Origin of the sequence: Actinomycetospora soli (genome assembly GCF_021026295.1) — a bacterium.
Lineage (GTDB): Bacteria > Actinomycetota > Actinomycetes > Mycobacteriales > Pseudonocardiaceae > Actinomycetospora > Actinomycetospora soli.
The window spans coordinates 1-57543 of sequence record NZ_JAJNDA010000014.1; the positions used below are offsets into that span (position 1 = coordinate 1).

The 57543-nt window shown below is 74.3% G+C and carries 51 protein-coding genes (1 of these 51 only partly in view); 34 read left to right on the plus strand and 17 right to left on the minus strand.

Annotated features, from left to right (window positions below):
* Positions 1 to 81: 81 nt before the first annotated feature.
* Positions 82 to 897, plus strand: a complete 816-nt coding sequence (locus tag LN037_RS33790) for a transposase (RefSeq protein WP_230756580.1) — start codon at positions 82 to 84, stop codon at positions 895 to 897.
* Positions 898 to 907: 10 nt separating this feature from the next.
* On the opposite strand, the gene LN037_RS21465 is transcribed toward LN037_RS33790, so the two are convergent.
* The 5 genes from LN037_RS21465 to LN037_RS21480 all read right to left on the minus strand — a co-directional run bounded on the left by LN037_RS21465 (position 908) and on the right by LN037_RS21480 (position 8692).
* Positions 908 to 1846, minus strand: coding sequence for a zinc ribbon domain-containing protein (locus tag LN037_RS21465; RefSeq protein WP_230756585.1), 939 nt, complete (start codon positions 1844 to 1846; stop codon positions 908 to 910).
* 85 nt (positions 1847 to 1931) lie between these two features.
* Positions 1932 to 6668, minus strand: a complete 4737-nt coding sequence (locus tag LN037_RS21470; protein ID WP_230756588.1) for an ATP-dependent helicase — start codon at positions 6666 to 6668, stop codon at positions 1932 to 1934.
* 29 nt (positions 6669 to 6697) lie between these two features.
* A complete protein-coding gene (locus tag LN037_RS32825; RefSeq protein ID WP_255694665.1) occupies positions 6698 to 6832 on the minus strand; it encodes a hypothetical protein in 135 nt (44 codons plus the stop codon).
* A 10-nt stretch (positions 6833 to 6842) separates the two neighbouring features.
* The gene (locus LN037_RS21475; RefSeq protein ID WP_230756591.1) at positions 6843 to 7502 is read right to left on the minus strand and encodes a response regulator transcription factor; all 660 of its coding nucleotides are present in this window, start codon (positions 7500 to 7502) and stop codon (positions 6843 to 6845) included.
* Positions 7499 to 8692: a sensor histidine kinase gene (locus LN037_RS21480; RefSeq protein WP_230756594.1), complete on the minus strand. Its 1194-nt coding sequence runs from the start codon at positions 8690 to 8692 to the stop codon at positions 7499 to 7501. Before LN037_RS21480 ends, LN037_RS21475 begins: the two co-directional genes overlap by 4 nt.
* Positions 8693 to 8825: 133 nt before the next feature.
* On the opposite strand from LN037_RS21480, the gene LN037_RS21485 reads away from it, so the two are divergent.
* From LN037_RS21485 to LN037_RS21520, 8 genes are all read left to right on the plus strand, one after another.
* Positions 8826 to 10325, plus strand: coding sequence for an ArnT family glycosyltransferase (locus LN037_RS21485; protein WP_230756596.1), 1500 nt, complete (start codon positions 8826 to 8828; stop codon positions 10323 to 10325).
* Positions 10326 to 10368: 43 nt separating this feature from the next.
* Complete coding sequence (locus LN037_RS21490; RefSeq protein ID WP_230756599.1) at positions 10369 to 10563, plus strand: DUF3046 domain-containing protein; 195 nt, start codon at positions 10369 to 10371, stop codon at positions 10561 to 10563.
* Between the two features lie 198 nt (positions 10564 to 10761).
* Positions 10762 to 11808, plus strand: coding sequence for a recombinase RecA (gene recA / locus LN037_RS21495; protein WP_230756602.1), 1047 nt, complete (start codon positions 10762 to 10764; stop codon positions 11806 to 11808).
* Complete coding sequence (locus tag LN037_RS21500; RefSeq protein WP_230756604.1) at positions 11808 to 12386, plus strand: regulatory protein RecX; 579 nt, start codon at positions 11808 to 11810, stop codon at positions 12384 to 12386. The genes recA and LN037_RS21500 overlap by 1 nt, the downstream gene beginning before the upstream one ends.
* Before the next feature lie 199 nt (positions 12387 to 12585).
* Positions 12586 to 13422, plus strand: coding sequence for a succinate dehydrogenase subunit SdhC (gene sdhC, locus LN037_RS21505; RefSeq protein ID WP_230756607.1), 837 nt, complete (start codon positions 12586 to 12588; stop codon positions 13420 to 13422).
* Positions 13422 to 15344 (plus strand): fumarate reductase/succinate dehydrogenase flavoprotein subunit, encoded by a 1923-nt coding sequence (locus LN037_RS21510; RefSeq protein ID WP_230756612.1) that lies wholly within the window; start codon positions 13422 to 13424, stop codon positions 15342 to 15344. Before sdhC ends, LN037_RS21510 begins: the two co-directional genes overlap by 1 nt.
* Before the next feature lie 3 nt (positions 15345 to 15347).
* On the plus strand, positions 15348 to 16202 hold the full coding sequence (locus LN037_RS21515) for a succinate dehydrogenase/fumarate reductase iron-sulfur subunit (RefSeq protein WP_230756615.1): 855 nt from the start codon (positions 15348 to 15350) through the stop codon (positions 16200 to 16202).
* 16 nt (positions 16203 to 16218) lie between these two features.
* Positions 16219 to 17646: a wax ester/triacylglycerol synthase domain-containing protein gene (locus tag LN037_RS21520; RefSeq protein WP_230756619.1), complete on the plus strand. Its 1428-nt coding sequence runs from the start codon at positions 16219 to 16221 to the stop codon at positions 17644 to 17646.
* Between the two features lie 3 nt (positions 17647 to 17649).
* Here LN037_RS21520 and LN037_RS21525 read toward each other — a convergent pair whose 3' ends face one another.
* From LN037_RS21525 to LN037_RS21540, 4 genes are read right to left on the minus strand one after another with little or no spacing between them, the layout of a single operon-like run.
* Positions 17650 to 18498: an amino acid ABC transporter permease gene (locus LN037_RS21525; RefSeq protein WP_230756635.1), complete on the minus strand. Its 849-nt coding sequence runs from the start codon at positions 18496 to 18498 to the stop codon at positions 17650 to 17652.
* Positions 18495 to 19169 (minus strand): amino acid ABC transporter permease, encoded by a 675-nt coding sequence (locus tag LN037_RS21530; protein ID WP_230756637.1) that lies wholly within the window; start codon positions 19167 to 19169, stop codon positions 18495 to 18497. The genes LN037_RS21525 and LN037_RS21530 overlap by 4 nt, the downstream gene beginning before the upstream one ends.
* A gap of 57 nt (positions 19170 to 19226) precedes the next feature.
* A complete protein-coding gene (locus LN037_RS21535) occupies positions 19227 to 20114 on the minus strand; it encodes a glutamate ABC transporter substrate-binding protein (RefSeq protein ID WP_255694666.1) in 888 nt (295 codons plus the stop codon).
* A 9-nt stretch (positions 20115 to 20123) separates the two neighbouring features.
* Positions 20124 to 20852, minus strand: coding sequence for an amino acid ABC transporter ATP-binding protein (locus LN037_RS21540; protein ID WP_230757025.1), 729 nt, complete (start codon positions 20850 to 20852; stop codon positions 20124 to 20126).
* Between the two features lie 129 nt (positions 20853 to 20981).
* On the opposite strand from LN037_RS21540, the gene LN037_RS21545 reads away from it, so the two are divergent.
* On the plus strand, positions 20982 to 21638 hold the full coding sequence (locus LN037_RS21545; RefSeq protein WP_230756643.1) for a response regulator transcription factor: 657 nt from the start codon (positions 20982 to 20984) through the stop codon (positions 21636 to 21638).
* A 16-nt stretch (positions 21639 to 21654) separates the two neighbouring features.
* Positions 21655 to 23058 carry a sensor histidine kinase gene (locus LN037_RS21550; RefSeq protein ID WP_230756645.1) on the plus strand — a complete coding sequence of 468 codons (1404 nt, stop codon included), beginning with the start codon at positions 21655 to 21657 and terminating at the stop codon, positions 23056 to 23058.
* Here the strand turns inward: LN037_RS21550 and LN037_RS21555 are convergent.
* Complete coding sequence (locus LN037_RS21555) at positions 23045 to 23983, minus strand: TAXI family TRAP transporter solute-binding subunit (protein ID WP_230756648.1); 939 nt, start codon at positions 23981 to 23983, stop codon at positions 23045 to 23047. The genes LN037_RS21550 and LN037_RS21555 overlap by 14 nt on opposite strands.
* 40 nt (positions 23984 to 24023) lie before the next feature.
* On the opposite strand from LN037_RS21555, the gene miaB reads away from it, so the two are divergent.
* Both miaB and LN037_RS21565 read left to right on the plus strand, forming a co-directional pair.
* Positions 24024 to 25526 carry a tRNA (N6-isopentenyl adenosine(37)-C2)-methylthiotransferase MiaB gene (gene miaB, locus LN037_RS21560; protein WP_230756650.1) on the plus strand — a complete coding sequence of 501 codons (1503 nt, stop codon included), beginning with the start codon at positions 24024 to 24026 and terminating at the stop codon, positions 25524 to 25526.
* Positions 25523 to 25978, plus strand: coding sequence for an Rv2732c family membrane protein (locus LN037_RS21565; protein ID WP_230756653.1), 456 nt, complete (start codon positions 25523 to 25525; stop codon positions 25976 to 25978). Before miaB ends, LN037_RS21565 begins: the two co-directional genes overlap by 4 nt.
* Before the next feature lies 1 nt (position 25979).
* Here the strand turns inward: LN037_RS21565 and LN037_RS21570 are convergent, their stop codons facing one another.
* A complete protein-coding gene (locus tag LN037_RS21570) occupies positions 25980 to 27923 on the minus strand; it encodes a potassium transporter Kup (protein ID WP_230756656.1) in 1944 nt (647 codons plus the stop codon).
* A gap of 91 nt (positions 27924 to 28014) precedes the next feature.
* Between LN037_RS21570 and LN037_RS21575 the strand changes: the two genes are divergently transcribed.
* Genes LN037_RS21575 through LN037_RS21585 form a run of 3 tightly spaced genes read left to right on the plus strand, consistent with a single transcriptional unit; the run spans position 28015 to position 30703 of the window.
* On the plus strand, positions 28015 to 29232 hold the full coding sequence (locus LN037_RS21575; protein WP_230756659.1) for an NRAMP family divalent metal transporter: 1218 nt from the start codon (positions 28015 to 28017) through the stop codon (positions 29230 to 29232).
* Positions 29232 to 29837 (plus strand): 5-oxoprolinase subunit B family protein, encoded by a 606-nt coding sequence (locus LN037_RS21580; protein ID WP_230756661.1) that lies wholly within the window; start codon positions 29232 to 29234, stop codon positions 29835 to 29837. Before LN037_RS21575 ends, LN037_RS21580 begins: the two co-directional genes overlap by 1 nt.
* Positions 29834 to 30703, plus strand: coding sequence for a 5-oxoprolinase subunit C family protein (locus LN037_RS21585; RefSeq protein WP_230756666.1), 870 nt, complete (start codon positions 29834 to 29836; stop codon positions 30701 to 30703). The genes LN037_RS21580 and LN037_RS21585 overlap by 4 nt, the downstream gene beginning before the upstream one ends.
* On the opposite strand, the gene LN037_RS21590 is transcribed toward LN037_RS21585, so the two are convergent.
* The gene (locus LN037_RS21590) at positions 30700 to 31281 is read right to left on the minus strand and encodes a TetR/AcrR family transcriptional regulator (RefSeq protein ID WP_230756669.1); all 582 of its coding nucleotides are present in this window, start codon (positions 31279 to 31281) and stop codon (positions 30700 to 30702) included. The two genes, LN037_RS21585 and LN037_RS21590, sit on opposite strands and share 4 nt — an antisense overlap.
* A 96-nt stretch (positions 31282 to 31377) precedes the next feature.
* Between LN037_RS21590 and LN037_RS21595 the strand changes: the two genes are divergently transcribed.
* The 8 genes from LN037_RS21595 (at position 31378) to LN037_RS21630 (ending at position 38595) form a co-directional block, all read left to right on the plus strand.
* On the plus strand, positions 31378 to 32673 hold the full coding sequence (locus LN037_RS21595) for a cytochrome P450 (protein ID WP_230756672.1): 1296 nt from the start codon (positions 31378 to 31380) through the stop codon (positions 32671 to 32673).
* Between the two features lie 38 nt (positions 32674 to 32711).
* Positions 32712 to 32978: a hypothetical protein gene (locus LN037_RS21600; protein ID WP_230756675.1), complete on the plus strand. Its 267-nt coding sequence runs from the start codon at positions 32712 to 32714 to the stop codon at positions 32976 to 32978.
* Between the two features lie 128 nt (positions 32979 to 33106).
* Positions 33107 to 33769 (plus strand): HAD family hydrolase, encoded by a 663-nt coding sequence (locus tag LN037_RS21605; RefSeq protein WP_230756678.1) that lies wholly within the window; start codon positions 33107 to 33109, stop codon positions 33767 to 33769.
* An 85-nt stretch (positions 33770 to 33854) separates the two neighbouring features.
* Positions 33855 to 35069: a sedoheptulose 7-phosphate cyclase gene (locus tag LN037_RS21610; RefSeq protein ID WP_230756681.1), complete on the plus strand. Its 1215-nt coding sequence runs from the start codon at positions 33855 to 33857 to the stop codon at positions 35067 to 35069.
* Positions 35066 to 35851: an O-methyltransferase gene (locus LN037_RS21615; RefSeq protein WP_230756684.1), complete on the plus strand. Its 786-nt coding sequence runs from the start codon at positions 35066 to 35068 to the stop codon at positions 35849 to 35851. Before LN037_RS21610 ends, LN037_RS21615 begins: the two co-directional genes overlap by 4 nt.
* Positions 35851 to 37161 (plus strand): ATP-grasp domain-containing protein, encoded by a 1311-nt coding sequence (locus tag LN037_RS21620; protein ID WP_230756687.1) that lies wholly within the window; start codon positions 35851 to 35853, stop codon positions 37159 to 37161. Before LN037_RS21615 ends, LN037_RS21620 begins: the two co-directional genes overlap by 1 nt.
* Positions 37162 to 37243: 82 nt before the next feature.
* A complete protein-coding gene (locus LN037_RS21625) occupies positions 37244 to 38164 on the plus strand; it encodes a D-alanine--D-alanine ligase family protein (RefSeq protein ID WP_230756690.1) in 921 nt (306 codons plus the stop codon).
* Positions 38165 to 38175: 11 nt separating this feature from the next.
* The gene (locus tag LN037_RS21630) at positions 38176 to 38595 is read left to right on the plus strand and encodes an NUDIX hydrolase (RefSeq protein WP_230756693.1); all 420 of its coding nucleotides are present in this window, start codon (positions 38176 to 38178) and stop codon (positions 38593 to 38595) included.
* Here the strand turns inward: LN037_RS21630 and LN037_RS21635 are convergent.
* Both LN037_RS21635 and LN037_RS21640 read right to left on the minus strand, forming a co-directional pair.
* Entirely contained in the window at positions 38582 to 40546 is a 1965-nt protein-coding gene (locus tag LN037_RS21635) for an HNH endonuclease signature motif containing protein (RefSeq protein WP_230756696.1), read from the minus strand. The genes LN037_RS21630 and LN037_RS21635 overlap by 14 nt on opposite strands.
* Before the next feature lie 48 nt (positions 40547 to 40594).
* Positions 40595 to 41335 carry an SDR family NAD(P)-dependent oxidoreductase gene (locus LN037_RS21640; RefSeq protein WP_230756698.1) on the minus strand — a complete coding sequence of 247 codons (741 nt, stop codon included), beginning with the start codon at positions 41333 to 41335 and terminating at the stop codon, positions 40595 to 40597.
* A 38-nt stretch (positions 41336 to 41373) separates the two neighbouring features.
* Between LN037_RS21640 and LN037_RS21645 the strand changes: the two genes are divergently transcribed.
* The gene (locus tag LN037_RS21645; protein WP_230756701.1) at positions 41374 to 41811 is read left to right on the plus strand and encodes a VOC family protein; all 438 of its coding nucleotides are present in this window, start codon (positions 41374 to 41376) and stop codon (positions 41809 to 41811) included.
* Here LN037_RS21645 and LN037_RS21650 read toward each other — a convergent pair.
* Positions 41808 to 43496: a DUF349 domain-containing protein gene (locus LN037_RS21650; RefSeq protein WP_372460510.1), complete on the minus strand. Its 1689-nt coding sequence runs from the start codon at positions 43494 to 43496 to the stop codon at positions 41808 to 41810. The two genes, LN037_RS21645 and LN037_RS21650, sit on opposite strands and share 4 nt — an antisense overlap.
* A gap of 143 nt (positions 43497 to 43639) precedes the next feature.
* Between LN037_RS21650 and miaA the strand changes: the two genes are divergently transcribed.
* The 4 genes from miaA (at position 43640) to LN037_RS21670 (ending at position 48038) form a co-directional block, all read left to right on the plus strand.
* Positions 43640 to 44554, plus strand: coding sequence for a tRNA (adenosine(37)-N6)-dimethylallyltransferase MiaA (gene miaA, locus LN037_RS21655; protein ID WP_230756703.1), 915 nt, complete (start codon positions 43640 to 43642; stop codon positions 44552 to 44554).
* A gap of 10 nt (positions 44555 to 44564) precedes the next feature.
* Positions 44565 to 45407, plus strand: coding sequence for a diaminopimelate epimerase (gene dapF / locus LN037_RS21660; protein WP_230756705.1), 843 nt, complete (start codon positions 44565 to 44567; stop codon positions 45405 to 45407).
* A 175-nt stretch (positions 45408 to 45582) separates the two neighbouring features.
* Positions 45583 to 47013 (plus strand): GTPase HflX, encoded by a 1431-nt coding sequence (gene hflX / locus LN037_RS21665; protein WP_230757027.1) that lies wholly within the window; start codon positions 45583 to 45585, stop codon positions 47011 to 47013.
* A 170-nt stretch (positions 47014 to 47183) separates the two neighbouring features.
* Positions 47184 to 48038, plus strand: coding sequence for a hypothetical protein (locus tag LN037_RS21670; RefSeq protein ID WP_230756707.1), 855 nt, complete (start codon positions 47184 to 47186; stop codon positions 48036 to 48038).
* On the opposite strand, the gene lexA is transcribed toward LN037_RS21670, so the two are convergent.
* Positions 48035 to 48817, minus strand: coding sequence for a transcriptional repressor LexA (lexA, locus tag LN037_RS21675; RefSeq protein WP_230756710.1), 783 nt, complete (start codon positions 48815 to 48817; stop codon positions 48035 to 48037). The genes LN037_RS21670 and lexA overlap by 4 nt on opposite strands.
* Before the next feature lie 222 nt (positions 48818 to 49039).
* Here lexA and LN037_RS21680 point away from each other — a divergent pair, with 222 nt between their 5' ends.
* From LN037_RS21680 to LN037_RS21690, 3 genes are all read left to right on the plus strand, one after another.
* A complete protein-coding gene (locus LN037_RS21680; protein WP_230756711.1) occupies positions 49040 to 49627 on the plus strand; it encodes a LysM peptidoglycan-binding domain-containing protein in 588 nt (195 codons plus the stop codon).
* A 395-nt stretch (positions 49628 to 50022) separates the two neighbouring features.
* Complete coding sequence (nrdR, locus tag LN037_RS21685; protein ID WP_230756713.1) at positions 50023 to 50532, plus strand: transcriptional regulator NrdR; 510 nt, start codon at positions 50023 to 50025, stop codon at positions 50530 to 50532.
* Between the two features lie 70 nt (positions 50533 to 50602).
* Positions 50603 to 53449, plus strand: a complete 2847-nt coding sequence (locus LN037_RS21690) for a vitamin B12-dependent ribonucleotide reductase (protein ID WP_230756715.1) — start codon at positions 50603 to 50605, stop codon at positions 53447 to 53449.
* A gap of 52 nt (positions 53450 to 53501) precedes the next feature.
* On the opposite strand, the gene LN037_RS21695 is transcribed toward LN037_RS21690, so the two are convergent.
* Positions 53502 to 53906 (minus strand): VOC family protein, encoded by a 405-nt coding sequence (locus LN037_RS21695; RefSeq protein WP_230756719.1) that lies wholly within the window; start codon positions 53904 to 53906, stop codon positions 53502 to 53504.
* An 80-nt stretch (positions 53907 to 53986) separates the two neighbouring features.
* Between LN037_RS21695 and LN037_RS21700 the strand changes: the two genes are divergently transcribed.
* Positions 53987 to 57154, plus strand: a complete 3168-nt coding sequence (locus LN037_RS21700; protein ID WP_230756722.1) for an ATP-binding protein — start codon at positions 53987 to 53989, stop codon at positions 57152 to 57154.
* 62 nt (positions 57155 to 57216) lie between these two features.
* On the plus strand, positions 57217 to 57543 hold the 5' end (the start) of the coding sequence (locus tag LN037_RS21705) for a hypothetical protein (RefSeq protein WP_230756725.1). 363 nt of this gene lie beyond the right edge of the window; only the first 327 of its 690 coding nucleotides appear in the window; its start codon is at positions 57217 to 57219; the stop codon falls past the right edge of the window.

Genomic DNA, 57543 nt, shown 5'->3' on the forward strand with positions numbered 1-57543 from the left:
GCTTCGAGTCCCCGTGATCACGCAACCGGTCCTCATACATGCGCACCGCACGAGCCCGGGTCTCCGGGTCGAACTTCCGAGGTGGGGCCACAGCAGCAGTCTCCTTGCTACATCAGAGCCTCACCACCAGCCGGGGCGGTTCACCTGCTGGCCTGCTTCCCTGCCGCGGTCGGCCTGTTCGCCGCCCTCGACAGCCCGATCAGCCTGCGGTTCCTGGCCCGCTTCCCAGGACCGAGCAAGGCCAGTTGGCTCTCCGCGAAGCGGATGAACGCCTGGCTAGCCGGAGCCGGCTACTGCGGACGCAAGACCGCCGAGGAACTTTTCGCCCACCTCGACCGCGCGCCGACCGGGATCACCGGCCCCGCCGAACACGCGATGACCGTGATCACCGAGCAGCTGGTGGCGACGCTCCGCGACCTGCGCACCCGCATCGAGGTCCTCGACGGCCAAATCGCTGAGAGTCTCGCCCTGCACCCCGACGGTCCGACCTTCGCCAGCCTGCCTCGCGCCGGGGTCAACCGCGCGGCGCTCCTGCTCGCCGAGATCGGCGACTGCCGATCCCGGTTCCCCGACGACACCGCGCTGGCAGCCGCGGCAGGCGTTGCGCCCTCCACCCGCGCCAGCGGCAAGCGCCACCACGTCGCATTCCGCCACAGCTGCGACAAGAAACTGCGCGAAGCCCTCGTCGACTTCGCTGCCGACAGCCGACAAGCCAGCCCCTGGGCCCGCGACATCTACGACCGAGCCCGCGCCCGCGGCAAACGCCACCCCCACGCCGTCCGGATCCTCGCCCGAGCCTGGCTACGGGTGATCTGGCGCTGCTGGAACGACCAGACCACCTACCAGCCCGAGCGCCACGGCGGCCTCCAGACCCTGCTCCCAGCCGCCCCGGCTTGACACAGGGCTCTCAGGCCTGACCGTGGGCCCAGAGCAGGAACGCGGCCGCGTCGTCGAGGTCGGCGAAGCCCGCGCCGAGCGCGTCGACGAGCAGGTCGTTCGAGCCGCACGCCACCCGGCCGATCGTGTGGCGCCCGCGGTCGACCGGCGGGAGCTCCACGCCGAGCACCGAGGCCACGATCTCGCGCTTGCCCTCGCCGCCCGACCCGCCGTCGACGGTGAGGATCGGCAGGAACCGCTCCGGGCGGGCGACGGCGAGGACGTGGGTGAGCACCGACTCGCGCGCCCCGCCCATCGCGTGGGGGCTCGTCTGGTCCACGAGGGCGGTGAAGCGGTCCTCGAGCGGCGGGTCGTCCGGGGACTGCTCGTCGTCCCCGCTCTCGCCGCGCAGCAGGTACTCGATCGCGTCGCGGAACCGCTGCGAGGCGTCGCGGTCGCCGAGCTTGCGCCACTCGCGGGAGAACGACGAGGTGTTGCCGGACAGGGCCAGGACGTCGGTGGTGACGAAGTCCTTCAGCTGCCCCGGCTCGGCGTGCGGGAGCCCGGCGCGGCTGAACATCAGCTCGTACAGCCGCCGGAAGTCCGCGGCGTAGGGGTCGGGGCGCGGCCGCGCGCGGGGCCACGCGGCCTTCAGGGCGGCCAGGCGCTGCAGCGCCTCGCCGGGGACGTCGTCGAGCGTCGGGAACCGCCGCACCACCGGCGCGGCCGTGGCCGCAGGGGCCGGGGCCGGGCGCGTGGTCGTCGTCGTGGTTGCCGTCGCCCGGGGCGCGCGGGCGCGCGGCGCGGGCGTCTTCACGGGCTTCGGGGTCACCGCCCGGGGCGACACGGGGCGGGCGCCGTGCATCCAGTGGTGGCCGCACGACGTGCACCGCATCTCGTTGCGGCCGTCGTCCGCCATCCCGACGTACTCCGCTGCTCCGACCTCGCAGCTCGGACACGCCAGCGCCATCGGTCTCCCTCTCGTGAACGGCCTTGCCGGGTCCCATCTTGCCCGCCCCGGCCCGACCGCGCGCCCGGCCCCGCCGGCGGCCGGCTCACGCCCGGATGCGCAGGCCCTTCGGGCTGTTCCGGAACCCGGCCTCGCCCAGCGCCTCGGCGAGCACACCGTCCAGTGCGCTCGACCCGTCGGTGCGCTCCACCGACAACCCGCCGAGCGACCCGTCCCGGACGGCGGTGGTCAGCGCCGTCGCGGCCTCGGTCAGCCGGTCGCGGTCGTCGGTGAACGACAGCAGGGACTTCCCCCCGCGCTCGACGTAGATCGTCGGCTCCCCGTCGGTGAGCACCACGAGCGCGCCGGCCTTGCGACCCGGCCGGTGCCCGGTGGTGCCGTCCTGCGCCGCGCGGGTCGGCGGCCACTCCAGGGCGGCCCCCCACGGCTGGGCCGGGTCGGTGGCGGCGAGGACCAGGGCCTGCTGGCCGCGGGCGGAGGCGTCGTCGTCGCGGGAGGTGGCGCGGAGCCGGTCGATCGCGCCGGGCACCGCGAACTGGGCCGCGCCGAGCCCCTCGACGACGTAGCCCCGGCGGCAGCGGCCCGACTCCTCCATCGCGCGCAGCACCGGGTAGATGCCGGCGAAGCCGCCGGTGATCCGCTCGGTGTCGAGGGCGCCGCGGGTGAGCACCCCGTGCCGTTCGAGGAACGACTCGGTCCGGGCCTGCGTGCGCCGGGTCGGGTCCGGCTCCCGCTCCGGCACCGCCGACCAGCGACCCGCCACGGTCGGCGGGCCCGTGCGTGAGGGCATCTGCGGCCGCCCCACCCGCGCGTAGCGGCCGCGCGACGGCGCGCGGCGCTGCTTGTGCGCGGCCTTCGACCGGCCGCCGCCGCCCGCCACGAGCGCCCGGACCGGGGCGAGGGTGTCGTTCGTGGCGTGGCCCGCCCACACGAGGTCCCACAGCGCCTCGACCGTGGTCGGGTCGTCGGGGATCGTCTCACCGGCGTCGCGCAGGATCGTGCCCGCGCGGTCGGCCAGCGTGCGGAAGAACAGTGCGCCCCCGCCGTCGAGGGCCTCGAGCAGCGCCCGGTGCAGCGGCGACCCGTCCAACCCGTCGTCGGGCTCGGGCAGCATCAGGTCGGCGATGTCGGCCGGGGCGACCGCGAGCCACCCGTCCCCGCCCGAGAGCGTGCCGCAGCCGGTCCAGGTCACCTCGCCGGCGGTGGTGAGCTCGTCGAGCAGCGCGGGCGTGTAGCCGGGCAGCCGGGCCGGCAGCACCAGCGACTCCCACGCGCTCGCGGGCACCGGGGCGCCCGCGAGCTGCTCGATCACGTTGAGCACGTCGTCCGGGCTCGGCGCGCGGCGGCGGCGCCCGCCGATGCCGTGCCAGGACGGGAGGAACCGTCCGAGCGCCGCCGGCTCGACGGGCTCGACCTCCGCCCGCAGCCGGGCCAGCGACCCCCGCCGGATGCGGCGCAGCACCTCGGCGTCGCAGAAGTCGATCCCGCCGCCGTCGGCCGGTCCGGTGTCGCCCGGGATGGGCGGGGCGTCGGTCGGCCGCAGCTCCCCGCGCACGAGCCGACCCGCGCCGGCCATGCGCTCCAGCACCGACGACACCACGGCCGGCCCGAGCCCGAAGCGCCGCGCGGCGGCCGACGCCGGGAACGGGCCGCGGGTGCGGGCGTACCGGGCGAGGAGGTCGCCCAGCGGGTCGGCGACCGGCTCGGTGAACGCCTCGGGGACGCCGACGGGCAGGCCGGCGCCGAGCGCGTCGCGCAGCCGCCCCGCGTCCTCGATGGCCACCCACCGCCGCTCCCCGGCGATCTTGACCCGGAGCGCCCGCCGGGCGGTCTCCAGCTCCGCGAGCCACTCCTCGCGCACCCCGCGCCCGGCGGCTTCCGCGGTCGTCAGGTCGCCGACGAAGCGGAGCAGGTCGGCGGTGCCCTCCACGTCGCGCACGTGGCGTTCGGGGTCGGTGCGCTGCAGCCCCGCCTCGACCTCGGCCAGGACCTCGACGTCGAGCAGCTCGCGGATGGCCTCCGACCCGAGCAGCTCGGCGAGCAGCGTCGAGTCCAGCGAGAGCGCCGCCGCCCGCCGTTCGGCCAGCGGGGCGTCCATCTCGTAGAGGAACATCCCGACGTAGCCGAACATCAGCGTGCGCGCGAACGGCGAGGCCGACGGCGTGGCGACGTCGACCACCTGCACCGCCCGCGACCGGACGTCGCGCATGAGCTCGACCAGCCCCGGCACGTCGTACACGTCCTGCAGGCACTCCCGGTAGGTCTCGAGCACGACCGGGAACTGCTCGTACTTCGAGGCCACCGACATCAGCTGGGCGGCCTTCTGCCGCTGCTGCCACAGCGGGGTGCGCCGCGTCGGATCGCGGCGGGGGAGCAGCAGCGACCGGGCTGCGCACTCCCGGAAGCGCGCGGCGAACAGCGCCGACCCGCTGACCTCGGCCGTCACCAGCTGGTCGACCTCGTCGGGGTCGAGCAGCACGTCCTCGGCGCCGGGGAGGATCTCCGCGCCCGTGTCGTCGAGGGTGTCGGGCAGCCGCAGCACGATCCCGTCGTCGGCCGAGGCCGCCGAGACCTCCAGCCCGCGCTGCTCGCGGAACCGCGCCGCGATCGCCAGTGCCCACGGGGCGTTGACCTGCGCCCCGAACGGCGAGTGCACGACGATCCGCCAGTCGCCCAGCTCGTCGCGGAACCGCTCGACCACGATCGTGCGGTCGCTCGGGACGTGCCGCGTCGCGTCCCGCTGCTCACCGAGGTAGCCGACGAGGTTGTCCACCGCCCAGGCGTCGAGTCCCGCCGCGGCCGCGCGCTCCCGCGCCGCGGCGTCGTCGGCCCCGGCGATCTCGCGGACGAAGGCCCCCAGCGCGCGACCGAGCTCCAGCGGCCGGCCGAGCGCGTCGCCCTTCCAGAACGGCATCCGGCCCGGCACCCCAGGCGCGGGCTCGGCGATCACCCGGTCGCGCGTGATGTCGAGGACCCGCCAGGTGGTGGACCCCAGCAGGAACGTGTCGCCCGCCCGCGACTCGTAGACCATCTCCTCGTCGAGCTCGCCGACCCGCGAGCCGCCCGTGCCGTTCTCCCCGGAGCCGGGGGTGACGACGGTGTAGAGCCCGCGGTCGGGGATCGTGCCCCCGGAGGTCACCGCGAGGCGCTGGGCGCCCGGCCGGCCCGCCAGCTCGTCGGTGACCCGGTCCCACGTGATGCGCGGCCGCAGCTCGCCGAACTCCTCGCTCGGGTAGCGCCCCGCGAGCATGTCGAGCACCGAGGTCATCGCCGAGTCGGGCAGCCCGCTGAAGGGTGCGGCCCGCCGGACGAGCGCCGTCAGGTCGGACAGCGACCAGTTCTCCATCGCGGTCATCGCGACGACGTGCTGGGCCAGGACGTCCAGCGGGTTGCGCGGGTAGCGCATCGCCTCGATCTTCCCGGCCGCCATACGCTCGGCCACGACCGCGCACGAGACGAGGTCGCCCCGGTACTTCGGGAACACCACGCCCTCGGACACGGCGCCGACCTGGTGGCCCGCGCGCCCGACCCGCTGCAGCCCGCTCGCCACCGACGGCGGCGCCTCGACCTGCACCACGAGGTCCACCGCGCCCATGTCGATGCCGAGCTCCAGGCTCGACGTGGCGACCACGCACGGCAGCTGCCCGGACTTCAGCGCCTCCTCCACGAGCGTGCGCTGCGTGCGGCTCATCGAGCCGTGGTGCGCCCGCGCCACGATCACCTCGGCGGGCTCGGCCACGCCGGACTGCCCGACCGCCTCCGCCGGGAAGGGTCCCCTCGTGACGACGGGTTCCTCGTCCGTCTCCTCGTCCGTCTCCTCGTCGAGGTCGACCGGCTCGGCCTCGGCCTGGGCCACGGCCGCCCGTTCGGTGGCGAGCTCGTTGATCCGCGCCGTCAGCCGTTCGGCCAGCCGACGCGAGTTCGCGAAGACGATCGTGGAGCGGTGGGCCTCGACGAGGTCGAGCACCTTCTCCTGCACCGCGGGCCAGATCGACGCCCGCTGCGCCGCACCGGCCGCCGAGCCCTCGACCTCCTCCTCGACCCCCGGGCCGCTCTGGTTGTCGCCGGCGTCCAGGGCGCTCATGTCCTCGACCGGGACGACCACGCCGACCTGCACGACCTTCGTGGACTCCGGCTGCACCACCCGCACCGGGCGCCCGCCCGCGAGGAAGGTCGACACCTCCTCGACCGGCCGCACGGTCGCCGACAGCCCGATCCGCTGCGCGGGCGCGTCGAGCAGCGCGTCGAGGCGTTCCAGCGACAGCGCGAGGTGCGCCCCGCGCTTCGAGGCCAGGACGGCGTGCACCTCGTCGACGATCACGGTGTCGACCCCGCGCAGCGACTCCCGCGCTGCGGACGTGAGCAGCAGGAACAGCGACTCCGGCGTGGTGACCAGGACGTCGGGCGGGGTCCGGTTGAAGGTGCGCCGCTCGTCGGCCGGGGTGTCGCCGGTGCGGGACCCGACGGTGATGTCGGGCTCCGGCAGCCCGAGCCGGTGCGTGGCCTGGCGCAGCCCGGCGAGGGGTGAGCGGAGGTTGCGCTGCACGTCGACGGTCAGCGCCTTCATCGGCGACACGTAGAGCACGCGGCAGCGCCGCGTCGGCTCCTCGGGCAGCGGGGCGGACGCCAGCCGGTCGAGCGCCCAGAGGAACGCCGCCAGCGTCTTGCCCGAGCCGGTGGGAGCGACGACCAGGGCGTGCTCCCCGTCGGCGACCGCGTCCCACGCGCCCGCCTGCGCGGCGGTCGGCTCACCGAAGGCCCCGGTGAACCAGTCCCGCGTGGCGGGGGAGAAGCGGTCGAGAACGGTCACAGCGTCATGCATACCCCTCGGGTCCGACAGTCACCGCCCGCTCACCGTCGCTGGGAGAACCACCAACGCAGCAGCACCACGAGCGCGGCGACGAGCCCGAGGACCGCCAGCACCGGTCCGAGCCACTCGTAGCCGGCCGGGGTCGGGAGGCCGATCTGCGCGAAGAGGACATCCACGACACCGAGGCTACCGATCGGCGGCCACCGTCAGCCCGGCGTCGCGGGCCAGCAGCGCCAGCTGCGTCCGGTTCTCCAGGTCGAGCTTCGTGAGCGCCGCGGACAGGTAGGTCTTCACCGTCGACAGCGAGAGCAGCAGCTCGGCCGCGATCCGCGCGTTGCCCCAGCCCTGCCCGACCGCCGCGGCCACCGCCCGCTCCTGCTCGGAGAGCGCCGCGAGCCGCTCGGTCGCCTCCCGCGCGGGGTTCGGCCCGCCCGTGGCGGCGGAGATGACCCGCCGCGCCACGCCGGGCGACAGGCTCGGCTCGCCGCGCGCGGCCCGGCGCACCGCGTCCTCGATCTCGGCCGGGGCCGTGTCCTTGACCAGGTAGCCGACCGCGCCCGCGCGCAGGGCGTCCAGCACGTCGTCGTCGGTCTCGAAGGTGGTCAGCACGAGGACGGCGGGCGCCCCGGGGCGCGCGGCGAGTCCGGCGGTCGCGCGCACGCCGTCCACCCGGCGCATCCGCAGGTCCATCAGCACGACGTCGGGCGCGTGCTCGGCCACGGCGGCCGGGACCTCGTCGCCGTCCGCGGCCTCGCCGACCACCTCGAGGTCGTCGGCCCCGCCGAGCATCAGGCGCAGCCCGGACCGGACGAGGGGGTCGTCGTCCACGATCAGCACCGCGATCACGACGCGACCTCCGCCGCCCGGCGCACCGCGGCGGGCCAGGGGATGCGCACCGCGACGCGGAAGGACCCGCCGTCGGGACCGCAGGAGAGCACCTCGCCGCCCGCGAGCTCGACGCGTTCGGCGATGCCGACGAGGCCCGTGCCGCCCGGCCCGACGGGCACCGGCGCCGGCAGCGGGTTGGCGACCACCAGCTCCGCCGCGCCCCCGGCGCGGCCGTGCAGGCGCACCTCGACGGGGCACCCGGGAGCGTGCCGCGCGGCGTTCGTCAGCGCCTCCTGCGTGATCCGGTACAGGGTGCGCCCGCACTCGTCGGGGACGGCGGCGGCCCCGCCGACGAGGTCGTCGTGCAGGGCGATCTCGGCCCCGGCGGCGCGGACGCCGTCGACGAGCCGGTCGAGGTCGGCGAGCGTCGGTTGCGGGGCGCGCTCGGCGTCCGCGGCGTCCTCGCCCTCGGTGCGCAGGACGCCGAGGATCACCCGCAGGTCGTTCAGCGCGTCCTGCGCCCCGGTGCGGATGACCTCCAGCGCGTCGTCGATCTCGGCCGGGTCGACCGCCCGGCCGCCCCGCCGCCGGTGCGCGAGCGCCGCCGCGTGCATGGAGACCAGGGAGAGGCGGTGCCCGAGGACGTCGTGCATCTCGCGCGCGATGCGGGTCCGCTCGCCGGTGCGGGCCGCCTCGGCGCGCAGCGCGGCCTCCCGCTCGGCCCGCCGGGCCCGCTCGACGAGGGACTCGAGCAACTGGGCCCGGGCCCGCACGGCGGCGCCGGAGGCGATGACGGCGGCGGAGATGAGCACCGCCCAGCCGAGGGTGCCCCACGACGTCGAGTCGGGCCGGACGTCGCGGAACGTCCACTGCACGGGGCTGATCGCGAGCGAAACGCCGCTGAGCACGGCCGCCACGGGCCACGGGCGGCGCACGGCGACCGCGAAGGTGGCGACGGCACCGGCGAGCCACGCGGTGGTGACGACGAGGCCGGTCAGCCCGATCGCCACCGCCACCGCGACCGGTGCCCGCCGGCGGGCGAGGAGCAGACCGGTGGCCACGAGCCCGCCCGCGAGGTCGATCCACCACCAGGCCGGGGCCTCGGGGAAGACCGGGGGCGCCGGGCCGAGCGAGAGCCACACGCCGAGCAGCGCGATCGCGGCCGCGCCGCCGTCGAGCAGACGCGGGTGCAGCGTCGACGTCCTCACGACCGCCGACGCTAGTGCCGACCCCCGACGGCGGGCCTCCTCCGAAGGTCGACGACCCGGTGACCGAAGGATGACCCGACCGGGCACGAACACCCGAGGCGCCCGACCGGCCGGTCGCGTGAGGCTGACCGCCATGTCCACCGTCACCGCGCCGCCCCCTCCCGTCGGCACGCGGGCCGTCCCGCCGCTCGCGGCCGCCGCCGGGCTCGTGGCGGGACTGGTCGGCGTGGTCCAGTTCGTGCTGTCGGTCCCGGACGGCCGCTGGTTCGACGAGGTCCTCATGCTCGCCATCGGCCGCCACCACCTCGACTGGGGCTCGGCCGACCAGCCCCCGGTCGCGCCGCTGCTCGCCGCGGCCGCCGACGCGATCGCGCCCGACCGGCAGTGGGTGATGCGGCTGCCCGTCGTCCTGGCCTCCGCGGGCGCGGTCCTGCTCGCCGCCCTGATCGCCCGGGAGCTCGGCGGGGACCGGCGGGCCCAGACGCTGGCCGCGACCGCGCAGGCGACGGGGATCTGGGCCACGCTCTTCGGCCACTGGCTCACGCCCTACGCGCTGGAGCCGGTGCAGTGGCTGGCGATCGGCTGGCTGCTCGTGCGATGGGTGCGGACGCGCGACGACCGGCTGCTGGTGGCCCTGGGCCTCGTCGTCGGGATCGCGGCGCAGACCAAGTTCCAGGTGTTCGGACTGTGCGCGGCGCTCCTGGTCGCCGTGGCGCTCTGCGGCCCGCGGACGCTGCTCCGTCGCCCGCTGCTGTGGGTGGGCGCGCTGCTCGCCGCCGCGATCGCGGCGCCCACCCTGATCTGGCAGGCCGCCCACGGCTGGCCGCAGCTCGCGATGGGGGCGGTCGTCGCCGCCGAGGCCGGGCCGCTCTACGGCGGCCGGGCCGGCGTGGCCGCCGCGACGGTCGTGGGTGCGGGCCTGCTCGGCGCCCCGCTCGGCGCCTACGGCCTGGTCCGGCTGCTCCGGACCCCCGACCTGCGGTTCCTCGGCGTGACGACGGCGGTCGTCGCGCTCCTCGTCGTCCTCGCCCCGGGGCGGCCCTACTACCTCGCCGGCCTGTACGGGCTGCTCGCCGCGGCCGGTGCGGTCGGGCTCCAGGGGCGGCGCGAGGCGGGCCGCGCCCGGTTCCGGTGGGTCGCGTGGCCCGCGTCGGCCCTGGCCGTCGCGCTCGCCGCCGCGGTGCTGCACCTGTCGACCGCGCTGGCGAGCCCGGTGGTCCCCGACCGGATCGTGGCCGCGACCGCGACCGCGACCGCGACCGCGAACGCCCACGACGCCCTCCCGGCGCCGGAGCGGGACCGGACGGCGATCGTCGGGGGCTCGTACATCTACGCGGCCTACGTCGACGCGGCCCCCCGGGCCCTCGGCCTGCCGCCGGCGGCCTCGCTGAACCGCAGTTACGGGTACTTCACCCCGCCGTCGGACGACCTCGACGCCGCGCTCTACGTCGGACCGGACCCGGGCGTGCTGCGGGGGTCGTTCGCGCAGGTCCGGCGGGTGGGCGAGATCAGCGGCGACGGCGCCCGCGGGCTCGGCGGCGAGGACCTCGACACCCCCGTCTGGCTGCTCACCGGCCGCCAGGAGCCGTGGGCGGCGATCTGGGAGCGGGAGCGGACCCTCGTCGTCTCCTGAGGGGCCCGTTCCCGACGACGGGTCGCCACCTACCCTCGACGGCGTGCGCCTGACCCACTTCCGGCAGCTGATGGAGGACGAGTTCGGCGCCGTGCGCGCGTCCTCGATCGCCCGGGACCACGTGTTCTCCGCGCTCGCGGGCCGGACGGTGGAGCAGGCGCTGGAGGACGGCGAGGAACCGCGCGAGGTCTGGCGGGCGGTGTGCGCCGAGTTCGACGTGCCGGCGTCCCGCCGGTGAGACCGCCCGGGGGTGACCGGCGTGTCCCCCTCCTGGATCGAACACGTGTTCGTCTAGTCTGAACGCCGGAGGCGGTCGTCCACACCGGCACCGGCCGCCCGCGTTGTCCACAGCCGAAGACCTGCTCGTGCGATGTTGTCGGACCCCTGTCCTACCGTCGCCGCCGAAGACCACACCCGTCCCGAGGGGGAACCCCGAATGCCTCAGGCCCCGGATCGCGACAAGGCGCTCGAGCTCGCCCTGGCGCAGATCGACAAGCAGTTCGGCAAGGGCTCGGTGATGCGGCTGGGCGACGAGGGCCGCGCGCCGATCAGCGTCATCCCGACCGGCTCCATCGCCCTGGACGTCGCCCTCGGCGTCGGCGGGCTGCCGCGAGGCCGCGTCGTCGAGATCTACGGCCCGGAGTCCTCCGGGAAGACGACCGTCACGCTGCACGCGGTCGCCCAGGCGCAGGCCCAGGGCGGCGTCGCGGCGTTCATCGACGCCGAGCACGCGCTGGACCCGGAGTACGCGAAGGCGCTCGGCGTCGACACCGACGCCCTCCTGGTCGCGCAGCCGGACACCGGCGAGCAGGCGCTCGAGATCATGGACATGCTGATCCGCTCGAACGCGCTCGACATCATCGTCGTCGACTCCGTCGCCGCGCTCGTGCCCCGCGCCGAGATCGAGGGCGACATGGGGGACAGCCACGTCGGCCTGCAGGCCCGCCTGATGAGCCAGGCGCTGCGCAAGATCACCGGTGCGCTGAACCACTCCGGCACCACGGCGATCTTCATCAACCAGCTGCGCGAGAAGGTCGGCGTCATGTTCGGCTCGCCGGAGACCACCACCGGTGGCCGCGCGCTGAAGTTCTACTCGTCGGTGCGCCTGGACATCCGGCGGATCGAGACGCTCAAGGACGGCACCGACGCGGTCGGCAACCGGACGCGCGTCAAGGTCGTGAAGAACAAGGTCGCGCCGCCGTTCAAGCAGGCCGAGTTCGACATGATCTACGGCCAGGGCATCTCCAAGGAGGGCTCGCTGATCGACGTCGGCGTCGAGCAGGGCTTCGTCCGCAAGTCGGGCGCCTGGTACACCTACGACGGCGACCAGCTCGGCCAGGGCAAGGAGAACGCCCGGAAGTTCCTGCGGGAGAACCCGGACGTCGCGGGCGAGATCGAGAAGCGGATCAAGGAGAAGCTCGGGATCGGGCCGAAGCTCGACGCCGACGAGACCCAGCCGGCGCCGGCCCCGGTCGACTTCTGATGGCCCTCGGGCAGCGGCCGCGGCGCCGCGCCCGGGAGGAACCGGAGCGGGAGGGTCCGCCCGAGCCGCCCGCCGACCCGGAGTCGGTGGCCAGCACGATCTGCCTGAACCTCCTCACGATCCGGGCGCGCACGCGGGCCGAGCTGGCCACCGAGCTGGCCCGGCGGGACGTCGACGACGACGTGGCCGCCGCGGTGCTCGACCGGCTCGAGGAGGTGCGCCTGCTCGACGACACGGCGTTCGCCGAGCAGTGGGTCGACTCCCGGCACCGCCACCGGGGGCTCGGGCGTCGGGCGCTCTCGCAGGAGCTGCGCCGCAAGGGGGTCGACGCGGAGACCACGAGCGCCGCGGTCGCCGAGCTCGACCCGGAGTCGGAGCGGGCCAAGGCCGTCGAGCTGGTCCGGCGCCGTCTGCGCTCCCTGGACCGGGTGGAGCCCGAGGCGGCGGCCCGGCGACTCGTCGGGATGCTCGCCCGCAAGGGCTACGGCGCGGGCCTGGCCTACGAGGTCGTCCGCACCGAGATGGCGGGTCGGGGCGCGGAGCTCGACGACACGGTTCCGGACGACGAGGCGCTCTGACGACTGGGGATGACGCTCCGCCGCCGCTCGGGTGACGGGGATCACGACAACATCACCTGTGACCCGGACGACAGCCGGGAATGCCTGGTCGTAGTGTGCTGCGCACCACACGGCGTGACGCCGTGCCGAGGTGCGCCCCTCCGCCACGGGGACGCGGCACCGGCCGTCACGCGAGCCCCGTCGACGAGGACCGGTGCGAGTGACCACCACAGCGCACGACCCCGGAGCGCCATCGGCCGACAACCCCGGCCGCGCGGACATCCGGGCCCGAACCCTCCGCCGCGACCGCTGGTGGCTGGCGCCACTGGTGAACGCCCTCGGGCTGGCCACGTTCGTCGTGTACGCGACGATCCGGTCGTTCTGGGGATCGGCGTACTACGTGTCGGAGTACCACTACCTCTCGCCGTTCTACTCGCCGTGCTTCTCGGCGAGCTGCGTGCCGGGGTCGAGCCACTTCGGGACGTTCCTGCCGGAGTTCCCGCCGTGGCTCCCGCTCGCGCTGCTGTCGCTGCCGTTCCTGCTCGGCTTCCGGCTCACCTGCTACTACTACCGGAAGTCGTACTACCGGGCGTTCTGGATGTCGCCGCCCGCCTGCGCGGTGTCCGAGCCGCACGGCAAGTACACGGGTGAGACGCGCTTCCCGCTGATCCTGCAGAACGCGCACCGCTACTTCTTCTACTTTGCGGTCCTGATCTCGCTGATCAACACCTACGACATGCTGGTCGCGTTCCAGAGCGACGCCCCCGACGGCTCGGCCCGGTTCGGGATCGGTCTCGGCAACGTCATCCTGCTGGTCAACGTGATCGGGCTGTGGCTCTACACGCTGTCGTGCCACTCCTGCCGCCACATCACCGGCGGGCGGCTCAAGCACTTCTCGCGGCACCCGGTGCGCTACCGGATCTGGACCGGGATCTCGGCGCTGAACACGCGGCACATGCTCTTCGCGTGGATCACGATCGGGACGCTGATCCTCACCGACCTCTACATCATGCTCGTCGCGAGCGGCACCATCTCCGACCTGAGGATCGTGAACTGATGGCCGACACCTCCGGGACGCCCGACGTCGTCCACCACACCTACGACGTCCTCGTGATCGGCGCCGGCGGCGCGGGCCTGCGCGCGGCGATCGAGGCCCGGATGCGGGGCAAGCGGGTCGCGATCCTGTCGAAGTCGCTGTTCGGCAAGGCGCACACGGTGATGGCCGAGGGCGGGATCGCCGCGTCGATGGGGAACGCGAACCCCCGCGACAACTGGGAGGTCCACTACCGCGACACCATGCGCGGCGGGAAGTTCCTCAACAACTGGCGGATGGCCGAGCTGCACGCCAAGGAGGCGCCGCAGCGCGTCTGGGAGCTCGAGACCTACGGCGCGCTGTTCGACCGCACGCCCGAGGGCAAGATCAGCCAGCGCAACTTCGGCGGCCACCAGTTCCCGCGTCTCGCGCACGTCGGCGACCGCACCGGGCTCGAGCTGATCCGCACCCTGCAGCAGAAGATCGTCTCGCTGCAGCAGGAGGACCACGCCCGCACCGGCGACCACGAGTCCGACCTGAAGGTCTTCCACGAGTTCACCGTCACCGAGCTGTTCAAGGACGGCGACCGCATCGCCGGCGCCTTCGGCTACCGCCGGCCGACGGGGGAGTACCTCTGCTTCCACGCCCCGGCGGTCGTGCTCGCCACCGGCGGGATCGGCAAGTCGTTCAAGGTCACCAGCAACTCCTGGGAGTACACCGGCGACGGCCACGCCCTGGCGCTCCGCGCGGGCGCCCGCCTGATCAACATGGAGTTCGTCCAGTTCCACCCGACGGGGATGGTCTGGCCGCCCAGCGTGAAGGGCATCCTCGTCACCGAGTCCGTCCGCGGCGACGGCGGCGTCCTCAAGAACTCCGAGGGCGAGCGGTTCATGTTCCGCTACGTCCCCGACGTGTTCCGCGAGCAGTACGCGACCAGCGAGGACGAGGGGGACCGCTGGTACACCGACGCCGACAACAACCGGCGGCCCCCCGAGCTGCTGCCGCGCGACGAGGTGGCCCGGGCGATCAACAACGAGGTCAAGGAGGGGCGCGGGTCGCCGGCCGGCGGGGTCTACCTGGACATCGCCAGCCGCCGCTCCACGGAGTTCATCCGCAAGCGCCTGCCGTCGATGTACCACCAGTTCAAGGAGCTGGCCGACGTCGACATCACCGCCGAGCCGATGGAGGTCGGCCCGACCTGCCACTACGTGATGGGCGGGGTCGAGGTCGACCCGGACACGGCCGCGACGGTGGTGCCCGGACTGTTCGCGGCCGGTGAGGTCGCGGGCGGGATGCACGGCTCCAACCGCCTGGGCGGCAACTCGCTGTCCGACCTGCTCGTCTTCGGCTGCCGCGCCGGGGCGGGGGCGGCGGAGTACCTCGACGGCCTGACCGGCGCGCCCGCCGTCACGGACGCGGCCGTCGACGCGGCGCTCGCGGAGTCGGAGAAGCCGTTCGCGGTCCGCGGCGAGGAGAACGCGTACACGCTGCACCAGGAGCTGCAGCAGACGATGAACGACCTGGTGGGGATCATCCGCCGGGCCGACGAGATGGAGATGGCGCTCAAGCGGCTCGCGGAGCTGCGTGACCGCATCCCGCGGGTCGGGGTCTCCGGCGGCCGGGCGTACAACCCGGGCTGGCACCTCGCGATGGACCTGCGCAACATGCTGATGGTCAGCCAGTGCATCGCGATGGCCGCGCTGGAGCGGCAGGAGAGCCGCGGCGGCCACACCCGCGACGACTACCCGGCGATGGACGAGAACTGGCGGCGCGAGCTGCTCAACTGCTCCCTCGTCGACGGGCCCGACGGTCCGCAGGTGGAGCTGAACCACCAGCCCCAGCCGGCGATGCGCCCGGACCTGTTCGACCTCTTCGAGCTCGACGAGCTGAAGAAGTACTACACCGGCGACGAACTGGGCGGCCACCGCGCGGATCGGGGGATGTGAGCCATGGGCTACCGGGCGAAGTTCGAGGTCTGGCGCGGCGACGCCTCCGGCGAGGGCGCGCTGCAGCCGTTCGAGGTCGACGTCAACGAGGGCGAGGTCGTCCTCGACATCGTGCACCGGCTGCAGGCCACCCAGGCCGGTGACCTCGCGGTGCGCTGGAACTGCAAGGCCGGCAAGTGCGGCAGCTGCTCGGCGGAGATCAACGGCCGCCCGCGGCTGATGTGCATGACGCGCATGTCGACGTTCGACGAGCAGGAGACGGTGACGATCACGCCGCTGCGGACCTTCCCGGTGATCCGGGACCTCGTCACCGACGTCGACTTCAACTACGTCAAGGCCCGCGAGATCCCCTCGTTCGCGCCGCCGGAGGACCTGGCGCCGGGCGAGTACCGGATGAGCCAGGTCGACGTGGAGCGGCCGCAGGAGTTCCGCAAGTGCATCGAGTGCTACCTGTGCCAGAACACCTGCCACGCGGTGCGCGACCACGAGGAGAACAAGGAGGAGTTCGCCGGCCCGCGCTACCTGATGCGGGTCTCCGAGCTCGACATGCACCCGCTCGACGTCCGCGACCGCAAGGACGCCGCGCAGGACGACCACGGCCTCGGCTACTGCAACATCACCAAGTGCTGCACCGAGGTCTGCCCCGAGCACATCAAGATCACCGACAACGCGCTCATCCCGATGAAGGAACGCGTGGTCGACACGAAGTACGACCCGCTGGTGTGGCTCGGGCGGAAGATCTTCAAGCGCGAGGACCTGGAGGCGAAGCACGCCACCGGGCGGCGCTCGCTCGACGACGCGGGCCCGGACAACGGCTCGCCGCTGCCGGCCGACTCGATCGGCCCGGTCGGCGGCTGAGGACCGGGAGGGGCGCGTGACCGGCGATCCCGCGCCCCGGCACGGCCCGGACGGGCGCCTGCTGTGGTCCCGGTCGTCGGAGCTGACCGGCTTCGAGGCGCTGATGTGGCGGGTCGAGGCGGACCCGAGGATGCGCTCGACGGTGGTCATCGTCGAGACGCTCGACCGGGAGCCGGACTGGGACCGGATGGTCGCGGCCACCGACTGGGCCTCGCGGGTGGTGCCCCGGCTCCGGGAACGGATCGTGGCGCCGTTCCTCGGGGCCGGGACCCCGTTCTGGTCGCTGGACCCGGACTTCGACCTGCACTACCACCTGCGCCGGCTGCGGCTGCACGACGGCGCATCAGGCGCCGACCTGTTCCGGGCGGCCGAGCAGGTCGCGATGACCCCGCTCGACCCGTCGCGTCCCCTGTGGGAGGCGACGATCGTCGGCGGGCTGCCCGACGGCGGCGCGGCGCTGCTGTTCAAGCTCAGCCACGTCCTCTCCGACGGGATGGGCCTCGCGCAGCTGCTCGCCGGGCTGCACTCCCGGACCCGCGAGCCGACCCCCGACAAGCCCCAGCCGCCCGCACCCGAACCGACCCCGACCGGCCCGGTCGAGGCGCTGGTCCGGCAGGCGCGCACGGACCTCGGCCTGGTCACCGGGGTCGCGCGCGGTCTTCTCGGGGGCGCGTCCGCACTCGTGCGACCCGACCGGGCCCTGCGGGACGCCGCGGGCTACGTCGCCTCCGCGGTCCGGGTGCTGTCCCCGCCCACGGCCCCGCCGCTGCCGGTGCTGGCGCGGCGCAGCCCGTCGTGGCGCTTCCGCGCGCGCGACGTGCCGTTCGCGGAGCTGCGGGCCGCGGGCCGCGCGGGGGGCGGCTCGGTGAACAGCGCCTTCGTGGCGGCGCTGCTCGCGGCCTTCCGCCGCTACTCCGCCCGGTGCGGCGAGCCGCTGCCGTCCGACCGGCTGATGCCGGTGACCATGCCGGTGTCGGTGCGCCGCGAGGAGCACGAGGCGGGCGGCAACCACTTCGCCCCGGCCCGGCTCTCGGCGCCGGTCGGGCTCGTCGACCCGGCCGCGCGGATCGCCGACGTGCACCACCGGGTCGCGACGGCCCGGGCGGAGCCGGCGCTGGAGAGCGTCGAGCTCGTCGCCCCGCTGCTGGTCCGGCTGCCCGGCGCGCTGGTGGCCCGCTTCGGCGGCAGCACCACCGGCGCGAACGACCTGCAGGCCAGCAGCATCCCCGGCCTGCAGGGCGACGTGTACCTCGCGGGTGCGCGGATCGTGCGCAGCTACCCCTTCGCGCCGCTGCCCGGCTGCGCGGCGATGATCGCCATGATCACCCACGGGGACGTCTGCTGCGTCGCGGCAAACCTCGACGCGGCGGCGATCACCGACCTCGCGGGCTTCGAGCAGGACCTCGCCGACGGGTTCGACGAGGTCCTGGCTCTCGCCCGGTGAGCCCTACACGGCGCCGTCGACGACGGGGGCCGGTGCGGGGGAGGTGCGCCGCGTGCGGGCCTCGAGCCGATTGGCCAGCAGCGTGAGCAGCAGGCACAGCGTGATGTAGACGATCGCCACCACGAACGCCACCGGCAGCAGCGGCCGGCCGAGCTGCCCGGACGAGCCGAGCACGCGGGCCTGGTAGAGCAGCTCGGGGTAGAGGATGAGGAACCCGAGCGCGGAGTCCTTCAGCAGCACCACGAGCTGGCTGACGATCGTCGGCAGCATGGAGCGCACCGCCTGCGGCAGCAGGACGAACCGCATGACGGCGGACTTGCGCATCCCCAGCGCGTACGCCGCCTCCGACTGCCCGCGCGGCACCGCCTGCACCCCGGACCGGAAGATCTCCGCGAGCACGGACCCGTTGTAGAGGGTCAGCCCGACGACGACCGCGGTGAAGGTCGAGACGGTGACGCCGACCGAGGGCATGCCGAAGTAGAAGATGAACATCAGCACGACCAGCGGCACGGCCCGGAAGAACTCGACGATCCCCGTGGAGACCGCCCGCAGCCAGGCGTGGTCGGAGAGCCGCCCGAGGGCGAACACCGCCCCGAACACCAGCGCCAGCACGGCGCCGGCCGCGAAGGCCCGCAGCGTGTTGACCAGCCCTTCGAGGAGGGCGAGCTGGATGTTCTCGTAGAGGATCCACTCCCAGACGCGACCCTCGAACTGGCCGGTGGCGACCAGTCGGACGATCACGTAGGCGAGCAGGGCGGCGACCACGATCACCGCGACGACCCCGAGCACGCCGTTGCGGGCCCGGGCCTTCGGACCGGGGACGTCGAACAGGACGGCGGTGGGAGCGCTCATCGGGCACCTGCCTTGACCGCACCGCCCGAGGAGGCCGACCAGCGGCGTTCCAGGGAGCGCTGCAGCAACGTCAGAGGGGTGATCAGGATGACGAAGCCGAGGGCGACCCACAGCAGGCCGACCAGCGTGGAGTAGCCGCGCTCGGAGAGCACCTGGTAGATGCCGCCCGCCTCGACGACCGAGAAGCCCGCGGCCACCGTGGTGTTCTTGAGCAGCGCGATCTGCACGCTCGTCAGCGGCGGCACCACCGCACGGATCGCCTGCGGCAGGATGATCAGCGACAGGGACTGGCCGAAGCCGAGCCCCAGGGCCCGGGCCGCCTCGGCCTGGCCGGGCGGCACCGTCGTGATGCCGGCGCGCACCGTCTCGCAGACGAACGCCGCGGTGTAGAGCGACAGCGAGACGACGGCCAGCGTGAAGAAGCTGAGGTCGGCGATCTCGAGCAACGGGAAGCCGAACGCGAAGAAGAAGAACACGAGCGTCAGCGGCGTGTTCCGCAGCAGGGTCACGTAGGCGGTGCCCGCGACCCGCATGGCGGGGACGGGGCTCACCCGCATCGCGGCGAGGACGGTGCCGAGCACCAGCGACGCGACCGCGGACAGCACGAACAGTTCGACGGTGCCGAGGAAGCGGCTGCCGAACTCACCGAGGTTGTCGAGCAGGACGTTCATCGAGGTCTCCCCAGGGAACGGCAGGGCCCGGCTCGCACCGGGCCCTGCCGCACGCGATCAGTACCGCTGGATGGCCGGCGGGGTGGCCGGCGTGCCCGACTTGCCGAGGGTGGCGTCGTAGATGCGCTGCCACGTCCCGTCGGTCTCGGCCTGCTGCAGCAGGTCGTTCACCTTGTTGCGGAAGGCCACGTCGTCCCGGGGGACGCCGATGCCGTAGGGCTCCTGGGAGAAGACCTGGCCGACGACCTTCAGCTGCTGCGGGTCCTGCGCGGCGAAGCCCTTGAGGATGGCGTCGTCGGTGGTGACGGCGTCGACCTGGCGGGCGATCAGCTGGTTCACGCACTGCGAGTAGGTCTGGAACTCGACCACGTTCTCGGGCTGGGTCAGGTTCTGCTGCCGCACCCGCTGGATCGGCGTGGAGCCGGTGACCGAGCAGACCTTCTTGCCCATCAGGGTCTGCGGGCCGGTGATGGAGGTGTCGTCGGCGCGGACGAGCAGGTCCTGGCCGGCCTGGTAGTACGGCCCGGCGAAGCCGACGCGCTGCTTGCGGTTGTCGTTGATCGTGTAGGTGCCGACGTAGTAGTCGACGTCGCCGCGGGAGATCGCGTCCTCCCGGGCGGCCGACGGGACGACGACGTAGTCGATGCGGTCGGCGGGGACCCCGAGGCCCGCGGCGATCATGCGGCCCATCTCGATGTCGAAGCCGGTGTACTGACCGGTGGTCGGGTCCTGCACGCCGAGACCGGGCTGGTCGTTCTTGACGCCCATCTTGACCCGGCCGGCCTGCTGGATCTTGGCGAAGGTCGCCGAGCCCGGGACCTGCACGTTCTGGGCGACCGGGAAGGTGAGCTGCTCGCTCGGGGTCTGCCCCGGGCCCCCCTCGCGCCCACAACCGGCGAGCACGAGGGCCGCGAGGGCCACCAGGATGACGCTGACGCGCCTCATGAACACTCCTTAGTGGGTGAGGATCTTGCCGAGGAAGTCGCGCGCCCGCTCCGAGGAGGGACGCTGGAAGAAGGCGTCGGGGGTGGAGTCCTCGACGATCTCGCCGTCGGCCATGAACACGACGCGGTGCGCCGCGCGGCGGGCGAAGCCCATCTCGTGGGTGACCACGACCATCGTCATGCCGTCGCGGGCGAGGTCGGACATCACCTCGACCACCTCGCCGACCATCTCCGGGTCCAGTGCCGAGGTCGGCTCGTCGAAGAGCATGACCTTGGGGTCCATCGCGAGCGCGCGGGCGATCGCCACGCGCTGCTGCTGACCGCCGGAGAGCTGGGCGGGGTACTTCGAGGCCTGGTTCCCGATGCCGACGCGGTCGAGCAGCGTCCGCGCCCGGTTCTCCGCCTCGCCCTTCGACACCTTGCGCACCTTGATCGGCGCCAGGGTGACGTTCTCCAGGATCGTCTTGTGGGCGAACAGGTTGAACTGCTGGAACACCATGCCGACGTCGCTGCGCAGTGCCGCGAGGTCGCGGCCCTCCGCCGGCAGCTCCTTGCCGTCGATCTCGACGACGCCGCCGTCGATCGGCTCCAGGCGGTTGATCGCCCGGCACAGCGTCGACTTGCCGGAACCGGACGGCCCGAGCACGACGACGACCTCGCCGCCCGCGATCTCCAGATCGATGTCCCGCAGCACGTGGAGGTCGCCGAAGTGCTTGTTGACCCCGGCGAGACGCACCATCGGTGTCATCAGTGGTCCTCCTCACATCGACCCGACGGCGGGGAACCTTGCCGGGGGATTGACGGGGCGAGAAGGGGTCTTGAGGAAGGCTTAGGGTTGTCTTGACACGGCCGAAACGAGGTGACGCGGGTGCGCATCCTGCTGGTGGAGGACGACGACCGCGTCGCCGCCGCCCTGCGGACGGCGCTCGCCCGCCAGCAGATCGAGGTCACCCGCCTCGCCACGGGGCGGGACGTCGTCGCCCACCTCCCGGGCACCGACGTGGTCCTGCTCGACCTCGGGCTGCCCGACGTCGACGGCATCGACGTCTGCCGCCGCATCCGCGAGGCCGGCGACACCCCGGTGATCGTCGTGAGCGCCCGCGGCGAGGTCGACGACCGCATCCTCGGCCTGCACTCCGGGGCGGACGACTACCTGGTCAAGCCCTACGACGCCGGCGAGCTGCTGGCCCGCATCCACACCGTGCTGCGGCGGCGTCGCCCCGAGCCGTCCGCGGACGTCGTCGACCTGGGTGCCGGGCTCGTCGTCGACCTCGCCCGGCGGGAGGTCCGCGACGGCGGTGAGCCCGTGGCGCTGAGCCGCAAGGAGTTCGCGGTGCTCGCGCAGCTGGCCCGGGCCGACGGCGCGGTGTGCACCCGCGACCGCATCGTCGCCGAGGTCTGGGGCCGCACCTGGCCGGGCGCCAACCGCACCCTCGACGTCCACGTGGCCACGCTGCGCACGAAGCTCGGCCGCCCCGACGTCGTGACCACCGTCCGCGGCGTCGGGTACCGCCTGGCGCGCTGATGGGGCGGGAGAGCTGATGCGCACCCGCCTGCTCGTCGTCGTGTCCGTGCTGGTCGTCGCGGTGGTGCTCGGGCTGGGGATCCCGCTCGCGATGGCGGCCGCCGCGGCGTCGACCGCGGAGATGTTCACCGACCGCCTCGGCGACACCACCCGGTTCGCGGCGCTGGCCCAGCGACCGGTCACCGACTCCGACACCGCCGCGCTGGGCACGGAGCTCGCCCGCTACGACGAGCTCTACGACGCCCCGGCCGCCGTCCTCGACCGGCAGGGCGAGGTGCTCGTCGCCTCCCGCCCGTCGGTGGCGGCGAGCATCGCGGAGGCCGACGACGAGGCGCGGATCGCCCTCGCGCTCGCCGGTCGACGCTCGCCGACCCACACCACGATCTGGCCCTGGGACACCCGCCCGATGCTGCTCGCCGAGCCGGTCCTCGTCGGCGGCGAGGTCCGGGGCGCCGCGGTGACGATCTCGCCGACCGGGTCGGTCCGCGGCGCGGTGCTGCTCGTCTGGGGTGTGCTCGCGGCGGTCGGCGCGGTGGCGCTCGCGGTCGGGGCCCTCGCCGCGCTGCCGCTGGTGCGCTGGATCCTCTCCCCGGTCGAGGAGCTCGACGCCGGGACGGCCCGGGTGGCCGCCGCGGTCCGCGCCGGTCGCCCGGCCGAGCCGATCGGCGGCGACCACGGGCCGCCCGAGCTGCGTCGCCTCACCCGCGACTTCGACGCGATGGCCGCGACCGTGTCGGCCACGCTCGAGGCGCAGCGCTCCTTCGTCGCCGACGCCGGGCACCAGCTGCGCAACCCGCTGACCGCCCTGCGGCTGCGCCTGGCCACGCATGCCGAGGACCTGGTCGACGCGCCGGTCCCGGCCGAGGTCCGCGAGGGCCCGGGCGCCGCGCTCGAGGAGATCGACCGGCTCACCGCGGTCCTCGACGCCCTGCTCGCCCTCGCGCGCACCGAGGGCCGGGTCGCGCCGCCGGTGGAGGTCGGGCTCGACCGGGTCCTCGACGAGCGCGTCGGGACGTGGTCGGTGCTCGCCGAGTTCGAGGGCCTCGAGCTCCGCCGCGCGGGTGCCCGCGGTCTCGTCGTGCACTCCGACCCCGTCACGGTGACCACCGTCCTGGACGCCGTGCTCGACAACGCCGTCAAGTACGCGCCGCGCGGTTCGGCCGTGGAGCTGACGACGGCGCGCGTGGAGGGCACGGTCGAGGTCGCCGTCCGCGACCACGGCCCGGGCCTGGACCCCGACGAGCTCGAGCGCGCCACGGAGCGGTTCTGGCGCAAGTCCGGGCACGACGGCGGGTCCGGGCTCGGCCTGGCCATCGCCGCCCGCGGCGCCGAGCGGGCGGGCGCCGCGCTCTCGCTGGAGCTGCCCGACGACGGCGGGTTGCGGGTGGTCCTGCGGTGGCCGCCGGTCAGTACGGCTTGAGCGCCCGGTAGGCCTCGGCGGCACCGGCGTGCAGGGCCACCGGTTGTGTCCCGATGGCGGTGCGGGGGTCGACGGCGCGACCCGCCGGGTCGGCGGCGACGAGGGCGTCGACCCGGTCGAGCAGGACGCGCGTGAGCCCGCGCGCGGTCGGCGCCGACATCGCCGCGGTGACGAGCAGGACGTTGCGCACGGCCACCGTCGTCACCGGGTCCCCGATGCCGTAGGTGCGGGCGGGCACCGTCGTGACGTCGTAGACCGGGTAGGCACGGCGCAGCGCGTCGACCTCGACGGTCAGGTCCAGCAGCCGCAGCGGCACCGACCGCGCCAGGTCCTCCACACCCGCCGTCGGGACCCCGCCGGACCAGAAGAACGCGTCGATCCGGCCCGCGCGCAGCGCCGCGATCGACTCGCCGAGCCCGAGCTGCACCGCCGTCAGCCCGGTCTCCGGGAACAGCCCGACCGTGGCGAGCAGGCGCGGGGCGATGACCAGCACCCCGGAGTTGGGGGCACCGACCGAGACACGGCGGCCGCGCAGGTCGGCGAGGCGCCGGACGTCGGAGGACGCGGGGACGACGACGTGGATCGCGTCGTCGTGCATCCGGGCGAGGGCCTGCAGCGGACGGTCGGGCCGCGCGCCGTCGACCGCCCCGTCGGCGGCCACGTCGAGGGCGCAGAACGCGACGTCGGCGAGCCCGGACGCGAGCATCCCGACGTTGTCGACCGAGCCCTGGCTGTCGAGCAGGGTCGTCCGGGCGCCGAGGTCGGAGCGCCACACGTCGACGAGGGCGGCGCCGAGCCGGTGGTAGACCCCGGCCGGGGTGCCGCTCGCGAGGGCCACCGGGGCGCCCGCGCCGTCCCCGGCGCACGCCGCGGTCCCGAGGGTCAACGCCCCGGCGCCGAGGAGCACCGCACGTCGACCGACCACGGGGACATCCTCCCAGTCGGCGGGCCTACCCTGGAGCACGATGACCAGGACCTTCGCCATCCGCACCCACGGGTGCCAGATGAACGTGCACGACTCCGAGCGCCTGGCGGGCGTCCTCGTCGAGGCGGGCTGGGAGCCGGCGCCCGACGGGCAGGCCGTCGAGGACGCCGACCTGGTCGTGTTCAACACCTGCGCGGTGCGCGAGAACGCCGACAACAAGCTCTACGGGCAGCTCGGACGCCTCGCCCCGGTGAAGGCGGCCCGCCCCGACCAGCAGATCGCGGTCGGCGGCTGCCTCGCCCAGAAGGACCGCTCCACCGTCACCGCGAAGGCCCCCTGGGTCGACGTCGTGTTCGGCACGCACAACGTCGGCTCGCTGCCGGCGCTGCTCGAGCGCGCCCGGCACAACGGCGAGGCGCAGGTGGAGATTCTCGAGGCGCTCGAGACGTTTCCCTCCCACCTGCCCGCGCGGCGCGACTCGGCCTACTCGGGCTGGGTGTCGATCTCGGTGGGCTGCAACAACACCTGCACGTTCTGCATCGTGCCCTCGCTGCGGGGCAAGGAGGTCGACCGGCGCCCGGGGGAGATCCTCGGCGAGGTCGAGGCGCTGGTCGCCGAGGGCGTGCTCGAGGTGACCCTGCTCGGGCAGAACGTCAACGCCTACGGCGTGGACTTCGCCGACCGGGCGACCGGGCGGACCGCGTTCGCCGACCTGCTGCGGGCCTGCGGCGAGGTCGAGGGCCTCGAGCGGGTCCGGTTCACCAGCCCGCACCCGCGGGACTTCACCTCCGACGTCATCGCCGCGATGGCCGAGACCCCGAACGTCTGCCCGCAGCTGCACATGCCGCTGCAGTCCGGCTCGGACCGCGTGCTGCGTGCGATGCGCCGGTCCTACCGCGCGCGGCGCTACCTCGACATCGTCTCCGAGGTCCGCGCGGCGATGCCCGACGCGGCCCTGACCACCGACATCATCGTCGGCTTCCCCGGCGAGACCGAGGAGGACTTCGTCGAGACCCTGCGGGTCGTCGAGGAGTCCCGGTTCGCCCAGGCGTTCACCTTCCAGTACTCGCCGCGGCCCGGGACGCCGGCGGCGACGCTGCCCGACCAGGTGCCGAAGGCCGTCGTCCAGGAGCGCTACGAGCGGCTGGTCGCGCTGCAGGAGGAGATGTCGCTCGCGGGCAACCGGGAGCAGGTGGGTCGCGAGCTGGAGCTGCTCGTGGCCACCGGCGAGGGGCGCAAGGACGCGGCGACCCGCCGGATGTCCGGCCGGGCGCGTGACGGCCGGCTCGTGCACTTCACCCCCACCGGGGTCGAGGGGCCGATCCGCCCCGGGGACGTCGTCACCGTCCGGGCCACCTACGGCGCCCCGCACCACGTCGTCGCCGACGGCGACGTCCTGGCCCACCGCCGCACCCGCGCCGGGGACGCGCACGAGGCGGGGACCCGCCCGACGACGCCCCGCGTCGGGTTGGGCCTGCCGGGCGTGGGTAAGCCGCAGGAACAGCCGGTGGAGACCGGATGCACCGTCGGGAGCCGCGCGTGAACCCCTTCGACCACGACACCGAGACCGAGCGGTCGGAGCCCGCCCGCCCGGCGATCTCCCGCGAGGTCGACTTCGGGCCGAAGGTCCTCGTCGTCGCGATCGCGATCTTCGTCCTGCTCGTGGCTGCGATCCTGCGCTGGACCGCGTCCGGGGCGACCGGGTGGCAGGTGGTGTCCGGCGACCCGGGCGTCACCGCGCTCCCGCGGCTGTTCTCCGTCCTGGCGCTCGTCTTCGGTGTCGGTCTGTCCGTCGCGTCGGTGATGACGCGGCGCTGGGTCCTCGTCTTCGTCACGGCGGCCGGGTGCGCGGTCACCTCGGTGACCGGCGTGTGGGCAGTGTGGTCGCAGAACACCGTGCCCGGGGGCGGTCCGGGGTTCGGCCTGGTCCTCGCGCTCCTCGCGATGGTGGTGCTCACCGGCCGCTGGGCCGGCTGGGCCTTCTCCCGGACCTGAGTCAGAGCTCCATCGTCGAGCCCATCACGACGGTGCGGGCCACCGGCAGCTTGAACGAGCTGGCCGGGGAGGCGGCGTTGTGGGCGAGCCCGACGAACAGGCGCTTGCGCCACGCGGGCATCCCGGGCGCGTCGCCGCGCTCGATCATGACGCGGGAGATGTAGTAGTACGCCGTCTCCGGGTCCGCCCCCTCGAGCTCGGGGGAGAGCCCGCAGGCCAGACGCAGGACGTCGGGCACGTTCTGCCGGTCCTGGAAGCCGAAGCGGGCGCGGACGTGCACCACGCCGTCGTGCGAGTGCTGGAGGTCGTCGACGGTCACCCGCCCCTCCCGGGGCACGTGCGGGACGTCGACCGCCTCCAGCGAGACGATCACGACCCGCTCGTGCAGCACGTGGTTGAACTCCACGTTCGCGCGCAGGGCCAGCGGCGCCGTCTCGTTCGTCGGGTGCGGGAAGACGGCCGTGCCCGGCACGCGGGGGACGTCCGTCAGCTCGTCGAGGAACTCGTGCAGCGGACCCTCGAGGGAGGTCCGGCGCTGCGTGATCACGCGGCGCCCGCTCTGCCACGTCGTCATCGTGACGACGACGACCGCCGCGACCAGCAGGGGCAGCCAGCCCCCGGACACGATCTTGACGACGTTCGCGCCGAAGTACAGCAGCTCGATCGTCCCGAAGAGCACCCCGAGGCCGATCACCTGCCACCACGCCCACCGCCACGTGGTGCGGGCGTGCAGCAGGAACAGCGTGGTCGAGATGAGCAGGGTGCCGGTGACCGCGAGCCCGTAGGCGGTGGCGAGGCTCGCCGAGGACCGGAAGGTGGCGACGAGGATCAGCACCCCGCCGAAGAGCAGCCAGTTCACCGCGGGCACGTAGACCTGCCCGCTCTCGCGCGTCGAGGTGTGCAGCACCGTGAGCCGGGGCAGGTAGCCGAGCCGCATCGCCTGCAGCGAGACCGAGTAGGCGCCGGAGATGACGGCCTGCGAGGCGATCACGGTGGCCGCGGTGGCGAGCACGATCAGCGGGATCCGCGCCCAGCCCGGGGCGAGCAGGTAGAAGGGGCTGGAGACGGCCGCCGGGTCGTGCAGGACCAGGGCGCCCTGGCCCAGGTAGTTGATGATCAGGGCCGGGAAGACGGCCCAGAACCAGGCCATCCGGATCGGGCGGCGCCCGAAGTGGCCCATGTCGGCGTAGAGGGCCTCGGCGCCGGTGATGGACAGGACGACGGCGCCCATCGCGATGAACGCGGTGTACGGGTGGTCGGCGATGAAGGCGACGATGTAGGTGGGGGACAGGCCGAGGAGCACGTCCGGGTGCTCGACGACGTGCGGCAGCCCGAGGACCGCCAGCACCAGGAACCACACGGCCATCACCGGGCCGAACAACCGCCCGACCCGCTCGGTGCCGCCGCGCTGCACCACGAACAGCAGCGCGAGGATCACCGCGCCGATCGGCAGGACGGCCTCGGCGAGCTCGGGGCGGACCACCTCGACGCCCTCGACGGCGGAGAGCACCGAGATCGCCGGCGTGATCAGCGAGTCGCCGTAGAACAGGGCCGCCCCGAGGACGCCCAGACCGATCGCGAAGGTCGACGCGCGCCCGCGCAGCGCGCTGCGGACCAGCGCGGCCAGCGCCATGACGCCGCCCTCGCCGTCGTTGTCGGCGCGCAGCATGAACACGACGTACTTGATCGTCACGATCACCAGCACGGACCAGAAGATCAGCGAGATGACGCCGTAGACGTCGCCCGGCGTGGGGCTGACCGCGCCGTCGTCGATCGAGAACACCGTCTGCATCGCGTAGAGCGGGCTGGTGCCGATGTCGCCGAAGACGACGCCGAGCGCGCCCAGCGCCAGTCCGGCCGCGCCGGTCCGACCGAGCGTCGCGGGGTGGTCGGCGCCCGTGGAGCGTCCGCGCGGGGTGGCGACGCCGTCGACCGCCTGAGTCATGGTCGACAGTGTGCTCCGCGCGGACGAGCACGGCGGGTCGAACCCCGCAGCACGGGTTGACGGACGGTCCGGCGATTCCTACCGTGCCCGGATGGCCGAGGACGAGGCGCGGCCGACCGTCGACGTGAAGCGCAGCCTCGCCGTCGCGGGCGCCATGTTCCTCATGGCGATGTCGGCGGCCGGACCCGGCTTCATCTCGCAGACCGGCACGTTCACGGCGCAGTACGGGGCGTCGTTCGCCGCCGCGATCGTCGCGAGCGTGCTGGTCGACATCGCCATCCAGCTCAACGTCTGGCGCATCATCGGGCTCTCCGGCATGCGCGCCCAGGACCTGGCCAACCGCGTGCTCCCGTACTCCGGGCACGTGCTCGCGTTCCTCGTCGTGCTCGGCGGGCTCGTGTTCGGCATCGGGAACATCAGCGCGGCGGGCCTCGGGTTGTACGACGCCACCGGGCTCGACCTCCGGCTCGGCGCGGTGCTCAGCGCCGTCCTCGCGATCCTGATCTTCCACTACCGCGCGCTCGAGGGGACGGTCGACCGGGCGGTGCTCGTGCTCGGCGTCCTCAAGATCGGCCTGATCGCGGTCGTCGCGGTGGTCACCGGGCCGCCCGTCGGCGAGGCGGCCCTGCGCACCGTCGCCCCCGTCGGGCTCGACTTCCTGCCGATCCTCACGCTGATCGGCGGCACCGTCGGCGGCTACATCACCTACGCGGGCGCGCACCGCCTCATCGAGTCCGGCACCACCGGGCCGGAGCACCTGGGCACGATCAGCCGTGGGTCGGTCAACGGCATCCTCGTCACGGGCGTGCTGCGCATCCTGCTCTTCCTCGGGATCCTCGGCGCCGTCGCCGCGGGCGCCCGGCTCTCCGACGCCGACCCGGCGGGCTCCGCCTTCGAGTTCGCCCTCGGCCCGGTCGGGCTGCAGCTGTTCGGGGTCGTGCTCTGGACGGCGGGCATGACGTCCACGATCGGCGCCTCGTTCACCTCGGCGACCTTCCTGCGGACGCTCTCCGGGGTGGTCGACCGCCGGTTCAACCTGACGATCTCGGCCTTCATCACGGTCTGCACCGTCGCGTTCCTGCTGCTGGGGCAGACCCCCTCGGCGCTGCTCGTGTTCGCCGGCGCCTTCAACGGGCTGATCCTGCCGTTCGGGCTCGCGATCCTGCTCTGGATCGGCTGGCGGCGCCGTGACCTGCTGGCCGGGCTGCGCCAGCCGGTCTGGCTGCTCCTGATCGGGCTCGCCGCGTTCGTGTTCACCCTTGTCGCGAGCGTGCAGTCGCTCGCCAAGCTGCCCACCATCTTCGGGTGATGCACACCCGACCCTGCGGGGACACCGGCCTGCTCGTCGAGCTCGACTCGCTCGACGACGTCCTCGCCCTGCACGCGGACCTGGCCGCGGACCCGCCGTCGGGAACGGTGGACCTCGTGCCGGCGGCGCGCACGGTGCTGGTCCGCGTCCGCGCCGCGACCGACCTGGCGGCCGTGGCGGCCGACGTGCTGGCGCGGACGCCGGAGCCGGCGTCGACGCGGGGCGGCGACACGGTCGAGATCGCGGTGACCTACGACGGCGAGGACCTCGACGAGGTCGCCCGGCACACCGGGCTGGCCCCCGAGGAGGTGGTCGAGGCGCACACCGGGCAGACCTGGACGGTCGCCTTCGCCGGGTTCACCCCCGGGTTCGGCTACCTCGTCGGGGCCGACGACCGGCTCCACGTGCCGCGCCGGGAGTCCTCGCGCACCCGCGTCCCGGCCGGGGCGGTCGGCCTCGCGGGCGAGTTCAGCGGCGTCTACCCGCGGGAGTCGCCGGGCGGGTGGCAGCTGATCGGGCGCACCGACCACGTGCTGTGGGACCTCGACCGCGACCCGCCCGCCGTGCTGCGCCCCGGCACCCGCGTCCGTTTCTCGCGCGCATGATCACCGTCCTCGCCGCGGGCCCGCAGACCACCGTGCAGGACGTCCGCGGGCGGCCCGGCCGCGCCGACCTCGGCGTCGGGGTCTCCGGCGCCGCCGACCGCCGCGCCCTCGCGCTCGCGAACCGGCTCGTCGGCAACGACGCCTCGGCCGCCGGCCTCGAGATCACCCTCGGGGGCTTCGCCGCTGCGTTCCCGACAGAGCGGTCGAGCACGCCGATCGGGGGTGTGGTCGCCCTAACGGGCGCCCCCGCGCCGCTCACGATCGGCGGCCGCGCGGCGGACCCGTACCGACCCGTCGCCGTGCCGGCGGGCGCGGAGCTGCGGCTCGGGACCCCGCCGACCGGCCTGCGCAGCTACCTGGCCGTGCGCGGCGGGATCGCCGTGGAGCCGGTGCTGGGGAGCCGGGCGACCGACGTCGTCGCCGGGCTCGGACCCGCCGTCGTGACCGAGGGCGACGAGCTACCGGTCGGGCCGGCACCCGCGCGCCCCGTGCCGGCGGTCGACCTCGCGCCGCCACCGCGGGCGGACGGGACGCTGCGGGTGGTCCTGGGTCCCCGCGCGGACTGGTTCGCCGGCCCGGGCCTGCTGCTGCACCGCCCGTGGACCGTCACCGACGACCTCAACCGCGTCGGGTTCCGGCTCGACGGTCCGGAGCTGGCGCGGGCCGAGGGGTTCGCGGGCGTCGAGCTGCCGAGCGAGGGGGTGATCCGGGGGAGCGTGCAGGTGCCGCCGTCGGGCCGGCCCACGGTGTTCCTCGCCGACCACCCGGTCACCGGCGGGTACCCCGTGATCGCCGTCGTCCTCGACGCCGACACCGACGCGGCGGGGCAGCTGCGACCGGGCGAGCAGGTGCGGTTCCGGCTCTAGCGGTGGGCGAGTGCGCTCGCCGCCGTCGCGAGCTCCGCGACGTGGGCTGCGACCCGCTGCGGCGGGTGCAGCGGGAGCACGACGTGGCTGACCGTGAGCCGGGTGACGGTCTCCGCGACCGGGGTGAGGACCCGCGGGTCGAGGTCGGGGTGGTGGCCGCCCAGGGTCGCGACGAGCCGGTCGCGGGCCCGGATGATCACCGGGGCGCCGTCGCTCGTCAGCAGCGGCAGGAACTCGTCGCTGCTCGTGCCGACGAGCACCGCCGTGAGCAGGGGGTCGGAGGCCGCCGTCTCGAGCGTGTGGAGCACGGCCGCCTCCCACTGGTCCCGCAGCGTGTCCCGCGCGGCGATCGCGGCGTCGATCCCGGTGAGGAACCGGTCGAGCAGGCGGTGGACCAGCGCCTCGGCCACGCCGTGCTTGTCGCCGAAGGCGTTGTAGACGGTCTGACGGCTGACCCCGGCCCGCGTGGCCACGGTGCGGACCTGCAGGCCGTCCCAGCCGTGGGCGATGACCTCCTCGGCGGCGACGTCCAGCACCGCGTCGCGCAGCTGTTGCCGAGCCGTGTCGCGAGGAGCCACGGGACGGAGCCTACCTGGACACTCGTCCCTCTTGTGTTTGACACTTCGAGCCGATGTGTCCATAGTTCGGGTCGTCGCCGCCACAGGAGGTCACCGATGACCCAGCACACGACCAGCACCGCCAGCGGGAACCCGGACCGCCCCCACGACGTCGAGGACATCTCCTCGAAGGCGTTCTGGTCCGCCACCGGCGAGGAGCGCGAGCGGACGTTCGCGCGGCTGCGGGCCCGCGGGACCATCACGTGGCACCCGCCCATGGAGGACTCGCTGCTCGACGACCCGGAGGACTTCGGGTTCTGGGCGGTGACGACCTACGACGACCTGGTCGAGGTGACCCGCCGTCCGGACGACTTCCTCTCCGGGCCGGGCATCCTCATGGAGAGCGCGCCGCACGAGTTCGTCGAGGCCGCGCAGTCGATCATCGGGATGGACCCGCCCCGGCACACGAAGATGCGCCGGCTGGTCTCGGCAGCCTTCACGCCGAAGCAGATGCGGCGGATCGACGACCGGATCGCGGCGAACGCCCGCACGGTCGTCGACAACCTCCTCGAGCGGGCCGAGGCCGGCGGCGGCACCGCGGAGTTCGTCGCCGAGTGCGCCGAACTGCTCCCGATGCACAACATCAACGACATGATGGGCGTGCCGGACGGGGACCGGCAGGAGGCCAACCGCGAGATGAAGGTGCTCGTCGGGTGGCAGGACCCGGAGCTGGTCGGGACCACCCAGGAGGAGCGCCTGGGCCGGATGTTCCAGGCGATCGTCACCACCCACCAGCTCTGCACCCGGCTCGCCAACGAGCGTCGGGAGGAGCCGCAGGACGACCTCATCACCGCGCTCGTGGAGGCCGAGGTCGACGGCGAGAAGCTGACCGACGCCGACATCGCGGCCTTCTTCTGCCTCCTCACCATCGCGGGCACCGACACCACGCGGCAGTCGACGAGCCACGGGCTGCGGGCCCTCACCGACCACCCGGACCAGCGCGCGTGGCTGCTCGAGGACCTGGAGAACCGGGTCGCGCCCGCTGTCGAGGAGATCGTGCGCTGGGCGACGCCGATCATGACGTTCCGGCGGACCGCCGCCCGCGACCTCGAGTTCCGGGGACAGCAGGTCACCGCGGGGGACAAGGTCGTCATGTTCTACAGCTCGGCCAACCGGGACGAGACCCGCATCGAGCGCCCGCACGAGCTCGACCTGTCCCGGCACCCGAACCCGCACGTGAGCTTCGGCGGCGGCGGCATCCACCACTGCCTCGGCAACCAGCTGGCCCGGTTCCAGCTCCGTGCCCTGTTCACCGAGCTGCTCACCCGGGCCCCGCACATCGCCGCGGGCGAGCCGGAGCTCATGCCGGGCAACTTCTTCCACGTGGTCAAGCGGATGCCGGCGCACCTGTAGGCCGAACCGCTCGTGGGCGCCCGCCCGAACCGAGTCCCGTGACCGACGACGGCGGGCGGCCCCTGGACGGCCGGGAGCAGGTGGAGTTCGAGGCCATCCTCTCCGGCTACCGCCGCACCGCCCGCCGCCCCGGCGACGCGCCCGCCCCCGCGGCGGTGGCCGCGGTGCTCGCCGGCGCGCTGCTCGTCGCGGTGGCCACGGCGCTCCTCCCGGCCCCGCTCAACCTGTGGGCACCCGTCGTCGTGCTGGCCCTCGTGGCGGGGCTGGCGCTGCTGCGCGGAGTGTCGGAGGCCTCTCGACGTTAGGTCCGGAGTTCCCGGGGTAGCCCTTCCACCGAGGAACCTCGTCCGTCGTCCGGTGGCCACCGGCGTCGGCTCCCACGCACCCGACGCGGAGACGACCGTCTCCCCGCCATCACAGGAGCGGCTGACCCGTGACCTCTGCGATCTTCTTCGGCTCGATCTCGACGGTGGTCGACACCTCCGAGCTGCAGCGCAAGGCCTTCAACCGGGCCTTCGCGGAGCACGATCTCGACTGGGAGTGGAGCCGCGAGGACTACCTCGCGATGCTCGAGAGCAACGGTGGGGCCCAGCGGGTCGCGGACTTCGCGGCCCAGCACGGCCAGTCGGTCGACGCCGACGCGGTGCACGCGACGAAGTCGCGCATCTTCCAGGAGTCGCTCGCGACCGAGCAGACCGCTCCGCGGCCCGGCGTGCTCGACGTCGTGCGCGGGGCCAAGGAGTCCGGCCTGAAGCTGGGCCTCGTCACGACGACGAGCCGGGACAACGTGCGCGCGCTGCTCGACGCGCTCGAGCCCGACATCCGGTCCGCCGACTTCGACGTCATCGAGGACACCTCCCGGGTCCAGAACGTCAAGCCCGACCCCGAGGTGTACCGCACGGCGCTGCGCGAGACCGGCCTCGAGCCCGGCGACGTCGTCGCCATCGAGGACAACGTGGGCGGCGTCGCCGCCGCCAAGGGCGCCGGCATCACCACGGTCGCCTTCCCGAACGCCAACACCGCGGGCCACGACTTCTCCGCCGCCGACACGCAGGTGGACGAGCTGAACCTCGCCCAGCTGCGCGCGCTCGCGTAGCGGCCCCCGACCTCTCGTTCGACCGGCCCGGCGGTCCCGCCGGGCCGTGATTCGACCTGCCCGGAAGAACCCAGGAGCCCAAGCCATGGTCGCCCCTCAGCCCACGTTGACCAGTACCGAGACCGCGTTCCACGTCGAGGCCTACGAGAAGATCGACTACTCGCTGGTCTACGTCGACGGCGTGTTCGACCCCGCCAACACCCAGCTCGCCGACACCTACCGGCCCTACGGTCGCGCCCTGATGATCGTGGACCGCACCGTCCACGAGCTCTACGGCGAGCAGATGCGCGCCTACTTCGACCACCACGGCCTCGAGCTCACGACGTTCCCGATCCTCATCCGCGAGCCGGACAAGACGCTGGCGACCGTGGAGAAGATCGTCGACGCGTTCGGCGACTTCGGGCTGAACCGCACCGAGCCGGTGCTGGTGGTCGGCGGCGGCCTCATGACCGACGTGACCGGCACCGCGTGCTCGCTCTTCCGCCGCTCCACGCCCTACATCCGCATCCCCACCACGCTCATCGGGCTGATCGACGCCAGCGTGGCGATCAAGGTCGCGGTCAACCACGGCAAGAACAAGAACCGCCTCGGGTCGTTCCACGCCTCGCAGCAGGTCATCCTCGACTTCTCGTTCCTGAGGACGCTGCCGGTGGACCAGGTCCGCAACGGCATGGCCGAGCTGGTCAAGATCTCGACGGTCGGGAACTCCGGCATCTTCGAGCTGCTCGAGAAGTACGGCGAGGACCTGCTCCACACCCACTTCGGGCACGTCGACGGCACCCCCGAGCTGCGCGAGATCGCCCACCGGCTCACCTACGACGCGATCCGCACGATGCTCGAGCTCGAGGTGCCGAACCTCTGGGAACTCGACCTCGACCGCGTCATCGCCTTCGGGCACACGTGGAGCCCGACCATCGAGCTGACGCCGTTCCCGCCGTACTTCCACGGGCACGCGATCTCGATCGACATGGCGCTCTCGACGACGCTCGCCGAGCGCCGCGGGTACATCTCGGTCAGCGAGCGCGACCGCATCTTCTGGCTGATGAGCCGCATCGGGCTGACCCTGACGAGCCCGTACCTCACGCCGGACCTGCTGGCGAAGGCCACCGACTCGATCACCCAGACCCGCAACGGCCAGCTGCGCGCGGCGGTCCCGCGGCCGATCGGGGCCTGCTACTTCATCAACGACCTGACTCCCGAGGAGCTCGCCGAGACGGTCGGGACGCACAACGAGGTCGTCCGGTCCTACCCGCGCCAGGGCGAGGGCGAGGACATGTTCGTGGTGCCGGAGGAGGCGTGACGAAGACGGCGCCCGGCGCCGCCCGCCCGGTCACGCCCGCGTCGATCCTCGCCGCCCGCCTCGAGACCCTCCTCGAGCGGGCGGCCGGGAGCGGGCTGGAGGACGAGCTGCGCGCGGCGCGCGACCTCGCCGTCGGGCTGGACCCGTACGTCGAGTCGATGACCTCGCCGGAGTCGCCCGACCTCGCCGCCCTCGCCGAGGCGACGGCGGCGTACGACTGGCGCGACGCCGCCGGGTCGCTCGAGCAGGAGATGCTCTCCGGGCACGTCGAGGGGCGCTTCCTCGCGCTGCTCGCGCACGTCACGCGGGCCCGGCGGGTGCTCGAGGTCGGGATGTTCACCGGCTACTCGGCGCTCGCGCTCGCGGAGGCCCTTCCCGACGACGGGTCGGTGGTCGCCCTGGAGATCGATCCCGAGGTGGCCGCGTTCGCCCGCGAGCAGTTCGCCGGATCGGCGGCCGGGCGTCGCATCGACGTCCGGGTCGGTCCCGCGGGCGAGACGCTGGCCGCGCTCGCCGGCGAGTCGTTCGACCTCGTGTTCATCGACGCCGACAAGACCGGCTACGCCGACTACCTGGAGACGATCCTGACGACGGGTCTGCTCGCTCCCGGTGGCCTCGTCGCGGTGGACAACACCCTGATGCAGGGGCAGCCGTGGGCCGGGCCGGACACGGTGAACGGGCGGGCGATCGCCGAGTTCAACGCGGCGGTGGCGGCCGACCCTCGCGTCGAGCAGGTGGTCGTGCCGCTGCGCGACGGCATCACCCTCATCAGGGTGCTCTGATGAACCGCGTCCTGCGCAACGTCGGCATGCAGGCCCTGCTGGCGGCGGCGCTCCCCGCGAACCTCGCGGTGACCGGGGGCGCCCTGCTGTGGAGCGCGGTCGTCGGGAAGCCCGAGCGGGAGCGGCCCGACCGGCGCCGGACCGTGATGCTGAGCGGCGGGAAGATGACGAAGGCGCTCGCGCTCGCGCGGGCGTTCCACGCGGCGGGGCACCGGGTGGTGCTCGTCGAGGCGGCGCGGTACCGCTGGACCGGACACCGCTTCTCGACGGCGGTGGACGCGTTCCACGTCGTCCCGCCGCCGGACGACCCCGGCTACGCGCAGGCCCTGGTCGACGTGGTGCGCGCGGAGGGCGTCGACGTCTACGTCCCGGTGTGCAGCCCCGCGTCGAGCTGGTACGACGCGCTCGCGAAGCCGCTGCTCGAGCAGTACTGCGAGGTCGTGCACGGGGACGCCGACGACATCGGCACCGTCGACGACAAGGGGGCCTTCGCGGCGGCCGCGTCCGAGGTGGGGCTGCCGGTGCCGGACACGCACCGCGTCACGTCGGCGGACGAGGTGGCGGCGTTCGACTTCCCGCCCGGGGCGACGTACGTGCTCAAGTCGATCCCCTACGACTCGGTGAACCGGCTCGACCTGACGCCGCTCCCGCGCAGGTCGGCGGCGGAGACGCGCGCGTTCGCGGCGTCGAAGCCGATGTCGTCCGAGCGGCCGTGGATCCTGCAGGAGTTCGTGCGCGGCACGGAGTACTGCACGCACGGGACAGCGCGCGACGGGGTGCTGACGGTGTACTGCTGCTGCGAGTCCTCGGCGTTCCAGCTCAACTACGACCACGTCGACGTCCCCGCGATCGAGGACTGGGTGACGCGGTTCGTCGCCGACCGGAAGCTCACGGGGCAGTACTCGTTCGACTTCATCGTCGGCGAGGACGGTGCGGTGCGGGCGATCGAGTGCAACCCGAGGACGCACTCGGCGATCACGATGTTCTACGACCGGGAGCCGGCGCTGGCGCAGGCGTACCTGTCCGACGACGTCGCCGCGACGCTGCGCCCGACCCCGGAGAGCCGGCCCACCTACTGGCTCTACCAGGAGCTGTGGCGGCTGCTGTCCGACCCGGCCTCGGTGGGCGAGCGGTTGAGCACGCTGTGGGAGGGCACCGACGCGATCTTCTCGGTGCACGACCCGCTGCCGTTCCTGCTGGTCCACCACCTGCAGATCCCGTCCCTGCTGCTCGAGAACCTGCTGGCGGGGCGGGACTGGGTCAAGATCGACGTCAACATCGGCAAGCTGGTGGAGGTGGGCGGCGATTAGGGCTCTGCACCTGGTCGGGTCGCCGACCGACGAGTTCTTCGCCGACCTCTCCCGGCTCTACGCGCGGGGGGCGCTGTCGGCGGTGGGCGGCCCGGGCGACGCCGTCGCGCACGTCTCGCCCGACGGCCGCTGGCGCTTCCCGCGGGACCTGTCGCCGGAGGCCCTCGAGGCGGCCCCGCCGGTGGACCTGGCGGGGGCCGTGGGGCACCTGACCGCGCTCGCCCCCGACGTGATGGTCCCGCAGATGTTCTGCCCGGCCGGCATGACCGCCTACCGGGGTCTCTTCGACGTGCTCGGTGTGCCCTACGTCGGGAACCCGCCCGAGGTCATGGCGGCCTCCATGGTCAAGCCGCGGGCGAACGCGCTGGTGGCGGCGGCGGGCGTCGACGTGCCCGCCTCGGAGGTGCTGGCGGCGGGGGAGTCGCCGGGTCTCGAGCCACCCGTCGTCGTGAAGCCCGCGGACGCGGACAACTCGGTGGGGACGACGCTCGTGCGGGCGGCGGGGCAGTACCCGGACGCGCTCGCCGCGGCGTTCGAGCACTCGTCGTCGGCGCTCGTCCAGACGTTCGTGCCGGCGGGCCGGGAGGTGCGCTGCGGGGTGCTCGACCGCGGGCACGGGCTCGAGTGCCTGCCGCTCGAGGAGTACCCGGTGGGCGATCTCGCCCCGATCCGCGGGGAGGCCGACAAGCTGGCGCGGTCCGACTCGGGGCAGCTCGGGCTGGTGGCCAAGGGCGAGGGCCGGGCGTGGATCGTCGACGTCGCCGACCCGGTGGTCGACGCCGTGTGGGAGGCCTCGCGGCGCTGCTACACGGCCCTGGGCTGCCGGGACTACGGGTTGTTCGACTTCCGGATCGACCCGGACGGCCGCCCGTGGTTCCTGGAGGCGGGCCCGTACTGCTCGTTCAGTCCGTCGAGCGTGGTGGCGATGATGGCCGCGGCCGGCGGGATCGAGCTGCCGACGTTGTACGGCGACCTGCTGGCGCGCGCCGTCGCCCGGGGGTGACACTGCGGTCCGTGATCAGGCCGCTGGTGCTGGGCGTGGTGCGTCGGGGGGACGACCTCCTGGTGCTCGAGGGACACGACACCGTCACGGGCGAAACCTTCTACCGGCCGCTCGGTGGGGGCATCGAGTTCGGTGAGCTCTCCGAGCAGGCGCTGCACCGGGAGTTCCGCGAGGAGCTCGACGTGTCGCTGACGGGCGTCGCGCGTCTCGGGGTGCTCGAGAACGTCTTCGAGCACGAGGGCGTCCCGGGCCACGAGATCGTGGTGCTCTACACGGCCTCGATCACCGACCCGGCCTTCTCCCAGCGCGCCGACCCGGGGCCGATCCTGGACGAGGGCACTCCGGTGCGCTGGCTGCCGTTGCGCGACGTCGTCGCGGGGCGGGCCGTGCTGTACCCGACGGGTCTGCTCGAGCTCCTCACCGGTCAGTAGGGCGGGTCGTCGTCGTTCTCGGGGGTGGGGTGGCGACGCGTCGGATGGGGCGGCGGGCGAGGAGGTATTCGACGGTGGCGAGGGCGGCGGTGGTGATGCGGCCGTCGGGGGTGGGTCTCGGGGTGTAGTCCGTGGTGGTCGGTGCGGGCTGGTGGACCGGCGTGTGGTGGTGGGCGGGCAGCGGGTCGGGCAGGGGGCGGACGACGCGGCTTCGGGTGTGGTGGACGGTGCCGGTGGGGTCGGTGATCTCGAAGTGGCCGGGGGTGGGTTGGTGGTAGGTCCAGCCGCGGCGGTGCTTGGCGGCGTGGTGGGCGGGGCAGAGGTTGGCGAGGCCGTCGGCGCGGGTGCGGCCGCCGTGGTGCCAGTCGAGGGTGTGGTCGTGTTCGCAGCGGCGGGCGAGCGCGGTGCAGCCGGGGGCGACGCAGACGGGGTCGCGGGCGTCGATCCAGCGGGCGAGGGCGGCGCCGGGCAGGCGGCGGTCGGCGTCGCGGTCGGTGGTGGCGGGGTGGTCCTCGGGTGCGGCGGCGCGGGAGCGGCGGTGGGCGGTGAGCAGGTCGGCCAGCCACGGGTCGTGTGTGGCGGTGGTGTCGAGTTCGTCGAGCAGTGTCTCGGGGGCGGTGATCTCGACGGTGCGGCGGTGGTGGCGGGGGTCGTGGTGGGCCCCGGGTGGGGCACGGTGGACGAGCAGGTGGGTCAGTCGGCCCTGGTGGTCGTGGACGAGGACGTGCCAGCGGGCGGCGCCGAGGTCGTGGGCGCGGCGGCGGGCGATCTCGGGGAGGGTGCCGCCGAGGCCGGGGAGTTCGGCGGGTCGTTCGTCGTGTCCGAGCAGGGTCGACAGGCGCATCCGCAACGCGACCCCGGCCGGGTGCGGCACCACCACCGGCGCCGGGTCGGTCGCTGAAGTGGCACCGCCGCTGCCATCCGGGGCGCTGCCGTCCGGGGCGCTGCCGTCCGGGGCGCTGCCATCTGAGGCGCTGCCATCCGTGCCGCCGCCGAGGTCGTCGCTCCCCGGTCCGCTGTCGTCCGGCCCGCTGCTGTCCGGGTCGTCCGGCCGGTCCGGGTCGTCCGGGTCGTCGTCGGGGCCGTTGTCGTCGGGATCGTTGTCGTCGGGGTTGCTGTCCGGGTGGCCGGCGAACTCGGCCACCACGGCGTCGGTGACCGCGGAGTCGTCGAGCCCGGCCAGGGTGCCGTCGAGGAGCCGGGTGAAGATCCGGGCGCAGAGGAACCCGACCCCCAGATCGACCCCGAGGACCGCCAACCGGGCCTGCACCGCGACCGCCAGCGCGTCCAGATGCGACTTGGCGTCCTGGGCGAGGTCGGGGCGCAGGTCGTAGCCACACAGGTCGACCGCCCCCGACGGGGAGGTCCGCGCCGCCACCCGCGCCCGCGCGACCGCGGCCGCGAGCCGCCCCGCCGCCCACTCCGGGTCCAGCGCGCGGGCGACCTCGAGGATCCGTTCGCGCAGCGCCTGGTAGGCCAACCCGGGCGCCTCGGGCAGCACGATCCGGACCACCTCGGCGACCTGGTGGTCCTCCAGCCCCTCGGTCGCGGAGTCGAAGATGTCGGCCTTGCGTTCCTCCAGCAGCCCCGCGTACATCGCCTCGCCCAACGCCGGCTGGGCATCCAGCACGAAACACGCCAACCCGTATCGGGCCGACGCCGTGATCGGCGACCAGCCCAGGTTCGCCGCCGCGGCCTTCGGGGCGAACCCGTCGTCGAGGACGCGGCGGCAGTCGTCGGCGCGGGCCCGGCAGGTCTGACGCAGCGCGTCGAGGAACACCACGTCGTCGTGGTTGCGCTGCCGGAACGCCGCCCGCATCCACGCCGCGGCGTGCTGCCCGGTCAACTCGGCCGGCGACACCTGCGCCAGCGCGGCCGCGAGCCCCGGACCAGCAGGGATCCCCGCGAACGGGTCCCCACCCGGGGTCTCGACGCCCACCACCGCTGCCATGATTCGAACACTAGTACGAAGGTCCGACAGTCACGGCCCGTCACGACCTCAGCCCGACTCGGGGTCCTGCCCCTGCGCGGCCCGGCCGCCGTCCACGGGCAGCACCGCTCCGGAGACGAAGGACGCCGCGTCGGAGAGCAGGAACGCGACGACGTCGGCGACCTCCGCACCTCGGCCGAGGCGCCCCAGGGGATGCAGCGCCGCGATCTGTCGGTCGAACTCCGCCGGGTCGGAGAGGCCGTCGCGATGGGCGTGCGACCGCTCGGTCCCGATCGAGCCCAGGGCCACGGCGTTGACCCGGATGCCGTCCGGACCGTGGTCCACCGCGGCCGCGCGGACGAGGCCCTCGACCGCGGCCTTGGCCGTCGCGTACGGCAGCGCACCGCGGACGGCCCGCTGCGCCTGGTGGCTGGACACGGTCACGACGGAGCCGGCCCGACCCGCCGTCCGGAAATGGCCCACGGCGACCGAGGTCCCGACGACCGCGGGCGCGAGGTTGGCCAGGACCAGGTCGAGCACGGCGCCGGCGCCGGCGACGAGACCGGCGTCCCGGAAGACCGCCGCGTTGTTGACCCAGCCGACGAGGGGCGCGTGGTGCTCGGCGAGCTCCGCCGCGCCGACCATGGTCTCCTCGTCGGCGGCGTCCCCCACGAACGGGACCACGTCGTCGAACTGCGCGAGCGCGTCCGCGTCGAGGTCCACGGCGACGACCGTGTGCTCGCGAGCGAGCCGTTCGGCGATCGCGCGCCCGACCCCGCGGCCCGCACCGGTGACGACGACGGAGGTCATGGACCGACGATGTCAGACCCCTGGGGCATGGTGACGCCATGGTCGACCACCCGATCCTGCGCCAGACCGTCCTCGACGCCGTGGACGCCCGCGGCATCGCCGAGTTCTACCGGCAGCTCCTCGGGCTGCGGTACCGGATCGGCGACGACCCGCCCGCCGACGGCGGCCCCGACCGGCAGGCGCAGGAGTGGCTCGCCCTGCGCGACGAGCACGGGATGCCGGTGCTGGCCGTCCAGCCCGTCAGCGAGCTGCCGCCGGTCGACTGGCCTTCCGGGCACCAACGGGTGCACCTCGACCTGACGGTGCCCACCGTCGAGGACCTCGAACGGCAGCAGCGCCGTGCCCTCGACCTCGGCGCGACGCTGCTGCTCGACCGGTCCGACGACGAGCACGAACCGCTCTACGTCGACGCCGACCCGGCCGGGCACCCGTTCTGCCTCTTCGTCGCGCCCGGCACCCCGGACGACGGGCACTAGCCCGTCGCGCGCTCCGCGGCGGCCAGCCACTCCCGCCACGTCGAGGCCTGCTGCTCGGCCTCCTTGGCGCGGCGCTCGTCCCCGGCGGCTCGGGCCTTTGCGGCCTGGGCCTCGTAGGCTTCCACGCGCTCCCGGAACTGCCCGACGCGGGCCTCCTTCTCCGGGTCGGTGCGCGACCAGCGCCGGTCGACGGCCGCGCGCACGCGGTCCTCGACCTCCTTGAGCCGGTTCTGGAACTCGCGCACCCGCTCGCGGGGCACCTTGCCGATCTCGTCCCACCGCTCCTGCAGCGAGCGCAGGGCGGCACGGGCGGAATCGGTGTCAGACAGGTCGATGGCTGCGCCCTCCTTGAGGAGCGCCTCCTTGGCCGTCGCGTTCTGCGTGAACTCCGCGTCGCGGGCGTCGAACGTGGCCGACCGGCGGGAGAAGAAGTGGTCCTGCGCACCGCGGAAGCGGGCCCAGAGGGCGTCGTCGGTGTCCTTCGACGTCCGCCCGGCCGCCTTCCACTCCGTCATGAGCTCCTTGTAGCGCCCGGCGGTGGCGCCCCAGTCGTCCGAGTCCTGCAGCGACTCGGCCTCGACGACGAGCTCCTCCTTGCGGGCCTTCGCGGTCGCCCGCGCCCGGTCGAGCTCGGCGAAGTGGGCCCCACGACGACGGGTGAAGGTCTCACGGGCCTTGGCGAAGCGCTTCCACAGCGCGTCGTCGGTCTTGCGGTCGATCCCGCGGATCGTCTTCCACTCCTCGAGCATCGCCGAGAAGCGGTCGCCTGCGTGCTTCCACCGCGTGGTCTCCTCGGCGAGGGTCTCCGCCTCGCCGATGAGCGCCTCCTTGCGCGCGACCGCCTGGTCGCGGGCGCCGGCCTTGGCCGTCTTCTCGGCCTTCCCGGCCTGCTCGGCGGCGGTGATCACGGCGTCGAGCCGCACGACGAGGCCGGGGAGGTCCCCGACGACCGCCGCGACGTCGAGCCGCTCGCGCAGGACGGTCGCGCTGCGCAGCACGTTCGCCGCGTCGCCGCGGCCGGAGTGCAGGCGCCGGACGAGGAGGTCGGCCTCGGTGCGCAGGTCGTCGAAGCGTCGCGCGTAGTGGGCCAGGCCCTCGACGGCGTCGCCCGCCTGCCAGGAGCCGACGGCCCGCTCGCCCTCGGGTGCCACGGTGTAGACGGTGCCGTCGGTGTCGACGCGGCCCCACTGTGCGGGGTCGTCGGTCGCGGCCGGGACGGTCGGCAGTTCCGCGACCTCGGCGGCCGGAGCCGCCGGAGCCGCCGGCTGCGCCGGGCCGGCCGGAGCCGCGGCGGGGTCCTGGGGCTCCGCGTCGGGGGCGCCGGGCGGGGGACCGGGCGCCGGCACCGCGGGCGCCGACTCCGCGGGGGCCTGCGCCGCCTCGTCGGCCGCGGCGTCGTCGGCGGTCGCGTCGTCCGGCGCCACCGCGGCCGGGGACACCGACACCATCGCGTCCCCGGAGGTCGCGGGCACCGGCTCGTCGGGCGCCGTGGCCACCGGGGCCGTGCCCGGTGCCGCCTCCGGGACGGACTCCGGGTCCTCCGCGGCCACCGCAGCGGGGGAGACCTGCACCTGCTCCACCCCGTCGGGCTCGTTCGTCGTGGTCTCCTGCTCCGTCACGTCGTCCGTCGCCCCGCTCGTCCCCGGGACCGCGCCGGCCACCCCCGTGGCCTGCTCGTCGGCCATGCGCCGCACACCTCCCGCTCCGATCGTGCGGGCATTCAAACAGTAGACCCGGCGGTGCCGCACCCCCGACCTGCGACGACCCGCTCACGGGGGCACGACCCCGCCCGCCCCGGGACCCCGCCCGGCGCGGGATCATGGCCTCGATGACCAGGCCGATCGCCCTCGTCGGGCCCACCGCCACGGGCAAGTCCGACCTCGCGCTCGAGCTGGCCGAGCGCCTGGACGGCGAGGTCGTCAACACCGACGCCATGCAGCTCTACCGGGGCATGGACATCGGCACCGCGAAGCTCCCGGTCGCCGAGCGCCGCGGCGTCCCGCACCACCTCCTCGACGTCCTGGACGTGACCGAGACCGCCTCCGTCGCCGCCTACCAGCGGGACGCGCGGGCGGCGGTCGACGCCACCCGCCGTCGGGAACGGACCCCGATCGCCGTGGGCGGATCGGGCCTCTACGTCCAGGCGCTGCTCGACGACCTCGCGTTCCCGGGGACCGACCCGACGCTGCGCGCGCGGCTCGAGTCGGAGCTCGCCGAGGTCGGCCCGGGGGCGCTGCACGGTCGGCTCGCGGGCGTCGACCCCGACGCCGCCGCGACCATCCTGCCCAGCAACGGGCGGCGGATCGTGCGGGCGCTGGAGGTCGTCGAGCTCACCGGGCGACCCTTCGCGGCGAGCCTCCCGCGGCCGGGCCGGCCCCGTCACGACACGCTGCTCGTGGGCCTGGACCGCGACACCGCGGAGCTCGACGCCCGCATCGGGACGCGGGTCGACGTCATGTTCGACGCCGGGCTCGTCGACGAGGTCCGCGCGCTCGAGGCGCGCGGGCTGCGCGAGGGCGAGACCGCGTCCCGCGCGGTCGGCTACCGGGAGCTCCTCGAGGTCCTTCCCGACGACGGGTCGGAGCAGCTCGCCGAGGCCCGTCGCCGGATCGTCGTCGCCACCCGTCGACTCGTGCGCCGCCAGCGGTCCTGGTTCCGCCGGGACGACCGGGTGCGGTGGTTCGACGCGGCGTCGCCCACGCTCGTCGACGAGGTGCTCTCCCTGGTCCGGACGACTTCGTAGGCTGGGCGCCATGGAGTACGTCCTCGGCCACGGCACGGAGAACGACTTCGTCCTGCTGCCCGACCCCGACGGTCGCCTCGACCTCACCGCCGCCGCCGTCCGCGCCCTGTGCCACCGCCGGCGCGGCCTCGGCGCGGACGGGGTGCTGCGGGTGGCGCCGTCCGAGGACCCCGGCGCGACGTGGTTCATGGACTACCGCAACGGCGACGGCTCGCTCGCCGAGATGTGCGGCAACGGCGTCCGGGTCTTCGCCCGCTACCTCGTCGAGGCGGGCCTGGAGCCCGGACCCGAGTTCGACGTCGCCACCCGGGCCGGGCTGCGGCACGTCCGGGCCGGCGGGGACGAGGTGACCGTGGACATGGGCCCGGCGCGGGTGGGCGCGGAGTCGACGGCGGTCGTCGGGGCGGGGACCTCGTTCCCGGGCCTCGCGGTCGACGTCGGCAACCCGCACCTCGCCTGCGTGACGACGGCCGACCTCGATGCGATCGACCTCTCGGTCGCCCCCGGCCACGACCCGGCGCTCTTCCCGCACGGGGTGAACGTCGAGTTCCTCGCCCCGCTGACCGACGACCTCGCCACCCGGTTGCGGGTCCACGAGCGCGGCTCGGGCGAGACCCGGTCGTGCGGGACGGGCACGGTCGCCGGCGCGGTGGCCGGGCTGCGCGCGGCCGGGCGCACGGAGGGCACGGTCACGGTCACGACGCCGGGTGGGGTGCTGCGGGTGGGCGTCGAGCGTGCGACGACCACGCTGACCGGTCCGGCCGTGCTCGTCGCCCGGGGCGAGGTCGAGCTCGGCGGGTCGGCCGACGCGCCGTACGCGTTCACCCGCGTGGCCCAGGTGGCGCGCGCGTAGCAGCCGTCGATAAGACGTGGTGAGGCGCCCCGCGGCGTGGGACAGTGGAGTCAAGATGACTGAACCTGCACCCGCCCGTCCCGCCGCGTCCCCCGACCCTCGTCCCGTCGGGCGGCCGATCCGCCTCGACGACCAGGACGTCCCCGTCGAGCCCACCGACGTCACCACCGGGTCGATGGAGCTCGAGGAGCGGAGTTCGCTCCGCCGGGTCCCCGGCCTCACCGGGGCGTCCACCGAGCTCCAGGACGTCACCGAGGTCGAGTACCGGCAGCTGCGCCTCGAGCGCGTCGTGCTCGTCGGCGTCTGGACGAGCGGCACCGCCGCGGCCGCCGACGCCTCGATGGTCGAGCTCGCGCGGCTCGCCGAGACGGCCGGCTCCGAGGTCCTCGACGGCCTCGTCCAGCGGCGCTCCTCGCCCGACCCGGCGACCTTCGTGGGCTCCGGCAAGGTCGCCGAGCTGCGCGAGACCGTGCAGTCGACCGGCGCGGACACCGTGATCGCGGACGGCGAGCTCTCGCCCGGCCAGCTGCGGCAGCTGGAGGAGAAGCTGAAGGTCAAGGTCGTCGACCGGACGGCGCTGATCCTCGACATCTTCGCCCAGCACGCGCGGTCGCGGGAGGGCAAGGCCCAGGTCGAGCTCGCCCAGCTGCGCTACTTCCTGCCCCGCCTGCGCGGCTGGGGCGAGTCGATGTCGCGCCAGGGCGGTGGCGCGGGCGGCGGTGCCGGCGGCGGCGTCGGCACCCGTGGTCCCGGTGAGACCAAGCTGGAGACCGACCGTCGGCGCATCCACCAGCGGATCGCGAAGCTGCGCCGCGAGCTCGAGGGCATGAAGACCGTCCGCGACACCCAGCGCGACCGCCGTCGCCGTCGGGACGTCCCGGCCGTCGCGATCGCCGGCTACACCAACGCGGGCAAGTCCTCGCTGCTCAACGCCATCACCGACGCCGGCGTGCTGGTCGAGGACGCCCTGTTCGCGACCCTCGACCCGACCACCCGCCGGTGGGAGACCGCGGACGGCCGCGTCGCGACGCTGACCGACACCGTCGGCTTCGTGCGGCACCTGCCCCACCAGCTCGTCGAGGCGTTCCGGTCGACGCTGGAGGAGGTCGGGGACGCCGACCTGATCGTGCACGTCGTCGACGGCTCCGACCCGTCGGCGCTCGAGCAGATCGCCGCGGTCCGCGAGGTGATCGCCGAGATCGGGCACGACCCCGACGAGCCGCGCCCGCCGTCGCGCGGGGACGACCCGCAGCGGGCCCTCCCCACGCCGCCCGAGCTGCTCGTGGTGAACAAGGTCGACGACGCCGACCCGATGGCCCTCGCGCAGCTCCGCGCGACCCTGTCCGGCGCGGTGTTCGTCTCCGCCCGCACGGGGGAGGGCATCGACCTGCTCCGCCGGCGGATCGCCGAGGCGCTGCCGCGCCCGGAGGTCGAGGTGGAGGTCGTCCTGCCGTACACCGAGGGCGCGCTCGTGGCCCGGGTGCACACCGAGGGCGAGGTGCTGAGCGAGCGGCACGTCGCCGAGGGGACCGTGCTGCACGCCCGCGTGTCGTCCGAGCTGGCCGCCGCGGTCACCGAGGCGGCGGTCCCGGTCGCGGTCTCCTGATCCTCGACCTGGTCCTGACGGCGGCCCTGGTCGCCCTCCCCGGTGGCAGCAACGCGTCGTCGCCGTCGTCCGGTGGCAGTTCCGCCGCATCGTCGATCGACTGCGCGCTGACCGACCCGCGGCTGGCGGAGGTGTCGGGGCTGGCCGTCGGTCCGGCCGGACCCGTCGTCGTGAACGACAGCGGGAACGCGACCGTGGTGTACACGCTGCGCCCCGACTGTTCCGTGGCCTCGGCCCGCCCCGTGGGCGTGCGGGGGCGCGACGTGGAGGACCTGGCCCGGGGCGCGGACGGGACCCTGTGGCTCGCCGACGTCGGCGACAACGACCGTGAACGGTCGACCGTGGCGCTGATCCGGCTCCCGACGACGGGTCCCGGTACCGTGGTGCGGTTGTCCTACCCCGACGGGGCGCACGACGCGGAGGCGTTGCTGCTGGCCGCGGACCGGCGGCCGGTGGTCGTCACGAAGGAGGGCGGCGGGTTCGGCCGGGTCTACACGACCGACCGGCCCCTGCCCGACGAGTCGTCGGCGCCCGTGCCGCTGCGGGCCGCGGGCGAGGTGCGCCTGCCCCCGTCGACGACGGACGGCGGCCCGGCGAGCTTCCTCGGGCGCGGCCTGATCACGGGCGGGGCCGTGTCGGACGACGGCCGCACGGTGGCCCTGCGGACCTACACCGACGCGTGGCTCTTCCCGGTGGACGGTCCGACCGCGGACGACGTCGTCGCGGGTCTGCGGGCCGCGCCGACCCAGGTGCCGCTGCCGGGCGAGCCGCAGGGGGAGGCCGTCGCGTTCACCGCGGACGGGGGCCTGCTCTCGGCGGGGGAGTCCCCGTCGGGCGGTCCGGCGGCACGGCTGCGCGAGGTGGTGGTCCCGGCGCCCGCGTCCACCGTCCCGGCCCCGGTCGAGGGGCGGGCTCCGGCCGCGCCGGACACCGACCGTCGCGGGACGGTCGTCGCGGCCGCGGTGCTGGGGGTGCTCGTCGTCGCGTCGGGCGGGGTGCTGCTCGCGCGCCGGCGGCGCCGTTAGAGCCGGCGCAGGACCGCGGTGACCTTGCCCAGCACCGTCGCCTCGTCGCCGGGGATCGGCTCGTAGGCCTCGTTCGCCGGGAGCAGCCAGACGTGGCCGTCCTTGCGCTTGTAGGTCTTCACGGTGGCCTCGTTGTCGAGCATCGCGGCCACGATCTCGCCGTTCTCGGCGTTCGGCTGCTGGCGCACGACCACCCAGTCCCCGTCGGTGATCGCGGCGTCGACCATGGAGTCGCCCACGACCTTGAGCAGGAACAGCGAGCCCTCGCCGACGAGCTCCTTCGGGAGCGGGAAGACGTCCTCCACGGCCTGCTCGGCCAGGATCGGCCCACCGGCGGCGATGCGGCCCACGACGGGCACGTAGGACGGCGTCGGCCGGTCCGCGCGCACGCCCTCGGTCTCGGAGCCGCCGCCGAGCTCGGGGTCGAGCTCCTCGGGCATGAAGACCTCGAGCGCCCGGGGCCGGCTCGCGTTGCGGCGCAGGAACCCCTTCTTCTCGAGCACCTTCATCTGGTGCGCCACCGACGAGGTGGAGGTCAGCCCGGCCGCGTCGCCGATCTCCCGCACGCTCGGCGGGTAGCCCACCCGGTCCATGTAGTCGCGGATGACCTCGAGGACCTTGCGCTGGCGCGGGGTGAGCGCGGGCGTGCCGGAGGCCGAGGGCTCCGGTTCCCGGTCGGGGAAGGCGTGCACCTCGGCGGTGACGGCCGTGGCGATCCCGGCCGCCTCGCCGTCGGCGGCCGGCGGGTCGGGCGTGCCGTCGCGTCCGCGTCCGGTCATGGCGTCCTCCTCGGGTCGAAGCGTGAGCCCGGCGGCGTGCCGACCGCGGTCGGTCGGCGGTGACGCTGCGTGCTCCCGCCCGTGAAGGTAGCGCCGAGCGCGCGACGGATCAAACACGTGTTCGAAGGACACGCCGGTCGGTCCTTCGACGTTGTCGGGGGTCGGTGCTAGACATCGCACAGGCGTTCGATCGAACGTCTGTGCGAGGGAAGAAGGTGCCCGATGAGCTCTCCGACTCCGGTGCGGTCGCGGATCGCGGCCGCCGGGCCCGACGCGGCGTCCGAGCAGGTCACCCGGGGTGTCGACGCCGGGTGGGGCGGTCGTCCCGCCGCCCGGACGCGCCCCGCGGGGCGGGCCGTCACCGGCTCGCCGGCCCGCCCGGCGCCCCGGCGGGACACCACCCGGCCCGCCGGTCGGCCCGCGGCGCTGGTGGTCCCGCCGGCCCCGCCGCTGCCGTCCGTCGAGCGGGTGAATTGCAGCGATGTGATTCATGTCGCTCCGGCGATCGCCGTGGTGCGGCGGCGCCGGGCCGTCGCGGTGGTCGTGCTGGCCGTCGTGCTGGTGGGCCTGGTCGCCCTCGCGGTGCGCCTCGGCGGCGCGGCCGCCGGTCCGGCCGCACCGGCCGGTTCCGTGCCGGCGGGCACCGCGGTGACCGTCGTGGCCCCGGGGGAGACGCTGCTCGACGTGGCCGCCCGGGTGGCCCCGGGGGCCGAGCGCTCCGCGGTCGTCGACCGGATCCGCGCGGCGAACGACCTCTCCTCGTCCCTCGTCACTCCCGGTCGTCCCCTCGTGGTGCCCGCGGCGCCCTGAGCCGCCGTGGGGGTGGTGTCGCCGCGTCACCCACGCGTGCGCTCACCGGCACCACACGCGCCCGCCGGGCGCGCGAGGGTGCCGCTCGCCGAGGGCGTCGCCGGTCCAGGGGATCCGAGTTGCACCGCTTCCTCGGGTGTCGCTAGCGTCCCGCCCCAACATCTTGTGGTTACATCGATGTAGTTAGTCCACAGGTTGTGTGTGCAGGTGGAGCGTTGTCCACAGGGTCCCGCACAGGATCCGGTCGGCGCTCCACCGAGGTCGGTGGTTCGTCCACCGGCGGCGCACCCGGGTCCACACCCGGGAGCGTCCTGGTCCACAGCGGTGTCCCCAGGCGGTGTCCGGGGAGGCCGTTCATCCACAGGCCGAGCCGGCCGGCGAGGAAGGAGAACCGGGTGCGCTGCCCGTTCTGCCGCAACGACGACTCCCGGGTCGTCGACTCGCGCGAGGCCGACGAGGGCCAGGCGATCCGTCGCCGCCGCTCCTGCACCGCGTGCGGGAAGCGGTTCACCACCGTCGAGGAGGCCGTCCTCGCGGTGGTCAAGCGCAGTGGGGTCACCGAGCCGTTCAGCCGCGACAAGGTCGTGCGCGGGGTGGCCCGGGCCTGTCAGGGTCGTCCGGTCGATCCGGACGCGCTGGCGCTCCTGGCGCACAGGGTGGAGGAGACGGTGCGGGCGTCGGGCACGGCCGAGGTGCCGAGCCACGAGGTCGGGATGGCGATCCTGGGACCGCTGCGGGAGCTGGACGCCGTGGCCTACCTCCGGTTCGCCAGCGTCTACCGGAACTTCTCCTGCGTGGCCGACTTCGAGGCCGAGATCGCGGACCTCCGGGAACGGACGACGGAGCACGAGGCAGTCGACGCAGTCGACGAGGACGACGGCCGGTTGACCGGCGCCGGTCGTTGATGGTCGGGGAAACGATGCCGGGTCGTGGGGAAGCGTCCCCGGCACACGCGAGCACGAGGGGATTGAGCGGATGACGGAGACCGTCGGGTCCGACACGAGCACGAACGGTTCGGCGCCGGAGGGCGCGGCCGGTCGCGGCCTGTCGATCACGCGCGTGCACACCACCGAGGGGGTCCACCCGTACGACGGGGTGGAGTGGGAGCGCCGCGACGTCGTCATGACCAACTGGCGCGACGGCTCGGTGAACTTCGAGCAGCGCGGCGTCGAGTTCCCCTCGACGTGGTCGGTGAACGCGACGAACATCGTCACCAGCAAGTACTTCCGCGGTGCGGTCGGGACGCCGCAGCGGGAGTCGAGCCTGCGTCAGCTGATCGACCGCGTGGTGCGCAGCTACACCGAGGCCGGCCGCACGCACGGGTACTTCGCGACGCCCGCCGACGCGGAGATCTTCTCCGACGAGCTGACCTGGATGCTGCTGCACCAGTACTTCAGCTTCAACTCGCCGGTCTGGTTCAACGTCGGGACGGCGTCGCCGCAGCAGGTCAGCGCCTGCTTCATCCTCGCCGTGGACGACACCATGGAGTCGATCCTCAACTGGTACCGCGAGGAGGGGCTGATCTTCAAGGGCGGCTCCGGCGCCGGCCTGAACCTCTCGCGCATCCGCTCCTCGAAGGAGCTGCTCTCCTCCGGCGGCACGGCCTCCGGTCCGGTGTCGTTCATGCGCGGCGCCGACGCGTCCGCCGGCACGATCAAGTCCGGCGGGGCGACGCGGCGGGCCGCGAAGATGGTCGTCCTCGACGTCGACCACCCCGACATCGCCGAGTTCGTCGAGACCAAGCGGGCCGAGGAGAAGAAGATCCGCGTCCTGCGGGACGCGGGCTTCGACATGGACCTCGGCGGCGCCGACATCGCGTCCGTGCAGTACCAGAACGCCAACAACTCGGTGCGCGTCACCGACGAGTTCATGCGGGCCGTGCAGTCGGGCGGGCAGTTCGGCCTCCGGGCGCGGATGACCGGTGAGGTCATCGAGTCCGTCGACGCCAAGGGCCTGTTCCGGCAGATGGCCGAGGCGGCCTGGGAGTGCGCCGACCCGGGCCTGCAGTACGACGACACGATCAACGACTGGCACACCTCGCCGGAGTCCGGTCGCATCACCGCGTCGAACCCCTGCTCGGAGTACCTGCACCTGGACAACTCCAGCTGCAACCTCGCGTCGCTGAACCTCATGAAGTTCCTCGGCGACGACGGGCGCTTCGACGTCGACGGCTTCACGCGCTCGGTCGAGCTCGTCATCACCGCGATGGACATCTCGATCTGCTTCGCGGACTTCCCGACGCCGGAGATCGGCGACACCACGCGCGCCTTCCGGCAGCTGGGCATCGGCTACGCCAACCTGGGCGCGCTGCTGATGGCGACCGGCCACGCGTACGACTCCGCGGGGGGCCAGGCGCTCGCCGCCGCCATCACCTCGCTGATGACCGGCACCGCCTACCGCCGCTCCGCCGAGCTCGCCGGGGCCGTCGCGCCCTACGACGGCTACGCCCGCAACGCCGACGCGCACCGCCGCGTCATGCGCAAGCACGCCGCGGCGAACGACGCGATCCGCACGCTGCACCGCGAGGACGCCCGCGTCCGCGACGCGGCGACGAAGCAGTGGCAGGACGGCCTCGAGATCGGCGCCCGCAATGGGTGGCGCAACGCGCAGGCCAGCGTGCTCGCCCCCACGGGGACGATCGGCTTCATGATGGACTGCGACACCACCGGGGTGGAGCCGGACTTCTCGCTGGTCAAGTTCAAGAAGCTGGTCGGCGGCGGCTCGATGCAGATCGTCAACCAGACCGTGCCGCGCGCGCTCGCAGCCCTCGGCTACCAGGGCGAGCAGATCGAGGCGATCGTCGAGTTCATCGCCGAGCACGGCCACGTGGTCGACGCCCCGGGCCTGCGCCCGGAGCACTACGAGGTCTTCGACTGCGCCATGGGCGAGCGGGCCATCGCGCCGATGGGCCACGTGCGGATGATGGCGGCCGTCCAGCCGTTCATCTCCGGTGCCATCTCCAAGACGGTGAACATGCCCGAGCGGGCCACCGTCGAGGAGGTCGAGGAGATCTACTTCGAGTCCTGGAAGATGGGGCTCAAGGCGCTCGCGATCTACCGCGACAACTGCAAGGTCGGCCAGCCGCTGTCCACCGGCAAGTCGAGCGGGTCCACGGCGGAGTCGAGCACCGGCGCCGAGGTCGCGACCACCGACCACCGCCCCGTGCGCAAGCGGCTGCCGAAGAAGCGCCCGAGCGAAACCGTGTCGTTCGCGGTCGCGGGCGCCGAGGGCTACATGACCGCCGGCTCCTACCCGGATGACGGCCTCGGCGAGATCTTCGTCAAGATGTCGAAGCAGGGGTCGACCCTCGCCGGCGTCATGGACGCGTTCTCGATGGCGATCTCCATCGCGCTGCAGTACGGGGTGCCGCTGGAGACCTACGTGTCGAAGTTCGTGAACATGCGCTTCGAGCCCGCCGGCATGACCGACGACCCCGACGTGCGGATGGCGACGAGCATCGTCGACTACCTGTTCCGTCGCATCGCGCTCGACCACCTGCCGTACGAGAAGCGGGCCCAGCTCGGCATCTTCTCGGCGGACGAGCGGACCGCGCAGGTCGCGAACGACTACGGCCAGGCCCCCGCGGCCCCGGTCGAGGTCGTGGAGGAGCTCCGGACGACCGTCGACGCAGTGGAGGAGCCGGTCACCACGACCGGCACCCGCAAGGCCGACATCTCGGTCGGCAGCTCCACCGAGCTGCTCGAGCTGCAGCAGGGCAAGGCGGCCGACGCGCCGCTGTGCCTGACCTGCGGCACGAAGATGCGGCCCGCCGGCTCGTGCTACGTCTGCGAGGGCTGCGGCTCCACCAGCGGCTGCAGCTGAGTCCGCTCCCCGGGGTGGGAGGGCGAGCGCCCTCCCACCCCACGAGCGGGGCTCAGTCGGCCGGAGGGGCGTCGACGACCACGACGACGTTCCCGTCGGGGTCGCGCAGCATGAACATCAGCGGGGCGCCCGGGGTCTCCTCGGGTGCCGCGTCGAGGTCGACGCCGCCGAGGGCGGACAGGCGCCGGTGCTCGCCCAGCACGTCGGTGGTCTCGACCCCGATCGAGGAGCCGCCGGGCTCGTCGAACATCGGCGGGTTCAGGGCCAGGCGGGTCCGGGAGCCGGGCGGAGCGACCTCCACCCACCGGTGCTCGCCGTGCTCGCCGAACGACGTGTCGCCGCGGAGCTCCCAGCCGAGGGTGTCCCGGTAGAACGCGATCGCGGCGTCCTGGTCGGCGACGGTGAACATGACGACCCCGATGTTGGTGACGGTGGTCGAGGTGGGCGGCGCGGACACGGATCCTCCTGCGGGTCGGGTGCCTCGGTACGGTAGAGCTATGTCGTGGTTCTCTTCAAGGACCACCTAGGCTGGCGGTCGTGCTCCGCGTCGACGTGCTCGGCGACGTCCGCGCGACGATCGACGGCCGGACGCTCGACCTCGGCGGCCCGCGGCAACGGGCGGTCCTGGGCATGCTCGTCGCGGCGGACGGGCGGGTCGTCTCCACCGACCGGTTCCTGGAGGACCTGTGGGCGGGCAGCCCGCCGCCGAAGGCCCTCGGCGCCCTCCAGGCCTACGTCTCGCACCTGCGGCGCCGGCTCGAGCCCGACCGGGCGCCGCGGACCCCGGCGACCGTGCTGGTCAGCGTGGCGCCCGGGTACCGGCTCACGCTGCCGGACCAGCAGGTGGACGCCTGGGAGGTCGCCCGGCTCGTCGACGACGCGCGCACGGCTCCGCCCGCCGAGGCGATGACGCTCGCGTCCCGGGTCCTGGCCCGCTGGACCGGCGCCCCGTTCGCCGCCTACCGCGACGAGCCCTGGGCCGCGAGCGCGGCCGACCGCCTCGTCGAGCTGCACGCCGCCGCCGCGGAGATCGCGGGGGAGGCGGCGCTCGCGCTCGGTCGGCCCGCCGAGGTACTGGCGGCGCTGGGCGAGCTCGTCCGCGCCGAGCCGCTGCGCGAGAGCGCGGCGGCCCTGCTCGCCCGCACGCTCGTCGCGGTCGGTCGCCCGGGCGACGCGCTGGCGGTCCTGCGCGACGTCCGCGCCCGGCTCGCCGACGAGCTCGGACTGGACCCGGGCGAGGCCTGGCACGACGCGCAGCAGGCCGTCCTGGCCCCGGCCCCCGTGCCCACCCGCCGTCGGGAGGACCCGCCGGCGCCCGAGACCGACGACGGTTTCCTCGGACGCACCGAGGAGCTCACCCGTTTGCGCCGGGCGGGGGAGGAGACCGGCGCGCGGGCCGGGGTGGTGTGGGTCGCCGCCGGGGCCGGGACGGGGAAGTCGGCGCTCGTCGACCGGTTCGCGCAGGAGGTGACGGGGCGTCGCGTGCTCCGCGCCCGCTGCCCCGAGGCGGCCGGTGCGCCGCCGGGCTGGGCGTGGCGGGACCTCGTCACGCGCGCGACCGGGACGGCGCCGACCGCGACCGACCCGTTCGCGCTGGCCGCCGCCGTGGCGCCGGTGCTCGCCGGGCCGACGACCCTCGTGGTCGAGGACGTGCACGGCGCCGACGGGGAGACCCTGCAGGTGCTGCGCCACCTGGTCGCGAACGGTGGCGGCGCACTGCTCGTCGTGGCGACCTACCGCGACGACGAGGTCTCCGACGACCTGCGGGCCACCCTCGCGCTGCTGGCCGCGCAGACCCGTGACCGGGTCCGGCTCGGCGGGCTCGACGCCGCGTCGGCGCGCCGGCTGCTGCGCCGGCACGCCGGCCGCGAGCTCGGCGAGCACACGTGGCGGGCCCTGCTCGACCGCGCCGCCGGCAACGCCCTCTTCCTGCGGGAGCTCGGCGACCTCGCCCGGACCGAGGGCGACGACGTGGCGACGCGGGACCTCCCCGCCGGGGTCGCCGACGTCCTCGACCGGCGGCTCGCCCGCCTGCCCGCCCGGGCCGTCGCGACCCTCACGCGGGCCGCGGTCCTCGGCCGCGAGGTCGACGTGGACCTGATGCTCGAGGTCGACGTCCTGCGCGGACCGCTCGACGAGGACGACCTGCTCGACGACCTCGACACCGGCGTCGTCGCCGGCCTGCTCGAGGGCGGGAGCACGCTGCGGTTCAGCCACGCCCTCGTCCGCGACGCCGTCGCCGCGCGCATGCCCCCGCTGCGGCGCGCGCGTCTGCACCGGGCGCTGCTCGACACGCTGGCGGTCCGACATCCCGAGCGGGTCCACGCCCTGGCCCACCACGCGGAGCTGGCCCTCGACGCCACGACCGCCGCCCGCGCCCTCCCGTCCCTCACCGCCGGTGCCGCCGCGGCGCAGGAGGCGGGTGCGGTCGGGGAGGCGGTCCGCTGGCGACGCGCCGCGGTGCGGGCGCACGACCTCGGTGCCGGCGACACCGCGAGCCGACTCCGTGCCCACCGGGACCTGGTCCGCGCGCTCGCCGCCGCCGGCGACCTGACCGCCGCGCTGGCCGAGCGGGAGCGCTCGGTCGCGCTGGCCCGGCGCCTCGGCGACGCCACCGACGAGGCGTGGGCCTGGAGCTGGGACGTCGTGACCCTCTGGGCCACGCGGCCCGCTCTCGACGACCAGGACGCCGCGATCGCGCGGGTGCAGGAGCTGCTCGGCGTCGTCGACCGGACCGACCGGCGCCTCCGGGCGGAACTGCTGTTGGCGCTCGCACACGAGTCGCAGCCGTGGCTCGTCGACCTCGGTCGCGCGGCGGGCGACGAGGCCCTGGGCCTCGCCCGCGAGCTGGACGACCCGCGCCTGCTCTGCCGGGCGCTCGGCGTCGCCCACCTGCACACCTTCGCGGTGGCCGACCCGGACCACCAGCGCCGCGTCGGCGAGGAGATGCTCGCCGTCGCCACCCGGGCCCACCTCGGCGACCACGTCGCCCTCGCACACCTCGTGCTCTCCGCGGCCGCGGTCGGGCGCGGCGACCTCGACGCGGCCCGCAGCCACCTCGACGGCGCCACCGCGACCGCCGGCGCGGGCCAGCTCCCGGTGCTGGCGCTGTGCGTCGCGGTCTTCGCCGCGACCCTCGACCTCGTCGCGGGCCGCATCGACGCCGCCCGCGCGGCGTTCGACGAGCTCTCCGCCCGGATCACCGCCTCCGGGGATCCGAACGGCGGCGCGATCCGGGCCTGGATCCTGACGACGGTGGCGGCGGTCGCCGGGGACACCTCGAGCGCGCTGGACGAGCTCGAGGCGATCGCGACGGCCGGTGGGTCCGACGTCGTCGCCGTGCTGCGGGTCCTCGCGCGGCTCGACGCCGGACGGGAGGACGAGGCCCGCGCGCTCTGGCCGCTCCCGCCGTACCCGCGGGAGGCCACCTGGCAGCTGGAGACCGCGTTCCAGTGCCTCGCCGCCTGCCGGCTCGCCGACGCCGAGGTCGTGCGCCGCACCCGCGACGACCTGCGGCCCTGGGCGGGCCAGCTCGTCCGGACCGGCAACGGACAGCTCGTCCTCGGCCCGGTCGACCTCGTCCTCGCCCACGCCGCCGTCGTGCTCGGCGAGGACCCCCGCCCGCACGCCGAGGCCGCCGCAGCACTCGCCCGCCGGCTCGGGGCGCCGCACTGGCTCGCGGCGGCGGAGGGCCTGCTCGGCTGAGCGCAAGTCGATCGCAAGTGGCGTCGGGCAGCGTGCGCGGCACCACCGATCGAGGAGTCACCATGACCGTCACCCACCGCCACCTGCTCGCCCTCGGCGGCGCCGCGCTCGCGCTGTCCGGGATCACCGGTCTCGTGGGCGGGATGCTGCACCCCGTCGTCGACGGGCAGTCCCATTCCGTCGCGTCGATCACCGCACCGGGCGGTCCACCGGCCTATCTGCTGCTCTACGGCGGCGCGATCCTGCTGATGCTGGGGCTGCCCGCCGTCACGGCGTGGCTCGCGCCGCGGGTCGGGGTGCTCGGCGTCGTCGGCCTCACGCTGTACTTCGTGGGCAACGCGCTCTCCGCGCAGTCGCACCTCGTCGTCGAGGGCTTCGTCGCCCGGGAG

Coding starts and splice junctions, on each gene's coding strand:
- LN037_RS21465 (WP_230756585.1), bottom strand. CDS start 1,846: ATGGCGCTGGCGTGTCCGAGCTGCGAGGTCGGAGCAGCGGAGTACGTC.
- LN037_RS21470 (WP_230756588.1), bottom strand. CDS start 6,668: ATGCATGACGCTGTGACCGTTCTCGACCGCTTCTCCCCCGCCACGCGG.
- LN037_RS21485 (WP_230756596.1), top strand. CDS start 8,826: ATGTCCACCGTCACCGCGCCGCCCCCTCCCGTCGGCACGCGGGCCGTC.
- recA (WP_230756602.1), top strand. CDS start 10,762: ATGCCTCAGGCCCCGGATCGCGACAAGGCGCTCGAGCTCGCCCTGGCG.
- LN037_RS21500 (WP_230756604.1), top strand. CDS start 11,808: ATGGCCCTCGGGCAGCGGCCGCGGCGCCGCGCCCGGGAGGAACCGGAG.
- LN037_RS21510 (WP_230756612.1), top strand. CDS start 13,422: ATGGCCGACACCTCCGGGACGCCCGACGTCGTCCACCACACCTACGAC.
- LN037_RS21515 (WP_230756615.1), top strand. CDS start 15,348: ATGGGCTACCGGGCGAAGTTCGAGGTCTGGCGCGGCGACGCCTCCGGC.
- LN037_RS21525 (WP_230756635.1), bottom strand. CDS start 18,498: ATGAGCGCTCCCACCGCCGTCCTGTTCGACGTCCCCGGTCCGAAGGCC.
- LN037_RS21530 (WP_230756637.1), bottom strand. CDS start 19,169: ATGAACGTCCTGCTCGACAACCTCGGTGAGTTCGGCAGCCGCTTCCTC.
- LN037_RS21535 (WP_255694666.1), bottom strand. CDS start 20,114: ATGAGGCGCGTCAGCGTCATCCTGGTGGCCCTCGCGGCCCTCGTGCTC.
- LN037_RS21540 (WP_230757025.1), bottom strand. CDS start 20,852: ATGGTGCGTCTCGCCGGGGTCAACAAGCACTTCGGCGACCTCCACGTG.
- LN037_RS21550 (WP_230756645.1), top strand. CDS start 21,655: ATGCGCACCCGCCTGCTCGTCGTCGTGTCCGTGCTGGTCGTCGCGGTG.
- miaB (WP_230756650.1), top strand. CDS start 24,024: ATGACCAGGACCTTCGCCATCCGCACCCACGGGTGCCAGATGAACGTG.
- LN037_RS21570 (WP_230756656.1), bottom strand. CDS start 27,923: ATGACTCAGGCGGTCGACGGCGTCGCCACCCCGCGCGGACGCTCCACG.
- LN037_RS21575 (WP_230756659.1), top strand. CDS start 28,015: ATGGCCGAGGACGAGGCGCGGCCGACCGTCGACGTGAAGCGCAGCCTC.
- LN037_RS21580 (WP_230756661.1), top strand. CDS start 29,232: ATGCACACCCGACCCTGCGGGGACACCGGCCTGCTCGTCGAGCTCGAC.
- LN037_RS21585 (WP_230756666.1), top strand. CDS start 29,834: ATGATCACCGTCCTCGCCGCGGGCCCGCAGACCACCGTGCAGGACGTC.
- LN037_RS21595 (WP_230756672.1), top strand. CDS start 31,378: ATGACCCAGCACACGACCAGCACCGCCAGCGGGAACCCGGACCGCCCC.
- LN037_RS21610 (WP_230756681.1), top strand. CDS start 33,855: ATGGTCGCCCCTCAGCCCACGTTGACCAGTACCGAGACCGCGTTCCAC.
- LN037_RS21620 (WP_230756687.1), top strand. CDS start 35,851: ATGAACCGCGTCCTGCGCAACGTCGGCATGCAGGCCCTGCTGGCGGCG.
- LN037_RS21635 (WP_230756696.1), bottom strand. CDS start 40,546: ATGGCAGCGGTGGTGGGCGTCGAGACCCCGGGTGGGGACCCGTTCGCG.
- LN037_RS21640 (WP_230756698.1), bottom strand. CDS start 41,335: ATGACCTCCGTCGTCGTCACCGGTGCGGGCCGCGGGGTCGGGCGCGCG.
- LN037_RS21645 (WP_230756701.1), top strand. CDS start 41,374: ATGGTCGACCACCCGATCCTGCGCCAGACCGTCCTCGACGCCGTGGAC.
- LN037_RS21650 (WP_372460510.1), bottom strand. CDS start 43,496: ATGGCCGACGAGCAGGCCACGGGGGTGGCCGGCGCGGTCCCGGGGACG.
- miaA (WP_230756703.1), top strand. CDS start 43,640: ATGACCAGGCCGATCGCCCTCGTCGGGCCCACCGCCACGGGCAAGTCC.
- dapF (WP_230756705.1), top strand. CDS start 44,565: ATGGAGTACGTCCTCGGCCACGGCACGGAGAACGACTTCGTCCTGCTG.
- hflX (WP_230757027.1), top strand. CDS start 45,583: ATGGAGCTCGAGGAGCGGAGTTCGCTCCGCCGGGTCCCCGGCCTCACC.
- lexA (WP_230756710.1), bottom strand. CDS start 48,817: ATGACCGGACGCGGACGCGACGGCACGCCCGACCCGCCGGCCGCCGAC.
- LN037_RS21680 (WP_230756711.1), top strand. CDS start 49,040: ATGAGCTCTCCGACTCCGGTGCGGTCGCGGATCGCGGCCGCCGGGCCC.
- LN037_RS21690 (WP_230756715.1), top strand. CDS start 50,603: ATGACGGAGACCGTCGGGTCCGACACGAGCACGAACGGTTCGGCGCCG.